Source organism: Vibrio sp. 1180_3 (assembly GCF_029478545.1).
Lineage (GTDB): Bacteria > Pseudomonadota > Gammaproteobacteria > Enterobacterales > Vibrionaceae > Vibrio > Vibrio aestuarianus.
This window is the reverse complement of record NZ_SJFM01000017.1, coordinates 1-57671: the sequence shown is the minus strand read 5'-3', so window position 1 is coordinate 57671 and position 57671 is coordinate 1. Positions and strand designations below refer to the sequence as shown.

At 42.1% G+C, this 57671-nt stretch carries 52 protein-coding genes and 2 pseudogenes (1 of these 54 running past the window's edge); 21 read left to right on the top strand and 33 right to left on the bottom strand.

The genetic code is table 11. From position 1 onward, the window contains the following. The 6 genes from EYW48_RS11965 to EYW48_RS11940 form a co-directional block, all read right to left on the bottom strand. Positions 1-168, bottom strand: partial view of a DUF2960 domain-containing protein gene (locus tag EYW48_RS11965; RefSeq protein ID WP_053311511.1) — the 5' portion only. 102 nt of this gene lie to the left of the window's left edge; 168 of the gene's 270 nt are visible here — the first part of the coding sequence; its start codon is at positions 166-168; its stop codon lies beyond the left edge, outside the window. 130 nt (positions 169-298) lie between these two features. After that, a complete protein-coding gene (locus tag EYW48_RS11960) occupies positions 299-2074 on the bottom strand; it encodes a bifunctional molybdopterin-guanine dinucleotide biosynthesis adaptor protein MobB/molybdopterin molybdotransferase MoeA (RefSeq protein ID WP_274675904.1) in 1776 nt (591 codons plus the stop codon). Next, entirely contained in the window at positions 2071-2658 is a 588-nt protein-coding gene (gene mobA, locus EYW48_RS11955; protein WP_053311513.1) for a molybdenum cofactor guanylyltransferase MobA, read from the bottom strand. The genes EYW48_RS11960 and mobA overlap by 4 nt, the downstream gene beginning before the upstream one ends. Further along, entirely contained in the window at positions 2636-3352 is a 717-nt protein-coding gene (locus EYW48_RS11950) for an energy-coupling factor ABC transporter ATP-binding protein (RefSeq protein WP_053311514.1), read from the bottom strand. The genes mobA and EYW48_RS11950 overlap by 23 nt, the downstream gene beginning before the upstream one ends. A gap of 8 nt (positions 3353-3360) precedes the next feature. Then, positions 3361-4059, bottom strand: a complete 699-nt coding sequence (locus EYW48_RS11945; RefSeq protein WP_053311515.1) for an ABC transporter permease — start codon at positions 4057-4059, stop codon at positions 3361-3363. A gap of 8 nt (positions 4060-4067) precedes the next feature. Continuing rightward, a complete protein-coding gene (locus EYW48_RS11940) occupies positions 4068-4883 on the bottom strand; it encodes a substrate-binding domain-containing protein (protein WP_277432467.1) in 816 nt (271 codons plus the stop codon). 244 nt (positions 4884-5127) lie between these two features. Here EYW48_RS11940 and EYW48_RS11935 point away from each other — a divergent pair, with 244 nt between their 5' ends. Next, complete coding sequence (locus EYW48_RS11935; RefSeq protein WP_277432466.1) at positions 5128-6621, top strand: sigma-54 dependent transcriptional regulator; 1494 nt, start codon at positions 5128-5130, stop codon at positions 6619-6621. Beyond that, positions 6611-8641, top strand: coding sequence for a cache domain-containing protein (locus tag EYW48_RS11930; RefSeq protein ID WP_277432465.1), 2031 nt, complete (start codon positions 6611-6613; stop codon positions 8639-8641). The genes EYW48_RS11935 and EYW48_RS11930 overlap by 11 nt, the downstream gene beginning before the upstream one ends. A gap of 57 nt (positions 8642-8698) precedes the next feature. Here the strand turns inward: EYW48_RS11930 and fbpC are convergent, their stop codons facing one another. The 8 genes from fbpC to EYW48_RS11890 all read right to left on the bottom strand — a co-directional run bounded on the left by fbpC (position 8699) and on the right by EYW48_RS11890 (position 20256). Next, positions 8699-9754 carry a ferric ABC transporter ATP-binding protein gene (gene fbpC, locus EYW48_RS11925; protein ID WP_168786709.1) on the bottom strand — a complete coding sequence of 352 codons (1056 nt, stop codon included), beginning with the start codon at positions 9752-9754 and terminating at the stop codon, positions 8699-8701. Between the two features lie 17 nt (positions 9755-9771). Continuing rightward, complete coding sequence (locus EYW48_RS11920; RefSeq protein WP_168522184.1) at positions 9772-11868, bottom strand: iron ABC transporter permease; 2097 nt, start codon at positions 11866-11868, stop codon at positions 9772-9774. Positions 11869-12043: 175 nt separating this feature from the next. Further along, a complete protein-coding gene (locus tag EYW48_RS11915; RefSeq protein ID WP_171980524.1) occupies positions 12044-13078 on the bottom strand; it encodes an ABC transporter substrate-binding protein in 1035 nt (344 codons plus the stop codon). 129 nt (positions 13079-13207) lie between these two features. Continuing rightward, positions 13208-14539 carry an MFS transporter family glucose-6-phosphate receptor UhpC gene (uhpC, locus tag EYW48_RS11910; protein ID WP_171980525.1) on the bottom strand — a complete coding sequence of 444 codons (1332 nt, stop codon included), beginning with the start codon at positions 14537-14539 and terminating at the stop codon, positions 13208-13210. Between the two features lie 87 nt (positions 14540-14626). Beyond that, positions 14627-16246: an MASE1 domain-containing protein gene (locus EYW48_RS11905; RefSeq protein WP_172532975.1), complete on the bottom strand. Its 1620-nt coding sequence runs from the start codon at positions 16244-16246 to the stop codon at positions 14627-14629. Between the two features lie 8 nt (positions 16247-16254). After that, positions 16255-16890 (bottom strand): response regulator, encoded by a 636-nt coding sequence (locus EYW48_RS11900; RefSeq protein ID WP_171980527.1) that lies wholly within the window; start codon positions 16888-16890, stop codon positions 16255-16257. A 119-nt stretch (positions 16891-17009) separates the two neighbouring features. Further along, positions 17010-17888 carry a mechanosensitive ion channel domain-containing protein gene (locus EYW48_RS11895; protein ID WP_171980528.1) on the bottom strand — a complete coding sequence of 293 codons (879 nt, stop codon included), beginning with the start codon at positions 17886-17888 and terminating at the stop codon, positions 17010-17012. A gap of 19 nt (positions 17889-17907) precedes the next feature. Then, on the bottom strand, positions 17908-20256 hold the full coding sequence (locus tag EYW48_RS11890; protein ID WP_277432464.1) for an AAA family ATPase: 2349 nt from the start codon (positions 20254-20256) through the stop codon (positions 17908-17910). A 266-nt stretch (positions 20257-20522) separates the two neighbouring features. Here EYW48_RS11890 and EYW48_RS11885 point away from each other — a divergent pair, with 266 nt between their 5' ends. Then, positions 20523-22112, top strand: coding sequence for an ABC-F family ATPase (locus EYW48_RS11885; RefSeq protein ID WP_053311520.1), 1590 nt, complete (start codon positions 20523-20525; stop codon positions 22110-22112). A 144-nt stretch (positions 22113-22256) separates the two neighbouring features. On the opposite strand, the gene EYW48_RS11880 is transcribed toward EYW48_RS11885, so the two are convergent. After that, a complete protein-coding gene (locus EYW48_RS11880) occupies positions 22257-23075 on the bottom strand; it encodes a formate dehydrogenase accessory sulfurtransferase FdhD (protein ID WP_277432463.1) in 819 nt (272 codons plus the stop codon). 212 nt (positions 23076-23287) lie between these two features. Here EYW48_RS11880 and EYW48_RS11875 point away from each other — a divergent pair, with 212 nt between their 5' ends. The 11 genes and pseudogenes from EYW48_RS11875 (at position 23288) to cobB (ending at position 34403) form a co-directional block, all read left to right on the top strand. Continuing rightward, on the top strand, positions 23288-23752 hold the full coding sequence (locus EYW48_RS11875; RefSeq protein ID WP_277432462.1) for a DUF3305 domain-containing protein: 465 nt from the start codon (positions 23288-23290) through the stop codon (positions 23750-23752). Then, the gene (locus EYW48_RS11870) at positions 23736-24191 is read left to right on the top strand and encodes a DUF3306 domain-containing protein (protein WP_277432461.1); all 456 of its coding nucleotides are present in this window, start codon (positions 23736-23738) and stop codon (positions 24189-24191) included. The genes EYW48_RS11875 and EYW48_RS11870 overlap by 17 nt, the downstream gene beginning before the upstream one ends. A 188-nt stretch (positions 24192-24379) precedes the next feature. Next, positions 24380-26041 (top strand): 4Fe-4S binding protein, encoded by a 1662-nt coding sequence (locus tag EYW48_RS11865; protein ID WP_277432460.1) that lies wholly within the window; start codon positions 24380-24382, stop codon positions 26039-26041. Positions 26042-26124: 83 nt separating this feature from the next. Then, complete coding sequence (locus EYW48_RS11860) at positions 26125-26700, top strand: molecular chaperone TorD family protein (protein ID WP_277432474.1); 576 nt, start codon at positions 26125-26127, stop codon at positions 26698-26700. Positions 26701-26808: 108 nt separating this feature from the next. After that, a complete protein-coding gene (locus EYW48_RS11855; protein WP_277432459.1) occupies positions 26809-27009 on the top strand; it encodes a twin-arginine translocation signal domain-containing protein in 201 nt (66 codons plus the stop codon). Between the two features lie 12 nt (positions 27010-27021). Continuing rightward, entirely contained in the window at positions 27022-29877 is a 2856-nt protein-coding gene (locus EYW48_RS11850; RefSeq protein ID WP_277432458.1) for a formate dehydrogenase subunit alpha, read from the top strand. Positions 29878-29888: 11 nt separating this feature from the next. After that, positions 29889-30497 carry a formate dehydrogenase FDH3 subunit beta gene (gene fdh3B / locus EYW48_RS11845; RefSeq protein ID WP_053311528.1) on the top strand — a complete coding sequence of 203 codons (609 nt, stop codon included), beginning with the start codon at positions 29889-29891 and terminating at the stop codon, positions 30495-30497. Between the two features lie 14 nt (positions 30498-30511). Beyond that, a pseudogene (locus EYW48_RS11840) lies at positions 30512-31483 on the top strand (formate dehydrogenase subunit gamma); the annotation flags it as partial. Positions 31484-31559: 76 nt separating this feature from the next. Beyond that, positions 31560-31976 (top strand): hypothetical protein, encoded by a 417-nt coding sequence (locus EYW48_RS11835; protein ID WP_053311590.1) that lies wholly within the window; start codon positions 31560-31562, stop codon positions 31974-31976. A 313-nt stretch (positions 31977-32289) separates the two neighbouring features. Then, entirely contained in the window at positions 32290-33510 is a 1221-nt protein-coding gene (locus EYW48_RS11830) for an ammonium transporter (RefSeq protein WP_053311530.1), read from the top strand. A gap of 155 nt (positions 33511-33665) precedes the next feature. Then, the gene (gene cobB / locus EYW48_RS11825) at positions 33666-34403 is read left to right on the top strand and encodes a Sir2 family NAD+-dependent deacetylase (protein ID WP_176245532.1); all 738 of its coding nucleotides are present in this window, start codon (positions 33666-33668) and stop codon (positions 34401-34403) included. A gap of 76 nt (positions 34404-34479) precedes the next feature. On the opposite strand, the gene EYW48_RS11820 is transcribed toward cobB, so the two are convergent. From EYW48_RS11820 to potA, 5 genes are all read right to left on the bottom strand, one after another. After that, positions 34480-35517: an extracellular solute-binding protein gene (locus tag EYW48_RS11820; RefSeq protein WP_053311532.1), complete on the bottom strand. Its 1038-nt coding sequence runs from the start codon at positions 35515-35517 to the stop codon at positions 34480-34482. 124 nt (positions 35518-35641) lie between these two features. Next, complete coding sequence (locus EYW48_RS11815) at positions 35642-36676, bottom strand: extracellular solute-binding protein (RefSeq protein ID WP_168522203.1); 1035 nt, start codon at positions 36674-36676, stop codon at positions 35642-35644. A gap of 107 nt (positions 36677-36783) precedes the next feature. Beyond that, positions 36784-37554 carry a spermidine/putrescine ABC transporter permease PotC gene (gene potC / locus EYW48_RS11810; RefSeq protein WP_053311534.1) on the bottom strand — a complete coding sequence of 257 codons (771 nt, stop codon included), beginning with the start codon at positions 37552-37554 and terminating at the stop codon, positions 36784-36786. Next, positions 37554-38411 carry a spermidine/putrescine ABC transporter permease PotB gene (gene potB / locus EYW48_RS11805; RefSeq protein ID WP_171375537.1) on the bottom strand — a complete coding sequence of 286 codons (858 nt, stop codon included), beginning with the start codon at positions 38409-38411 and terminating at the stop codon, positions 37554-37556. Before potB ends, potC begins: the two co-directional genes overlap by 1 nt. After that, entirely contained in the window at positions 38395-39528 is a 1134-nt protein-coding gene (gene potA / locus EYW48_RS11800; RefSeq protein ID WP_277432473.1) for a spermidine/putrescine ABC transporter ATP-binding protein PotA, read from the bottom strand. Before potA ends, potB begins: the two co-directional genes overlap by 17 nt. Before the next feature lie 318 nt (positions 39529-39846). Between potA and EYW48_RS11795 the strand changes: the two genes are divergently transcribed. Genes EYW48_RS11795 through EYW48_RS11785 form a run of 3 tightly spaced genes read left to right on the top strand, consistent with a single transcriptional unit; the run spans position 39847 to position 42109 of the window. Beyond that, positions 39847-40635, top strand: a complete 789-nt coding sequence (locus EYW48_RS11795) for a hypothetical protein (RefSeq protein ID WP_053311536.1) — start codon at positions 39847-39849, stop codon at positions 40633-40635. After that, positions 40628-41434, top strand: coding sequence for a glucosaminidase domain-containing protein (locus EYW48_RS11790; protein ID WP_053311537.1), 807 nt, complete (start codon positions 40628-40630; stop codon positions 41432-41434). Before EYW48_RS11795 ends, EYW48_RS11790 begins: the two co-directional genes overlap by 8 nt. A 9-nt stretch (positions 41435-41443) precedes the next feature. After that, positions 41444-42109 (top strand): DUF2987 domain-containing protein, encoded by a 666-nt coding sequence (locus EYW48_RS11785; RefSeq protein WP_053311538.1) that lies wholly within the window; start codon positions 41444-41446, stop codon positions 42107-42109. Between the two features lie 63 nt (positions 42110-42172). Here the strand turns inward: EYW48_RS11785 and ttcA are convergent, their stop codons facing one another. From ttcA to ccoN, 11 genes are all read right to left on the bottom strand, one after another. Beyond that, on the bottom strand, positions 42173-43105 hold the full coding sequence (gene ttcA, locus EYW48_RS11780; RefSeq protein WP_053311539.1) for a tRNA 2-thiocytidine(32) synthetase TtcA: 933 nt from the start codon (positions 43103-43105) through the stop codon (positions 42173-42175). Between the two features lie 144 nt (positions 43106-43249). Next, on the bottom strand, positions 43250-44197 hold the full coding sequence (gene uspE / locus EYW48_RS11775) for a universal stress protein UspE (protein WP_053311540.1): 948 nt from the start codon (positions 44195-44197) through the stop codon (positions 43250-43252). Positions 44198-44325: 128 nt separating this feature from the next. Next, positions 44326-45078, bottom strand: a complete 753-nt coding sequence (locus tag EYW48_RS11770) for an FNR family transcription factor (RefSeq protein WP_053311541.1) — start codon at positions 45076-45078, stop codon at positions 44326-44328. A gap of 88 nt (positions 45079-45166) precedes the next feature. After that, on the bottom strand, positions 45167-45847 hold the full coding sequence (locus EYW48_RS11765) for a sulfite exporter TauE/SafE family protein (protein ID WP_171979939.1): 681 nt from the start codon (positions 45845-45847) through the stop codon (positions 45167-45169). Beyond that, positions 45837-46013 (bottom strand): cbb3-type cytochrome oxidase assembly protein CcoS, encoded by a 177-nt coding sequence (gene ccoS / locus EYW48_RS11760; protein WP_171979938.1) that lies wholly within the window; start codon positions 46011-46013, stop codon positions 45837-45839. The genes EYW48_RS11765 and ccoS overlap by 11 nt, the downstream gene beginning before the upstream one ends. After that, positions 46014-48386, bottom strand: coding sequence for a heavy metal translocating P-type ATPase (locus EYW48_RS11755; RefSeq protein WP_277432456.1), 2373 nt, complete (start codon positions 48384-48386; stop codon positions 46014-46016). It abuts the gene before it with no gap. Positions 48387-48390: 4 nt separating this feature from the next. Then, the gene (locus EYW48_RS11750) at positions 48391-48870 is read right to left on the bottom strand and encodes a FixH family protein (RefSeq protein WP_168522217.1); all 480 of its coding nucleotides are present in this window, start codon (positions 48868-48870) and stop codon (positions 48391-48393) included. Positions 48871-48953: 83 nt separating this feature from the next. Then, positions 48954-49931 (bottom strand): cytochrome-c oxidase, cbb3-type subunit III, encoded by a 978-nt coding sequence (ccoP, locus tag EYW48_RS11745; protein ID WP_053311546.1) that lies wholly within the window; start codon positions 49929-49931, stop codon positions 48954-48956. Beyond that, positions 49931-50104, bottom strand: a complete 174-nt coding sequence (locus EYW48_RS11740; protein ID WP_053311547.1) for a CcoQ/FixQ family Cbb3-type cytochrome c oxidase assembly chaperone — start codon at positions 50102-50104, stop codon at positions 49931-49933. The genes ccoP and EYW48_RS11740 overlap by 1 nt, the downstream gene beginning before the upstream one ends. 9 nt (positions 50105-50113) lie before the next feature. Beyond that, positions 50114-50734 carry a cytochrome-c oxidase, cbb3-type subunit II gene (gene ccoO / locus EYW48_RS11735; RefSeq protein ID WP_053311548.1) on the bottom strand — a complete coding sequence of 207 codons (621 nt, stop codon included), beginning with the start codon at positions 50732-50734 and terminating at the stop codon, positions 50114-50116. Positions 50735-50747: 13 nt separating this feature from the next. Next, entirely contained in the window at positions 50748-52175 is a 1428-nt protein-coding gene (gene ccoN, locus EYW48_RS11730; protein WP_053311549.1) for a cytochrome-c oxidase, cbb3-type subunit I, read from the bottom strand. A 258-nt stretch (positions 52176-52433) separates the two neighbouring features. Here ccoN and EYW48_RS11725 point away from each other — a divergent pair, with 258 nt between their 5' ends. From EYW48_RS11725 to EYW48_RS11710, 4 genes and pseudogenes are all read left to right on the top strand, one after another. Then, a complete protein-coding gene (locus tag EYW48_RS11725) occupies positions 52434-52763 on the top strand; it encodes a hypothetical protein (RefSeq protein WP_172532991.1) in 330 nt (109 codons plus the stop codon). 126 nt (positions 52764-52889) lie between these two features. After that, a complete protein-coding gene (locus EYW48_RS11720) occupies positions 52890-54077 on the top strand; it encodes an FIST N-terminal domain-containing protein (RefSeq protein ID WP_261915515.1) in 1188 nt (395 codons plus the stop codon). 2 nt (positions 54078-54079) lie between these two features. Then, positions 54080-55801: a response regulator gene (locus EYW48_RS11715; protein WP_277432455.1), complete on the top strand. Its 1722-nt coding sequence runs from the start codon at positions 54080-54082 to the stop codon at positions 55799-55801. A gap of 273 nt (positions 55802-56074) precedes the next feature. Then, positions 56075-57393 (top strand): annotated as a pseudogene (locus EYW48_RS11710) (ISNCY family transposase). Here EYW48_RS11710 and EYW48_RS11705 read toward each other — a convergent pair. Both EYW48_RS11705 and EYW48_RS11700 read right to left on the bottom strand, forming a co-directional pair. Further along, a complete protein-coding gene (locus EYW48_RS11705; protein ID WP_277432454.1) occupies positions 57390-57539 on the bottom strand; it encodes a Fic family protein in 150 nt (49 codons plus the stop codon). The pseudogene EYW48_RS11710 and the gene EYW48_RS11705 sit on opposite strands and share 4 nt — an antisense overlap. A 36-nt stretch (positions 57540-57575) precedes the next feature. After that, positions 57576-57671 (bottom strand): IS3 family transposase (locus tag EYW48_RS11700; RefSeq protein ID WP_130200936.1); only part of this gene is annotated, 96 nt, incomplete at its 5' end.

Genomic DNA, 57671 nt, shown 5'->3' with positions numbered 1-57671 from the left:
TGCTTTCGTATCTGAAATAGCTTCTAATTGCTGTTCCATTTTCAAAAACTCAGTAATATCTATTCCTTCAGCTTCAGCGACAGCCTCATGAATATTGTGGTGTTTTTCATAAGAAAACGTCAGCGTCTTATCTTCATTTTTATAGGTGTACAAAATGGTACGAGCCATGGTTATCTCTCTAAAATCAGCATTCCCTGTAGGGAAAAAGAAATAAGGCCGATATTTGTGCATCAGCCTTTTGAAATTGTGTCTTATCGGGTACTAAAACCGTCACGGTAGTAGCCCATGAGTAATGGGGCTAGATTCTGCCTTGAAGCGGGATAATTGTCACGCTTTCGCCGACTTTTACAGTATCAATAGCAGGAGAAACTTCAATTAAACAGTTCGCCTCACTCATTGAGCGTAGAATGCCTGAACCTTGTTTACCTGTCGTTTTCACTTCCAGCTGCCCACGTTCATTGAACAAATAAATACCTCGACTAAACTCTGTGCGGCCCTGCCGTGATCGAATAGGTTCAGCAGCAATGGCGTTGACTTTCAAGGGCTGCCAATTGATTTCACCCTGCATCTTGCGAATCGCAGGTTCAACGAAATTGATGAATGAAACCATTGCAGCGACGGGGTTACCCGGTAAACCAAAAAATGGTTTTTGGCTTATATGCCCAAACGCTAATGGCCGACCAGGGCGCATATTGATACGCCAAAAATCAATCGAACCTACTTTTTCTAATGCTGATTTAATAAAATCAGCATCGCCAACCGATACACCACCAGAAGTAAGAATCAAATCCGCATGTAAAGCTGCTTCATTTAATGCATCGATCATTAACGTTTCATTATCTTCAATAATGCCAAGATCAATGACCTCACAACCAAGCTGCTTGAGTAGGCCGATCAACGTGAAACGATTAGAATCATAAATTGTGTTTACAGCCTGAATAGTTCCTGGAGCTTGAACTTCATCACCGGTAGAGAATAATGCCACTTTAAGCTTGCGATAAACCGAGCAAGTGTCAAACCCTAGAGATGCTATCATACCCATCTCTGGTGATGTGATACGTTGTCCGCAGGTAAAGACGTTTTGACCTTGCGCCAAATCTTCACCAGCTTGACGCACATTTTGTCCTTGTTTAATTTGCGTACCAGAAAAGGTGACAATGTCACCATTGAGTTGAGCTTGCTCTCGCATTACTACGATATCTGCATGCAGGGGCGTTGGGGCTCCAGTCATGATTTTTACCGCTTGTCCTTTTTCCAACGGCAGTTCATAGGCATGCCCAGCCATCACTTCAGCAACAACCTGATAACGGTCTTTTTGTAAATCATCACCACGTATCGCATAGCCATCCATTGCTGAATTAGTGTATTGCGGGACATTAATTGGGGAGGAAATAGTCGTGCTTAGTACACGGTTGTATGTTGATGAAATCGCAACTTGCTCTTTATCATTTAGAACATTGACTAATGACAAGATTTTTTCTTGCCCTTGAGTAACAGACAAAAATGCAGGAGAAAGCACATCACAACAAGCGGCTTCCGTTTTCACTCTTGTACGATTAAAACGCTGGATATAGTTGATGACAAAGTGTGCGATAGCATCGAGATCATTAATGTCCATCTGTGGCAGTGAACTCGTGACCGTTTCATCGGCAGCAATCGCGATAATGTTATCATCATTTGGGTAAAGCCATGGCTTGCCGACTTCAGCACGGTGTAATTCAATCTTTGGAAACGCAATGTTTTTGCATCCCTCAACCAAAATGACATCTAATTGATTGCAATCAAAACGAGAGAGCAAGTATTCAAACTCAGCTTCAGCGCCTACAGTTTCGGTCATCATTACATGTCGATAGCGAGAAGCCACCAACATCTGTGATGCACCAGCCTTACGCAAGCGGTAACTGTCTTTACCCGGCTTATCAACATCAAAATTGTGGTGAGCATGTTTTAATACGCCAAGCTTTAACCCTGACTTGGTAAGCTTTGGAAGTAGTGCTTCAAGCAAAGTGGTTTTACCGGTGCCAGAGTAGGCCGCAAAGCCAAGCAGAGGAATTGAAAATTTCTCAGTAGTCATGATTGAAGCGTTCCAAATTGAGCTAATTCTTGAGGGGTGTTTAAGTTCAAAAAACAGTTGGGTGAATCACTGAAATCTACATAATGTGTGTTGCATTCGTTATACAGCAGAATGATTTTGCGATCTCCGCGCTGTAAAAAAGCACTGAGTTTTGGTAATACGCGTTTATGAAAAAGAGTAAAAACTGGCTGTTGGTACTCACCGTCGTGCGCAACTAATATATCGCTAGTTTCTTGAACTGCGTTACAAAACCGAGCCACAAGATCATCGTTAATTAATGGGCTATCACAAGGAACAAAACCAACCCAATCACTTTTGGCATGGCTTAAACCGGCATGAATGCCACCCAAAGGGCCTGGGTAATCAGCGAAAGTATCGGAGATCACCGGCGCGAAGTCGCGGTATCGTTCTTGGTTACGATTAGCATTGATAATAATGGTATTGGTCTGTGGGGTTAGTTTATCAATAACATGTTTAACTAAGGGTTTATTATTGAGTTCAATTAACCCCTTGTCTTGCCCGCCCATACGGCTAGCTTGTCCACCCGCTAAAATAACCCAACTAGTTTGAGTGGGAAGTAACATACACGCTCTCTTGAGTATCTTCTTTAATAAGATGCAGTAATGGGGATTCAATAAGGGTTGTTTCTTTGATCCACCACTGCTTATGACAAAGGTTGGTAAGTGCATTAGTTTGATGGCTAGTGATCACCAAACTTGCCCCTCTTTTAAGTAAATCCTTGGCCATTATAACCAATCTTTCAATAGATTCTTGATCCAATGAAGCACTTGGCTCATCCATCAATAGAATCGAAGGTTTTAAAATCCAAGCTCTTGCCATTGCAACACGCTGTTTTTCACCGCCAGAGAGCACGGAGATATGCTCATCTGCTAACGTTTCTAACCCAACCATACGTAAGGCGGTGATGACTTCAGCACGTTTGTGTTTAGCTGATATTGGCTGGTAACGAATGCCATAAACAACATTTTGAAAAACAGTGCCATCAAATAGGTAAGGGGATTGATGAAGGTAAATGACATCCTTCTGAGCCTGCCTAAAGCCAAAATATTGATACCAACGTGATGACGGATTATTTAAATAGCCGGTAGTCGGTTTGAGAAGACCCGATAAAATTTTCAGTAGTGTTGTTTTACCTACACCGTTATCGCCTTTTAAATAAATGGCATCGTTTGGGCCTATTGATAACGTAGGGATATGAAAAAGAACACGATCTTTAAAACGCATTGAGAGTTGTTGTGCTGTGATATTAACCGTCATAGCTTTCCTTACGTTCTCATGTAACCTTTACCACGCATACTCGATAGCATGAAATTTAGAATTAAGGCTAATGAGAGTAACACCATTCCTAATGCAACACCTTGCGCAAATGCACCTTTATTACTTTCTAACGCGATAGCGGTGGGGATGTTGCGCGTAAGCCCCATGATGTTGCCACCGACCATCATCGAACAGCCAACTTCAGTCACAATTCGTGAAAAGCCAGCGATGGTTGCAGCAAGTAGTGGAAAACGGGTTTCCCAGATCACCGTTGCGGCAATGCGCGGCAACGATGCCCCGAGAGTCATTGCTGTTTCAACGACGCGACGATCACTGGCTTGTAAAGCACCATGCATCATCGACACCAATATGGGAAAACAAACCAGCATTTGTCCTAAAATCATCGCTTTTTGGGTAAATAGCATCTGCCAATCACCTAATGGTCCAGAACGTGAAAGCAACATGTAAAGCAGCAAACCAATCACGACTGTAGGTATCGCTTGTAGAGTATTAATAAGCGAAAGCAGTACCCATTTCCCAATAAAATCACAGTAAGCCAGAGTAAAAGAGAGCAAAACTGCAGGCAATAAAACTAATGAAATTGAAGTGAGAGAAACACTAAAGGAGACCGCAACGATCTCCCACAGCTGAGTATCAAAGCTCGCCAATAAAGCAAGTGCATCTAACGTTGTTTGCCAAAGGCTCATTGCGTTTGTTACTCGTTTGCATTAGCAACAAAGAGTTGCTGACCATTTAATTTAAACGCATTGATCAACGCTTGACCTTTTGGGTTAACCAACCAATCACTGAACGCTTTAGCACCTTGATAATTGGTACTTGGGTAACGTTCGGGGTTAATAAGAATAACTTGATAGGGGTTAAACAGGTTTTTATCCCCTTGGAATAAAATCTTTAAGTCTAATTTATTGGTGTAGGCGAGCCATGTGCCACGGTCGCTTAATGTATAAGCTTGCATTTCCGAAGCCATATTCAACGTAGGTCCCATACCTTGCCCAACGGAGCGATAACCACTGAAATTAGGCTCAATGTTGGCCTGTGCCCAAATACCCAGTTCTTTTTTATGTGTTCCAGAATCATCACCACGTGAAATAAACGTAACCCCCGTGTTGGCGATTTTTTTAAACACTTCCGTCAACGCTTTCTGTTGTGTAATCTGCGCTGGATCTGATTTAGGGCCAACAACCACAAAATCGTTGTACATCAGTTTGCGCGGCAACACACCATAGCCCTTTTCAACAAAAGTTGCTTCTGCATTCGGTGCATGTGTCATGACTAAATCTACATCACCATTTTCACCCATCTTCAATGCTTTCCCCGTCCCGGTCGCAATCACGTCGACTTTATAACCAGACTCTTTTTCAAATTGAGGCAGTAAATAATCAAGCAGTCCTGAGTGATAAGTGCTGGTTGTAGTAGCCAGTCGGATTCGAGAATTATCTTCGACACTTGATGCTGAATAGCTGATTAAAACCAAAGATGCGGTTGCGATAGTAAAAGCCGTTTTTTTCATTTGTTATATCCATTGATAAAGAGGGTAAAGCTAATAACTGAACATTACGTATCAATGCTACATAGCAAACAAGGTGCCAGAAATTATAAAGGTTTTACGGATAATTTTGTCTCATATCAGTAAATTAAGTGACAATCCTCAGAAACTTGGACAAAATGTCCCATCTTACACCCACTCAACGTGTGGTTAGTTGGTACACTCTGTCCCATCATTAAAATCTTGCACAACATCAAAAGAGAAGCTTATGACCCACTGCATCGACACTCATTCAGCATTGCAATACCAAGCATTTTCTGTCCTTGTGGTTGATGATGAAGTTGGAATGCAAGCCGTACTCAAAAAAGCACTTGGCAAATGGTTTTCAAAAGTTGATTGCACAGGAAGTATTGAAGAGGCAGAGGAGCTTCGTTGTGCTAATCACTATGATTTGATTGTGTTGGATATTAATTTGCCAGGACGTTCTGGTATTGAATGGAAAGAAGCATTTGAAGACCCAGATAAACGCGCTGACGTTATTTTTATGACTGGCTACGCCGATTTAGAAACCGCAATCAGTGCCTTAAAATTAGGGGCCTCAGATTTTATCCTAAAACCGTTTAATTTGAGTCAAATGCTACAAGCTGTGCAACGTTGCATGGATAAGCGTTTAAATGAACGCATGCAGTACGCACTGCAACACAATTTCAAGCATCACTGTAACTCCGAAATTATTGGTGGTTCATACAAAACTCAGCAACTTAAACAACTAATTGTGCAATTTGCGCCATCACGAGCATCCGTTTTGATTGAAGGAGAATCGGGGACCGGCAAAGAATTGGTGGCTCGTGGCGTTCATCAAGCCAGTGGTCGTCAAGGTCCATTTGTGGCCGTAAATTGTGGTGCAATTGCTCCAGAGTTGTTAGAAAGTGAGTTGTTTGGCCATACTTCTGGAGCCTTTACTGGCGCTAAAAAAAACCGAGAAGGATTGTTTCGTGTCGCTAATGGTGGGACGCTGTTTCTTGATGAAATAGGCGAGATGCCACTTACCATGCAATCCTCACTTTTGAGGGTATTAGAGCAGCGATCCATTCGCCCCGTCGGTTCTGAAAAAGAGATTCATATTGATGTCCGAGTCGTTGCTGCAACCAACCGAAATTTACAAAAAGAAGTCGCAAGTGGCAACTTCCGCAGCGATCTTTACTATCGCCTCAATGTATTAAAAATTGAAGTTAGTCCACTGAGGGAGCGCAAAGCGGATCTCAAAGAATTGGTTCCATTTTTCACTCGTATGCTTACATCAGAGCTTGGTGTTCAAGACCCTAAATGGGCTCATGAAGATACGTCAGCAATTCAAGACTATGACTGGCCAGGTAATATTCGCGAACTGAAAAACCTCATTGAACGTTGTATCTTACTCGGAAAACCACCTGCCCATTACTGGCGAGATATGCATGGAATAACGGAGTCGCAAGCCTTATCTAAAATAGAAGAATTCAGTGAGGCGGAACAATCCATAGTGACATTACCACCAGTGACTGCCCAATCCACTTTGGACACAAGTTCACATCAAGAACATACCTATCAAGGTTACCCGTGTGATTGGACATTAAAAGAGGTAGAAAAAGCGCACATTCAACAATTAGTGCAACGCTACGAAGGGAATAAGTCCGCTGCTGCTCGTGATTTGGGTGTCGCAAGAAAAACCTTGGAACGTAAGTTTAAAGAATGGGAAAGTGAGGAAAATGCCGATGCCAATTAATATTCATTGGTTGAAAAAATGGCGTTTTCGTTTTAAAACCATGGTGCGTTATCGGTTATTGATTTTATCGTCAGCGCCCATTTTTTTTACGTTATTTGCTCTGATCACTATCAGTATTTATTGGTCGATTCACTATACATGGCAAAGTGCACTGGTTGATGTCTCTGAACGTTTAGGTGTGGCTGAAAACAGTATTGGGCTATTACAGCAAAAACAAGCCAATTACGTTAAAGCATTTTCTGAGTCCTATGATTTCCGCATCCGAGTGAAAGATCCTAAACAATATCAACGGCTAAATCAGTGGGTCAGCGAACAAAAAAAACGTTATTCTCTCGACTTTTTGCGTTACGAAAGTGTCGATACTCTTGAGAAAAAATTCCGCTACCTTGATCTGACCAAGCAAGAATCCTTTTTTGATGTATTAACAGAACAAGAGCTAAAACAACTAGATAGTGACCTCGCAAAACGGGCTCAAACTCCAATTCTCAATGACCAACAAATAGAAACTCGTGGGTTGGTCAGTCGCACCGTAATACCGATTAAAAATCAACACAATGACATTATCGGATTTTTAGATGGTGGCTTATTGCTAAATAACAGCACGGTATTAGTCGATCAAATCCGCGATCTGATTTATCCAAGCAAGCTCGATAGTTTAAGGCCTTTGGGCACCCTGACTGTTTTCTTAGATGACTTACGTGTAAGTACCAATGTTCCGTTAGATAGTGATCAACACGCGGGCAGGGCGATTGGCACTCGCGTTTCTTCGGATGTGAAGCAAAGGGTTTTGGGAGAAGGCCAAGAGTGGGTTGGCCGTGCGTATGTTTATGACGCTTGGTATATCACTGCCTATCAACCGATCAAAGATCAGTATGATAATGTTATTGGTATGCTTTACACCGGTTATTTAATGTGGCCGTTTGTGAAAACCTACTTGACTAACATCGTTGAAATTGGTGTTACAACGGTTCTGCTGCTGATTCTATCAACGTGGTTTGTTTACAAAGGCTCACGAGATTTATTCCGACCAATAGAGCAGATCCATAAAGTAGTTAAGCTGGTACGTTTGGGTAAAAACCAACGTATTGGAGAGCTTGGGTTTGATGACCAACATGAGCTCACACAGTTAGCTAAGCAATTCGACAACATGCTTGATCTTCTGCAACAGCAAAATGAAGAAATACGCCAAGCTGCGTTTGAATTGGAAGAGAAGGTTAATGAGCGAACATTGAGCTTGCGTGAAAAAACCGAGCAATTGGAACACCACATTAAATTGCTTAATCAAACACGAGATAAACTCATCATCAACGAAAAACTTGCTTCACTAGGTGAGTTAACTGCTGGAATCGCACATGAGATCAATAACCCAACCGCTGTAATTCTCGGCAATACCGAACTGATAAAATTTGAACTTGGTGACGACACACAGCGTGTCGAAGAAGAGCTCGATGCGATCATGCTGCAAATAGATCGGATACGAAACATTACTCGTAGTCTACTGCAATACAGTCGGCAAGGCGGCATTCAAGATCAGGTGACGTGGCAACACATCAACCCGATTATTGAAGAAAGTATTACGCTAGTTAAAACCGGAACCAATAAGCGTGATATTGAGTTTAATGTTGATTTAAAAGCACATTCATCGGTTGAAGTGAATCGGCATCAACTTCTGCAAATTTTAGTCAACCTGATGATGAATGGTATCCATGCAATGAATGGCTGCGGCTGTTTAACGATTAACAGTGAAGACTGGTACAAAAATGAAGAAAGTATCGGTGCTATCATCCACATTCAAGACCAAGGTTGTGGCATTAAACCTGAAAATATCAAACGAATTTTTGACCCTTTTTATACCACCAAGCGTGATGGTACTGGCTTAGGACTTTCCGTATCTCAAAGCCTTCTTAGCCAAACGGGAGGGCATATTGAAGTCCGTTCAGTATTGGGAGCTGGTAGTGTATTTAGTGTCTACTTACCACGGAAGATGGAAAGCGATTTATTTGTTACTCAAGTCAGTTGAAAAAACGCCTCTGATTAAGGAGGCGTTTAGGGTTTTTACAATGAAAAGGCTGATCAGTTATGCGTCTTCGGGCAGTAAAAATAACCCGACAGGATTGATGCTCAAATAAGCATGATCAGCGTAACTGGGATCAAACTGAGAAGAATTTAGCTGTAATAACAATTCTTTATTGTGCCACTTAACCAACACTTCATACATTGAACCCATATAAGCAATGCTGGTAATTTCACACTGTTGACACGCTTCACCTTCAGTGCAAAGTAAAATGGCTTCTGGTCGCACACCAATTTGATAATTACCCGTTGGCAAGGCGGCTACGCTCTCATCATCTGCTGGAATTTTGTAACCATTAATGATTAAGTGTGATCCATCATAACTGCCATCGAAAATATTCGCTTCCCCCATAAAGTTTGCCATAAACATCGATGCAGGGTGCTTATACAATTGAGTTGGTGATCCTTGCTGCATTATATCGCCATCTTTCATTACAATAACCGTATCAGATACAGCAAATGCTTCTGCTTGGTCGTGAGTTACATACAAAGAAGTAATATTAAAACGCTGCTGTAATTCACGAATGGTTTCACGCATGCTGCGCCTTAAGTTAGCGTCAAGGTTACTCAACGGCTCATCAAATAACAATACTTTAGGTTTTAAGACCAGAGCGCGAGCAAGAGCAACACGTTGCTGCTGACCACCTGAAATTTGGTCAACATAACGCTCACCAAACCCCTCTAGATCAACCAACCTAAGCGCTTCATCAACTCTTTGTTTCACTTCTTCTTTGCTCAAACCGATCATTTTTAGGCCATAGCCGACGTTGTCGTGCAATGAAAGGTGTGGGAATAGCGCATAAGATTGAAACACCATACAGATATCACGTTGTTGGATTGATGTATTGGTGACATCTTCGCCATCAATAAAAATTTGTCCGCTAGTCGGTTTCTCTAAACCCGCGACCAAGCGCAATACGGTGGTTTTCCCACACCCTGACGGGCCAAGTAATGTCACTAAGCTGCCTTTTTTTATTTCTAAGTCTACATCTCCAATAACAGTTTTATCACCAAAACGTTTGCAGACATTTTTTAGAACGACAAAGTTTTCATTTTCCATGTTTATATCTCCAATCGTTATTCTTGGTTAGTCGCTTTAGAACGTGAAACACGAGCCTCACCAACGATAAAATCAAATATCAAAATAATGGCTAACATCACCACAATTAAAATTGAGCCATAAGCAATCGCTACACCATATTCACCATCTTCTACACGATTCAATATATAAGATGTTGCAACACGTGTTTCCGGAGTCACCAAGAATATAATCGCGCTAACGGTGGTCATGGCACGTACAAAGCTATAAATCAACGTCGATAGAATCGCTGGACGCAATAGAGGTAATAAAATATGAGTAATGGTTTTAAAGGAGTTCGCTCTTAGACTGAGTGAGGCTTCATCTAAGGATTTATCTAATTGACCTAGCCCAGCGATACCCGCACGAATACCTACTGGAACATTACGCATTACCATTGAGATCACGACAATGGCTGCCGTACCCGTCAGGTAAATAGGTGCATCGTTAAAGGCAAGGATGTATGACACACCGGCGACCGTGCCGGGTACTGCGAAACAAAGCATCGTGGCAAATTCTATGACTTTTTTGCCATAAAATTGCTGGCGAACAACTATATAAGCGATCAATAAACCAAATAATGCCGTTAATGGCGCGGCAACGCCTGCGTAAATCATGGTCGTGATCAATGATGGCCAAGCACCTTCACTCATTCCCATACCAAATAGATGGATATAGTTTTTTAGCGTTAAGCTGTAATCAACACCCCAGTTAACGGTGAAGCTACCGAAGATAATGCTGCCATAGAGAAGAATGTTAAATGCCATCCAAAAATACAACAGACCCGAAACCGAGTGTTTAAGCAAGGTTGGTAGTGCTTGTACATCACCACGATACGATTTTCCTGAAATAGTTACGTACGAACGTTTACCTATCCACAAATACTGAACCACAAAAATCGCCAGTGAAAACAACAGTAAAACAGCGCCCAGTGTACTAGCTGAGGCATAATCTAATTGTGCACCAGCAATATAGAAGTAGATTTGTGTTGCCAATACGTCGAAGCTTCCACCTAGTACTAACGGGTTACTGAAATCAGCTAGTGATTGAACAAATATGATCAAGAAACTGTTTGCTAAAGCAGGTTTCAGCAATGGCATTACGATCTTGAAGAAGGTTTGATAGCGATTGGCACGCAGTGTATAAGATGCTTCTTCTAAAGAAGGATGCAGCGATTTCATTGCGCCATCTAGAATCATGAACGACATTGGAGCGAAGGCGAGCACTTGCGCCATCCAGATGCCAGTAAATCCATATAACCAGTTGGTTTGCTGTAGCCCAAACCAATCGACCATCAATTCTGTAATATAACCAGAACGTCCTAACATCAAAGTAACCCCAAGACCCACAACAAAAGGTGGGGTTACAATTGGCAAGATAGAAAAAATACGCGCAATAAAAGCGGAGCGAGTAGCAATTCGAGTTGTGTAGATAGCAAATATCAGACCGAAAAAGGTAGCACCAATCCCGACGGACACACCAAGGAATATCGAATTCCAAATGATTTGTATGATCTGAGAGCGACCTAATATATCAATGAATTGCCAGGCACTAAAGTTACCCAGGTCGTCTTTAAACATCGGTACAAAGATGGCAATACTCGGAAATATGATAAAAATGGAGATCAGTAGAATGATCGATATTAATGCACCAATGACAAAGCAATCCCCCCCTAGAAACTCAAGACGGGCAAAGGCTAATGTCATCACCGCACCTAAAGCAATGAAAAGCGCGATGGTGGAGTAGCCCAAACCGTGTTGGGTATACCAAGAGCTGAGTAAGACGATGAGCATACACGTTGCAGAATAACCAATATCAAAATAGTGGCGGTGCTTAGCGTATTTATTTTGCGCTTTACTGGGGCGAATTAAGAGAAGGGTAGGTAGTGCAAACCACAACCAAGAAATGTTGAAGCCACTCCAACCCATGGCATCGTAAAATTCTTGTGAGGTTGACTCAAATACCCCGTAATCAAGGGCAAAAGATGGCAACAGCACAAATGCACACAATAAAGTGATGATCCAATAAAAAATGGGATCTCTGTGCGACTTATTTTGCTGCTGACGTGGTGCTGTGTCCGCTGCGAGTTCATTCATTTGTTTGTACCAAAGTAGTGAGCAAAGGAGCATTGAGCTATGTATACACAAATATTTAATCAAGAAAGGTGTGCAATAGCGCTGATAAGTAAAAGACCAATGAAGATGAGTTCCATCGTGCGAGTAAATGGGCAGCTCAATACTGCCCATACATTCACGTTAATGAGTGAAGAAATTATTCACCCATTTTAACGACATTAACCCACTTGTTAATCAATCGTTTACGTTCATCTGACGAACCATAAGTATCCATATCATAATCAATCAATGTCAGTTTTTGAGGATCTAATGCATTTGGAGATTGCTCTGCCTGAGTATTAGTCAAAATTTGGAATGATTGGCCTTTTTTCCATGCTAACTCTTGGCCTTCTTTGGACATGACCCAGTCAACAAACAATTTAGCGTTATCAATATTGCGAGCACCTTTAATAATGCTTACACCACCAATTTCATAACCTGTTCCTTCACACGGTGAAATCAATTCCAGTGGTGCGCCTTTTGATTGCTCAAGGGAATAATCATGTAAGAATCCAATACCGATAGCAATTTCACCACGCGCAGCGTTACGAGAAGGGGTAACACCTGATTTGGTGTATTGAGATATGTTTTTGTCGAGCGCTTTAAAGTAATTAAAGGCTTTATCTTCATCCCAAAGTTGAATGAAAGTCGCCAAAGCGGTATACGCTGTACCGGAACTTTGTGGATCAGCAATTTGAATTTCACCTTGGTATTCTGGCTTGGTCAAATCACTCCAGCAACGTGGGATTTCAATCCCTTTTTCTGCCAGTCTTTGCGTATTAACGCCAAAACCTAAAATTCCCATGTAAACGGCAGAAGAGTAATTGCCTTTGCGTTTGGCTGGGTCTTTAAATCCATCCATGATGAACTCAAGTTGAGGTGATGGGTAAGGTTGTAATAGATCCATCTCGCCGGCTTGAGATTGCGGATCTAATGTGCCTCCATACCAAACGTCTGCTCGAGGGTTATTTTTCTCTGCTTCGATTTTCGCTAATGTACTGCCTGAGCCATTACGAACAAAGGAAGTTTTTACATCGTATTTTTCTGAAAATGCCTTAGTTTCTGCTTCACACATGGCGTTAGTTGCACTGCAATATACGACTAATCGACCTTCAGCAAGCACTTGAGGTGCAGCCAATGCCGAACCTAAAATACAAGCCGCGAGTAAGGTGCGATGTAATTTATCTTTCATGTTTGTTTCCTCTTGTTATTTTCATCACTTAACGCAGGTGTAGGGAGGCGTTAAGTTCTCATCACATTCCTGTGATATCTTTTTTACTGCGCATTAGCAGTGAAATTTTGAAAACAACGTGAGGAAGAATTAAGGCATAGTGACAGCATTCCCTGCACGTTGTTGTGCTTTTAGAAAAGGTAGGATCAACAGTCCTATTAATGCAGCAGATAAGGTGATAACGCTGAAAAACCCTTCCCAACTAAATTGTTCAATAATCAGAGCGAGCGGGTAACTGGCTAATGCCGCGCCAAGATACCCAAATAACCCCACAAAACCCGTAGCGGTACCTGCCGCATCTTTGTGTGAACATTCAGCAGCAGCCATCCCAATCATCATTTGCGGGCCAAAAATAAAGAACCCAATCGAGAAAAAGCACCCTGAAAGCACCACAAAATTATTAATCGGTGTGAGCCATAGCGCAGCAACAGAAATAAAAATCCCCAACGCAAAAATCAAATTCATTGGTGCTCGATTGCCACGGAAAAATTTATCTGATCCCCAACCACCAAATAGTGATCCAAGAAACCCACCAATTTCGAACATAGAAACGGCCGTATTGGCTGAAAAAAGGTCATAGCCGTGTCGTTCAGTAAGGTATAAATTTCCCCAGTCGTTAATAGCTATGCGTACTACATAAACCAGAAAGTAAGAGCTACATAACAGCCAAATGTACTTATTGCCTAAAACGTAAATACGTAAAATTTGAGAAAAGTTAAGTCCTTTTCCTTCTGCCTCGTGGCGCTTTTCAAGAGCGTCGTTTCGCCATTCACCGACAGACGGTAACCCAAGGGTGATTGGTTTGTCTTGCATGCGAAAACACAACACCAGACCGACCACAATGGCCAAACAACCAGGAGCAATAAAACCGTATCGCCATCCAAAAGTGACAGCTATAAAGCCAATACTGAGGGGGATCAATGCACCACTTAAGTTGTGACAAGTATTCCAAATTGACCACCAGAATCCCCGTTCAGTTCTTGAATACCATGTGGTTAATAGTTTTGCGCATGGAGGCCAACCCCAACCCTGGAAAAAAGCGTTGAGTGTCCAAAGCACTGCAAATACAGCAAGTGATGAACTAAAACCAAACAGCACATTAATAACGCCAGTCGCTATCAAGCCCAACCCCATGAAATAACTTGGTTTTGATTGGTCACTCACCATGCCTGATACAAACTTAGAGAGACCATATGTCACGTAAAATAATGTGCCGAGAATGCCAAAATCTGAATGTTCTAGCCCTAGGTCACTTAGCATCGCAGGCATAGCAAAATTGAGACTTTTCCGCGTAAAATAAAACACCCCATAGCCAACGTACATCGAAAGCATTAAATGCAAGCGCCAATACCGGTAGGTTGCATCTATCTGAGATGACTCTATGGGGGCTGATGTTGGTTTTGATATCATAAAACCCATCATGCTTTGTTTCTCCCTAGTGCAAAATAATGGTATCGGACTGATTCATGAAATGAATGAGACAAAGTTATAAATGACTAGGAAATTTTCCTAGTTTGATGGTGTTGTGGATGGTTTTGTGGGCAAGTTAACAGTTATACGCGTACCAGGTGGAGCGAGAATAGACTTAGAATCAATAACAAAATGCCCACCGAGGGCGCTCACTCGTTCTTCTATCCCTAACAATCCTTGCCCTTTTGTTCGCCAGTCGCTTGGCAAGCCAATGCCATTATCTCGTAGTTCAACACTGAACATTTCTCCAGGAACAATACTTAATTGTACCGATGAAGCCTGAGCATGTTTGCAAACGTTATTCAATAATTCTTGAATGATCCGGTACAGAGTGACTGCGGTTATATCATCTAAACGTTCAGCAAAAATGCCAAAATTCAGGCTAAAATCAACGTTTCGCTCAGTAAATCTCATTTCACTTGCTAATTGCCGAATAGCATTTTCCAAACCAAGCTCATCTAATGCGTGAGGACGCAATTGGGTTAATAATTGGCGGGTAGAGGAGTGAATACGCATGGCTAGCGAATTGATAGTCTGTGCTATATGAGTCTGTTTTTCATTGGTTGAGAGTCGATCTGCCAGCATCGACTGAATTTGAATAGCAGTAATATTTTGTCCGATTTCATCATGCAACTCACGAGCTACAGATTTACGTATTTGCTCTTCGACATGTACTAATTGCCTTGTCAGCTGTTGTTTATTTCTTAATTCTTGCTCAAGTTTTCTATTTATTTGTGTTAGACGATGAGCCAACAAATACTGACGACTGATTGCGATACCCAATCCCAAGCCAACAAGCGCTTGGGTTGCAATGAAGCTTTGCAATTCCATATCCGATTCGAACGAACCTGTGACTTGTCTTGCTGTGGCAAGCAAAATACTGTTCATCATGCTAGCTAAAACACCACCTTGCCAGCCATATTGATATGCCATAAAAATATTAGGCAGCAAAAAAAGCAGTAAAGCTAACGGCTTTAATTGCTCAAGTAACACAAGCTCTGCAATCAAACCACCACTAAAAAACAGTAAGCACCACAGTAACGCGGAGGGTCGTAACGTCACTTCATGGTGAATGAGTGTCGGGGAAAGAGGGTTCCAAATCTGCTGATGCAAATAGTCGTATAGCAAAAAGAGAAACGGGGTTAGCAATACTCCGCCAGTAATGGTTGCAACGGTAACTTGAACAACATAATGAAATTCAAGCTCAAGCGGTTTTATCAACAACAGAACACCTGTACCGCAAATTAGCCCGTAAATTAAAGTCAAACCAGTAAGTGCCAAGATTTTTTGCCAATAGTCTTGCAATGAAGCCCAAAGAGACTGAAATGCAATAGCGAGCCAATAGGCGATTAAGGCAAATAACAAAAGCAGATATTCATGGCCAGGGCTCTCTAAAATCTGGCCTAATGACCACGCAATGAACATTTCGCATAGTGTAATGCCTAACCACAAGCGCCTCGGTGACAAGGTTAAAGTGGCTAACTTTAGTCCGGTTGGTAGAAGTAGACCTGCGAGTAGTAGATCGGGGGCTAGGTAATGGCTGATATTCCATAAACAAAACCAACTGATCGAATACAATACACAGGCAAAAACGTAGCTAAAACTAGAGGAAAGCGATAACCAAGATAAGCTTGCAGAAGAGGGTGAAAGAGAACGCATGATAGCGGTTACACCGACTCATTAGCCAATAACTGATGAGTGATAGCAAACCGAATCAAGTCAACATTATTGGAAAGCCCAAGTTTGCTAAGAATATTGGCACGATGTACATGAATGGTTTTGTGGCTTATGGATAAGTCATGGCCAATTTCTTTCACATCTTTTCCCAGTATTAGATGTTCAAACACCTCTCGCTCACGCTTTGTTAACCCTTCGAGTACCAAAGGAACCCCTGAAATGTTACTAAGGTTGATTAATGCATCCGCGCAAAGATAACGGTCACCGTTTGCAACGGTACGGATTGCACTGACAAGTTCGCCTGGGCCGCATCTTTTGGATAAATAACCACAAGCGCCAGCTTCTAATGCTTTGCTTACAAAAGAAGCTGAATCATAAATAGAAAGAATGATTGCTTTGAAATGGGGTTGAGATTGGCGCAATTTTTCTAGTAACACTAAGCCACTTTCATCAGGCATCGAAATATCAATAACTGCGAGGTCTACAGAGGCAGTCGACAAAACGCGGTATGCATCTCGAGCATTACTGTATTCACTATGTACTATGATGTCTGGTTCTACAGATAACAACTGTGCGAAACCGGATCGAACCATAATATGGTCATCGACTAAGGCAACTGAAATCATACGGGCATCCTATGCATTTGCCGCGATAGTCGCAGATGTATCAATAAGTATCAAAAACAAGCGTATGGGATGTGATTACTCTCCCGAAACTGATGTGTTAGCCAGTGACTTTAATTAAATTAACTGGCGTACACCGCAATTTTTGGCGGCTTAATGCCATGCTTTTTAAACTCTTTCATCACACGCAGGGTAATGTCCGTTTCGAAAAGCTTTTCATAAGCGGTATCGACCACGTAAGCCTTACAAGTTAATTGTATGGCTAAGTAGTTATCAGTGATTGTCTGTTTGACTAACACGGTTACGGGCTTGGGTAAGTGGATATAACGGCTCGATGATGCAGCTTCTTGGATTAAGTCTCGCGCCATGACAATGTCTTCATCCATTCCAACATAAAATGGGATCACCACCTGCATATCGAGAGCGCCATAGTTACCACTGACGGTGACTTCATTTAAGAATTTGTTGTTGGGAATCGTGATGATGTCGTCAGAAAGAGTTCGCATCCTAACAGAACGTAAACCGATGGTGATGATATCACCATAATTCCCTTCAAATGTGACACGGTCACCCACCTGAAATGGGCGGTCGATCATAACCGTTAGTCCGGCAATGAATGATGCGGCTAAGTCTTTCAGCGCAAAGCCCACAGAAACGGCAAGCGTACCACCTATTAATGCAAGTATTTGATCATTAATACGAAAACTCATCATAAACACAACTAAACCGGCCGTCATGTAGATAAAAAACTGCAAAAATGACTGAAGCTTTTGCAGTAACATTCGGTATTGCACAAATTGGCGGCCAATACTTTCTACCATCGAATTCATAAACTTAAGCAGTAACCAAGTCGATGCGATGACCAGCAGTGAGAAGAAGACACCACTCCAACGAATCAAACTGGCGAACTGTTGTATATGTTCTGCATTTGCCATCTCTTCAGTGGCAAAACATGGAGCAGCAAACAACAGGCTAGCTCCAATAATTATTACTTTTTTCATCAGTACATTAACCATTATTTTATTTCACCAGCAGATGTTGACGGTCGAGCACATTGGTAATGTGGCGGAACCAGTGGTCTGAGATCCTTGCTTTGTCCTCATTCCATTCGATAAACCCACGGCTTTGAAAGTAACGGAGAGTCCCAATGACTTCTGAAATACTCAACTGAGTACATTCAGATAGTTCTTCTGGTGAGGCAATTTCAAGCTGCACGATAGACCGGAGTACCGCCAGCATCGGTTTGGGCATTTTCTCCAATTCTTGAGATTCTGGAGCGTGAAAAAGACGAACCACTACTTGATCGGTTTCTTTATTGCGATTCAATGATAGACGGAAAAAACGCAGCGCCACGGTAGGGTTGCCATCGGAGTAATGCCACAAAATTCGATAGAATCCTTGTTTTGCACGTTCTTCTTCGGTTATTTCTTCTTGATCCCATTGCTTAGGAACTACCAATCCTTCAAAACTAATTGGCCTCTCTATATCGCGATTGATGCGGCTATCCAATAATTGCTGAATTTGCTTTTCGTTCCAACGGGGTAAGAAACTAACCCAATCAAATAACAATCGCTCACCTCTGGCTCTATCCACAAATCGCCAACTCGCTTTGGCGATTGCCATCACCACTCGATGATTTTTTTTAGATCGGCGAAGTAAGTTTGTTAGGCGGATTAAACCAGAAAGCCCCCCGACCATCGGTTTCACTAAACGTTGTGCATTATCAACAGCAATGAAATAAGTAACCTCACTTTTTCGTAGATATGCCAAGACTTGAATTTCACTTGCGTCTTCTTCTAACCCTAAGTTGAGAGCCAGTAATGAGAGCAATTCATTAAAACCTGAGTAAGGGCAACTTAGGTAGATTGGCTCTGCATTTTTGACTCGATGCAGAAGAGTATAAAGCAACGTTGTCGTGCCCACACCACGTTCACCGGAGACAACGCAAACCGCAGGACTATCGGTCATTAGATACTTAGAAAGCTGCTTGATTTCATCGCCCGCGTAGTCAATTAACTCACTGTCGATAGACCCAGGAAGAACGTAATTAAAATTTTCTTCACCTTTAATTCGAACCAAGTTCTGACTACCATTGGCATTACCGGTTTGTTTTGCAACCTCGATGCGAAATAAATAAGCGAGCGCTTGGCTAAAAAAAGTATATTCGGATAGGGCGGAAATGAGTTTGTGCTTTAAGGTATGTAATAAGAGCCAAATAGCGGTAATCGCTGTAGCAACGACTCGTAACACATAACTGTCTTTTTTGCTGATAGCCCATGCCACAAGAAGCGGGCGTTCATTTAACTTACTCGCTTCAGTAAACACTTTTTCTCGCCACAGTTGTAATACCGAAATGGTCACCAGTACAAACCAGAAAAATAGTGCGCTGTTTATCCAGTAATAAATAGTACCTTTGCCTAGGGTTCGCATTGAGATCTGCAAAATAACACCCGCGATTATCGTACTCCAAACATAACGGCGAATGGTGGATAAGCGCAATGCGGTCACTTCTTTGTTCGCCGAACGCGAACTACGAGACACAAATTCCAAAATAAAACTGACCGCAATAGAACCACCTAAAATCCACCACGTGAAAATTTCGAGGACAATTAGATGCTGTAAACTTGGTATCTGCGATAAAACCTGTAGCGATAACGTAATGGCAACCAACCATGCCAATGCTTTATTTGCGCGGCTTAAATACCAAATAATGCGTATCCACAACGCGGGGTTATCACGGTTTTTGATCTGAGTTTGGTGGAAGGTGGAAATAAGACGCTGACTGTTTGTCAACCACCAAGTCAAAACCAAATAAAAGAAGAACACTTTAAGTGCCGCCCAAATAACCGGGATAGGGGAGATAAGTAGATCACTGAGCAAAGATTTAAAACTGCGCAGCTGAAAATAAAATAAGTACTCAGCATTCAATTGCGTTAGCTGCCATTCCTGTTTTACTTGCTTTACGCCATAAGGACCAAAACCAGTAAGCTGTTCACGTGTAGCCTCACTTGCCAGTTGTAACAAACGCTGCTTACTTAAACTGAGACTATTTAGGGTTAAGTAGCTTGATTCAATTGCTGACCAGTCGACATCACTATTACGCTGCCGATATTGGTGAAGCTGAGATTCAAAGACCAGAATTTGCTTGCTTTGTTCAGCAAGTACCTGCGACAACAAATGCTGCACTCTCGCTCGCTCATCACCCGACATAAAGAGTGGTTCTGGAAGTTGGCTAACTTCGCTAGCAAGCTGATTAGCGGTATAATTGGCCTTTGATGTTGTCGCTTGGAAATCATACTCCCATTCTGCCTGTGCAGATTGAGCAAAAACAACCACAGCTAAAAATAAAAAGCGTAATAGAAAACGCATAGAATCACTTATCAGTAATGAATATATCGAATAAAAGTTTAGCCGATATATTGAAGAAAAATAGGAACTTAGTAATAAAAACAGTGTTAAGTCTCGTACCACACCATAAGTTTATCGTTGTCTCACTTATGAAGTGCCGTACAATAAGCAGGCTCTATATCATTAGCAGGCTGTTTTGCAAACAAAAACATCGCTTGCAGTTCAGAGCCTGAACAAGTAACGTTGCGCAGTTTTTTACACAATTCACATTTATTAAGGTACTGGTTTTGATCTCCACCGCGAATATCACTCAACAATTTGGCGCTAAGCCACTGTTTGAAAACATTTCCGTTAAGTTTGGCGAAGGTAATCGCTATGGCCTGATTGGCGCTAACGGTTGTGGTAAGTCAACATTTATGAAGATCCTAAGCGGAGAGCTTGAGCCTTCGAGTGGTAATGTTAGCTACGACCCGAATGAGCGCGTAGCGAAACTGAATCAGGACCAGTTTGCTTACGAAGAATTCACTGTTATTGACACCGTTATTATGGGTCATAAAGAATTGTGGAAAGTAAAGCAAGAACGTGACCGTATCTATTCTCTTCCTGAAATGAGCGAAGAAGATGGTATGAAGGTTGCGGATCTTGAAACTGAATTCGCTGAAATGGATGGCTACATGGCTGAGTCTAAAGCCGGTGAATTGCTACTTGCTGTCGGTATTCCTGTTGAACAGCATTTTGGGTTGATGAGCGAAGTGGCTCCAGGTTGGAAACTGCGTGTTCTATTGGCACAAGTTCTGTTTGCTGACCCGCATATCATGCTACTTGACGAACCAACCAACAACTTGGATATGGATACTATTCGCTGGCTAGAAGATACATTAAACCAGCGTAACTGCACCATGATCATCATCTCGCACGACCGTCACTTCCTAAACAGTGTATGTACTCATATGGCTGACTTAGATTACGGCGAACTACGTGTTTATCCAGGTAACTACGACGAATACATGACTGCAGCATCACAAGCACGTGAGCGTCTGTTGTCGGACAATGCGAAGAAGAAAGCACAGATCGCTGAGCTTCAAACGTTCGTCGCGCGTTTCTCTGCAAACGCATCAAAAGCAAAACAAGCCACTTCTCGTGCTAAACAGATCGATAAAATCCAATTAGATGAAGTGAAAGCGTCAAGTCGTCAAAACCCATTCATTCGTTTCGAGCAGTCTAAAGAGTTATTCCGTAACGCATTGGAAATTGAAAACCTAACTCAAGGTTTTGAAGATGACCTGTTCAGTAACTACAGCGCCATTTTTGAAGTGGGTGAGCGTGTTGCAATTATTGGTGAAAACGGCGTGGGTAAAACAACGTTGTTGAACACATTAGCAGGTGTCATTGAACCACGCTCTGGTTCATACAAATGGTCAGAAAACTCTAACATTGGTTATTATGCTCAAGATCATGCGCATGATTTCGCTGAAGACATGAACTTATTTGATTGGATGAGTCAATGGCGTCAAGAAGGTGATGATGAACAAGTGATTCGCAGCTTCCTTGGCCGTATGCTCTTCGGTCAAGATGATATCAAGAAATCAGTCAAAGTGATTTCTGGTGGTGAGCAAGGGCGTATGCTACTTGGTAAAATCATGATGCATAAACCAAACATGTTGTTGATGGATGAACCAACCAACCACATGGATATGGAGTCAATTGAATCATTGAACAATGCATTAGAAATTTACAAAGGCACACTGTTCTTCGTTTCACATGACCGCGTGTTTGTAGATTCATTAGCAACCCGTATCATTGAAATTCGTGACAATAAGATCACTGACTTCAAAGGTACTTACGCTGAGTTTTTAAACTCTCGCAGCAATAGCTAATAAATCAGTTTTACGCTTAACCTCTATTTCTAATAGGTTAATTTCCCCAAACTACTTGGAGTTGCAGGTAGGAAGGGTATAGCGAGGAAAACGAAATAGCCCAGTCGAATACTGGGCTATTTTTTTTAGATTGAATTGATAAGCTTAGCCTTTTACATCAAAGCTGATTTTTTCGGCACCGGTAAAGACTTGAAAACGTAGCCCCTTAGCACGAGCGATAGTGGTAATGCCAAATTGCTTGGCTAAATCTAGCCCCATTTGCGTCACACCAGAACGAGACAGCAATACAGGAATACCCATTTGCGCGACTTTAATCACCATTTCAGACGTTAGCCGCCCCGTGGTGTAGAAAATTTTATCCTCACCACTTTGTTGATTCAGCCACATTTCGCCAGCTAACGTATCAACAGCGTTATGACGACCAACATCTTCAATAAAAGAAAGCACCTTGTCACTTTGACAGATGGCACAGCCATGAACAGCTCCCGCTTTTTTATAAGTGTCGTTATAGTGGGTAAGAGCCTCTAAGGCCGAGTAAATCTCTGACTGTTTAAGTGGGGTTTGTGGCACTTGGTAGTTTTCAAGTTGTTTCATCACGTTGCCATACATCGTGCCTTGTCCACAGCCAGAGGTGACGGTTTTTTTCTTTAACGCTTTATCCAAATGATCAATATTTTCTTTAGTAATCACCGCGGCCGAATGAGTTTGCCAATCAATAATAATCGACTCAAGCGCGGTAGGATCAGATATAAAGCTTTGGTTTTTCAAGTAACCAAGCACCAATGATTCAGGACGAGATCCTAACGTCATCAAGGTCACAATTTCTTTCCAATTTAACATTACGGTTAATGGCCGTTCACAGGCAATTTGCTGAGTCAGTTTTTCACCGTATTCATCAAACACTTCTACTTCTATGGTTTGTAAAGGGTTCTCGCTAGTTTTAATTATGGTTGGCTTACCCACTGTGTGATCCTATTTATTGGAGTGAATGATCAAATCTCTGACTGCGTTTTGACAAGCAATTATTATTCCACTGTTTAATGAAAATAAGGCCACTAGAAATTGGATAAAGTCTAATCTTTAATACAGTTGTGAAGAAGACAAGTACGTTATGCTGAATAGGTGGCGTAATTCTTGCTGTTACGTGTTTAATTAATAACTTAAGTAGGTGAGACATGTCTACATCTTCATCAGAACTTCTAGGCGCAGGAAAGAGTGATTTCTTATGGCCAATCGAATGCGACCTCATTGCACATGACATTACCGCTGGTATGTGGGTGACGAAACAATGGCAGTTGGTGGGGTTCAACCTCCAACCGGTAGCTGTATCTCCTACAATCTCGCTCTTGGAACTCTATAGAGATGAAAGGACTGATTACCGTTTTAATTTAAGCTCTCAGCAACCCAAGTTATTTCTCGTTTTGGAAAATATTGACATTGACCAAGAGCCTAAAATAGTCAAATTGACCGCCTCACAAAACGTCGCTTCACGTTATATGGATGGCGACTATCTGGTGTTGTCTAACGACATGCCACTTGCAGTACAAGCATGGATGGAAGCCTTTATTGGACGTCATGGCGAGCTATTAGAACAGCGTCGTAAAAAACGTAAAGGAGCAGGGCGTGCCAGCGGAAACTAAAGGATTTTTATCAAGATGGTCACTGCGAAAATTGTCTGAGGCTGAGGCCGAACCTGAATCTGAAATTGAGCCCAGTGGGGAAGAGTCGATTGATCTCTGCATAACTCAAGAAGAGGAAACAGCTTCGTCAGACAACGAAAACAGCATCGCTACACTATTGACCTCTACAGCAGAGGCCAGTGTTAAGAAAGCGGCATTGCGTCAATTGTTTTTAAATGGCGATTTTAGTGAAATCGATATGTTGGATGATTACAACCAAGACTTTAATCAAGTCAGTAACCTGTCGACAGAGGCCGTTGCAAAACTTCGCGACTGGATGAATGAAGAAAACGAGGAAACCAACGAAGAGAATATCGCTGATACAGAAAATGCAGCTGAAGGGGATGAAATTATAGTAGAAAACGCTCAACAGCTGACAGAGACAAAAAATACCACATAAAGTGTCGGTACATTTTGACTTACTCACCATGAGTCATTACTGAGACAAAATGTCGCACTTTATGTGTGGGTTTGATATCTCAGCGCTATAATTCATTTAATTATCTGATAATTAAGTAAATTAGTTATGGAATGGTATTTGCTAAGTTCATTTTAATCGAACATTAGTGTTCTAAATGGAACTGAGCAATGCTAAAACAATTCTTACAGCAAGCGACATCAAAAAATGGTAACGCTCGAGCGTATGCCATTGAGCATACGGTTGAACTCACCAATTTAATCCCACCAACCGTAAGCTACGAAAGTGGCGGTCATACGCTAATTCTAGGCCCTACAGCCATCATTATTCGTACCGCAGAGCAACTGTCGAGTATGGCCTCACTGACACTTCTTTCCATAGATGGCGAACCAGGAGCACATCCTAACCTTTATTTTGCCGATACGGTTGAAGTGTCCGGTTTTCTTGGGGCGTTTCAAGTTAACGTCGAAAATCGTGGTGCGAGTCATAACCTCGCTAAAGTCGCGATTGCTCTCGACTGCTTTGATGTGGTTCTCGACTTGTCTTTGAATGGATTTATGGCAGAAGAAGTTCCTGTGCCCGGATATTATCCTGTCGGTCGTGGTTATCCAACTTTAGCTGATGCACTTAGTGAAATTCCAACTCTGATGGGCACCTTTGATAAACCGAAATATTTTCGCCTCGATACCGATCTCTGCGCCCATAGTTCACGCGGAGTTAAAGGGTGCGAGCGATGCGTTGATGCTTGTCCAGCCGGAGCCTTGACCAGTGAGGGCAATGATAAAACTGGGCACCATATCCAAATTAATCCTTACCTTTGCCAAGGTATAGGAACTTGCGCGACATCGTGTCCAACAGAAGCCATCCACTATGCTTTGCCAAACCCAACTGATACGCAAAAATTTATAGAACGTCTTTTGGCCAACTATGAGTCTGCCGGCGGCATCAACCCAATTGTGTTGATCTGCAGTTCTCGCCATGAAAGCTACAACTTAATGGCATTACAAGTCTTACCGGATAACGTCATTCCCGTTATCGTTGAAGAACTTCCTTCGGTGGGTATTGATACTTGGTTTGCAGCGCTCGTTAATGGAGCAAGCCAAGTGTTGTTTGCCGCTAGCCGTCACATGCCTGAAACTATTATTCGTATTCTTAATCAAGAAGTGGGAATGGCCCAGCTCCTGCTAACGCAGCTTGGTATTGCCAAAGAGAGCATTGATGTTCTTTATTTAGAAACACTACGTGAAGGGCCTCCAACATTAATGGACACGTCTTTTGATCTCGCTTTAGGGGATTTAGAAGGTAATAAACGCCAACGGCTATTTACCGCACTTGACGCCTTAGCGACATCTCGTATTCCTGAAGATAACATAGTGGCACTACCCAGCACTGCATCTTATGGGAAAGTAAGCTGCAACACTCAAGATTGCACACTTTGCATGAGTTGTGTGGCGGTTTGTCCAACCCGCGCACTGCATCATTCGGGGGATTCGCCAACCCTTCATTTTATTGAACAAGACTGTATTCAGTGTGGTTTGTGTGCCAAAGCCTGTCCAGAACAAGCGTTATCACTGACGCCACAAATGAACTGGGATAAAGCGTCTCGTCAACAAGTCCAAACGCTCCATGCCGAAAAACCTGCCGAATGTTTACGCTGCCATAAACCTTTTGCCCCGCAATCGATGATCACCATGCTGCAAAATAAGTTACGTGGTCACTCTCAGTTCGCAGATGCTGCAGCACTTAACCGTATTGCGATGTGTGAGGACTGCCGAGTGGTCGATATTTTCGAAGGCATGGCAGAAGATCCACACCAACAGTTGAACTACTAAGGATAACTAACGTGGAACACAAAACAGACGACTTAACTCATTTAGGACAATCAGTACGTTTTGAGATTTATCTACTGCTTGCAATGCTGCTTAGGCAAAAACCGAGCGCAGAGTTAATGGATTTTCTCACTCAGTTAGACATTGAAAATAACGATACTGATATGGCAAAAGCATGGCTCGAGTTAAAGAACTCAGCCAGTCATGCTGTTGATACCGATGACGAATTTCAAAATCTCTTTATTGGTATTGGCCGCGGAGAAGTCGTTCCATTCGCCTCTTGGCATCTGACTGGTTCCTTAATGGAAAAGCCACTTGCACAACTAAGACAAACCCTACTTACACTTGGTTTTGAAAGAGCTGAGGGTGTGAAAGAGCCTGAAGATCATATCTCTGCAATTTGTGAAGTCATGAGCTATCTATGCGAACAGCCAGAAGAGCAGCAGAAAATGTTTTTTAATCAACATATTGGGCCTTGGTTTAACAAATTAGTTGAGCAAATAAGGCAAGCAAGTCATGCCAAGTTTTACCTCAGTGTGGCCAATTTAATGTACACCTTTTTAACTATTGAGCAGGTGAAATTCACCCAAGCACCTGAAGGTGCGAAGAACGCCCTCAAAATTGATGTAAAAAATTTAACAGACTCACTTCAGAGTCACTAATTTATATACCCAAATCACTTGGAGTTACAGGTAGAAAAGGTATAGCAAAAGAGATGCGTCGTTAGCATCCATAGATAGCCGGTTTAAAACGGGCAGAGGAAGCATTCAATGAAGAAAGATAAAGAAGTTGATAACTGTCGTCGAGACTTACTCAAAGGGCTAGGTACAGCAGCTATCGTGGGAGCAGTGGTATCAGGCACTGCTCAAACAGCAGTGGCTTCTGAACATGTGGTTCCAAACAATGATGATGTAAAGAAAAATGGTTACCACGAAACTCAACATATTCGTGATTATTACGACACTCTGTAGGAGCAACTGACAATGAAATTATCAAAACGCTCCGATAGCGTAATGAAAGAGCATGACAAACTAGGCATTAGTCGTCGTACTTTTATGAAAAACAGCTCATTAGCGGCTGGTGGTGCGGTTGCAGGCGCGGCTTTATTTACTCCCGGCATGATGAAAAAAGCACAAGCTAAAAGTGTTGATCCTACGGTAAAAACTGAAGTGAAGCGTACTATTTGCTCTCATTGCTCGGTGGGCTGCGGTATTTATGCCGAAGTGCAAAATGGGGTCTGGACAGGTCAAGAACCTGCATTTGATCACCCATTTAATGCTGGTGGACACTGCGCTAAAGGCGCTGCCCTGCGTGAACATGGCCATGGTGAAAGACGCTTAAAATACCCAATGAAACTTGAAAACGGCAAATGGAAAAAACTGTCGTGGGATCAAGCAATAGAAGAAATTGGCAACAAAGTATTAGACATTCGCAAAGAATCTGGGCCGGACTCCGTCTATTGGTTAGGCAGTGCGAAACACAGCAATGAGCAAGCCTACTTGTACCGCAAAATGGCTTCATTATGGGGTACCAACAACGTCGATCACCAAGCTCGTATTTGCCACTCAACAACGGTTGCTGGCGTTGCAAATACATGGGGCTACGGTGCCATGACAAACTCATTTAATGACATGCATAACTGTAAATCGATGCTGTTCATTGGCTCAAACCCAGCAGAAGCGCACCCGGTTGCAATGCAGCATATCCTGATCGCTAAAGAGAAAAACAGCTGTAAAATAGTGGTAGCAGATCCTCGTCGTACGCGCACAGCAGCAAAAGCGGATCATTTCGTATCACTACGTCCAGGAAGTGATGTTGCCTTTATTTGGGGCGTGTTATGGCACGTATTCCAAAACCAATGGGAAGATAAAGAATTCATTCGCCAGCGCGTATTTGGTATGGATGAAATTCGTGATGAAGTCGCGAAATGGACACCAGCCGAAGTCGAGCGTGTAACAGGTGTTAGTGAAGAAGAAGTCTACCAAACTGCAAAAATACTCTCTGAAAATCGCCCTGGATGCATTGTATGGTGTATGGGAGGTACGCAGCACACCACGGGTAACAACAACACTCGTGCTTACTGCGTCTTGGAGTTAGCTTTAGGTAATATTGGTAAATCTGGCGGTGGTGCAAACATTTTCCGTGGTCACGACAACGTACAAGGTGCGACGGATTTAGGTGTCCTATCTGATACCTTACCCGGCTACTACGGCCTATCTGAGGGAGCATGGCGTCACTGGGCGAAAGTGTGGGATCTTGATTTCGAGTGGATAAAAGATCGGTTCGACAGCGGTACTTACGGCGGTGCAACACCAATGAATACCTTTGGTATTCCGGTTTCTCGTTGGATCGACGGCGTGTTAGAGAACAAAGATAACATTCAGCAACGTGAAAATATTCGCGCTATGTTCTATTGGGGTCATGCGGTCAACTCGCAAACCCGTGGTGTTGAAATGAAAAAAGCGATGCAAAAACTGGATATGATGGTGATTGTTGACCCGTATCCAACCGTTGCCGCTATTATGAATGATCGCACTGATGGTATTTACCTTCTGCCTGCGACAACTCAGTTTGAAACTTACGGCAGTGTCACGGCTTCTAACCGTTCGATTCAATGGCGTGATCAAGTTATTGAACCTCTTTTTGAGTCAAAGCCTGATCATGAAATAATGTATTTGATGAGTAAAAAGCTAGGTATCTCCGAGCAATTATTCAAAAACATCCGCATTGAAAACAATCAACCGCTTATCGAAGACATCACTCGTGAATTCAATAAAGGAATGTGGACTATCGGTTATACCGGTCAAAGCCCTGAGCGTTTAAAAGCACATCAACAAAACTGGCATACCTTCCATAAGACGACATTAGAAGCAGAAGGTGGGCCTGCTAATGGTGAAACTTATGGTTTACCTTGGCCATGTTGGGGAACGCCTGAAATGAAACACCCTGGCACACATATCCTTTACGACACGTCTAAACCAGTAGCTGAAGGTGGCGGTAACTTCAGAACGCGTTTTGGCGTGGAATTTGAGGGTAAAAGCTTATTAGCCGTCGATAGCTATTCTAAAGGTTGTGAAATTGAAGATGGTTACCCTGAGTTTACTGATAAGCTTCTAAAACAATTAGGGTGGTGGGGTGACTTAACCGCACAAGAACAAGCTGCGGCAGAAGGCAAAAACTGGAAGACTGACTTGTCAGGTGGCATCCAACGTGTGGCGATAAAACACGGCTGTATTCCATTTGGTAATGCAAAAGCTCGCGCCATTGTATGGACATTCCCAGACCGTGTACCTTTGCACCGGGAGCCACTGTATACCCCTCGTCGTGATTTAATTGCTGATTACCCAACATGGGATGACAAAGACGCAATTTTCCGTATGCCAACTTTGTATAAATCGATTCAACAGCAAGATAAATCTAACGAGTATCCGATCATCCTAACATCAGGCCGTTTGGTTGAATACGAAGGGGGTGGTGAAGAAACACGTTCAAATCCATGGCTTGCCGAGCTACAACAAGAAATGTTTGTTGAGGTAAACCCCAAAGATGCCAATGATTTAGGCTTCAAAGATGGAGAAATGGTTTGGGTTGAAGGGGCTGAGAAAGGCAGAATTCACGTCAAAGCCATGGTAACTCGTCGTGTCAAACCAGGCATGGCATTCATTCCATTCCACTTTGGCGGTAAGTTCCAAGGTGAAGACCTACGCCATAAATACCCTGAAGGCACCGACCCATATGTGATCGGTGAGTCAGCAAACATTGCTACAACCTATGGCTACGACCCTGTAACACAAATGCAGGAAACCAAAGTCACTCTCTGTAACATTCGCAAAGCGTAAGGAGCTTACAAATGGCTAGAATGAAATTCCTTTGTGACACCAAGCGCTGCATCGAATGTAATGGCTGTGTCACCGCATGTAAAAATGAAAATGATGACGCACTTGAGTGGGGTATTCAACGTCGCCGAGTCGTTACATTAAACGATGGTGAACCAGGAGAAAATTCGATCTCAGTGGCTTGCATGCATTGTACTGACGCACCTTGTATGGCGGTTTGCCCAGCAGACTGCTTTGAGCACACTGAAGATGGAATTGTGCTCCACAATAAAGACCTGTGCATTGGTTGCGGCTACTGTTTGTTTGCCTGCCCGTTTGGTGCGCCTCAATTTCCTAAACAATCAGCTTTTGGTGAACGCGGGAAAATGGACAAATGCACATTCTGTGCTGGCGGACCAAATACAGAACCAGGTTCAGAGGAAGAGCGTAAAAAATATGGTGCAAACCGTATTGCTGAAGGCAAATTACCGATGTGCGCCTCATTATGTTCAACAAAAGCTTTGATTGCTGGTGACGCAGAGAAAGTCTCTGATATTTTTCGACAACGTGTCGTAGAACGTGGAGCAAAAGGCGCTGGTTGGACAGACGGTGAAGACCTTTCCTACGACGCTAGTAAAAGCTAAAGATGGAGAGGAGTATGTTACAACGCATAAAACGTGCAACTCTCGCTATGCTGCCTGTATTGGCAGCACTAGCGATGCTATGTTCACCGCCTAGCTTTGCTAAAGATGAAACCACTCCTGTGGTTGAAAGAGAAATGACACAATTAGCTGGTGCTGATTTTTGGCAACAGGTGAGGCAAGGTGAGGTGGGGTACACCACATCGCAATCACCAGAACATGGCATGTTGATCAGCGCCCCTGGGGAGGCATGGTTTTTACTTAAAGAAAAATGGATGTCTCCTGCGGGCGCTATCGCCATTTTCGGTAGTATTACCATGGTCATTTTGGCGTATGTGGTAGTTGGACCAATCATGCTCAGCGCTCCACGAACGGGTAAAAAGATCAAACGCTGGTCTCGATGGGACCGAGCATTACACTGGAGCATGGCATTTACCTTTTTAACTCTCGCATTTAGCGGCCTAATGTTGGTTTACGGTAAGCACTTCTTAAAACCGTATGTACCAACTGAGCTATGGGGGTGGGTGATTTTCGTTGCCAAACAATACCACAATTATATGGGGCCTCTATTTTTTATACTGCTGATATGTATGTTATTAAAATGGTGGCGTAAATCATTGTTTAATCAGACAGATATTAAATGGTTCATGAAATTCGGTGGGATGGTTGGCAAGTATAAAGGAAGTCACCCTTCGGCTGGGTTTTCTAATGGGGGTGAAAAGGCCATTTACTGGTTATTGATTGTCTTTGGTGCAGCGGCAGCAATCAGTGGCTTGATATTGGATTTTCCGATCTTCGGGCAAACGCGACGTGACATGGAGTTTTCAAACCTTATGCACATGTTCTCAGCGCTTATTTTAATCTGTGGCTTTATCTTCCATATCTATATTGGTTTATTTGGAATGGAAGGGGCATTAGAAGGCATGGTTACGGGTGAAGTCGACGAAACCTGGGCTAAGGAGCACCATGATCTATGGTATGCCGAAATACAAAATGCAGATTATAAAGGCACGGAAAGCAGTGATGATCCAGTGAAAGAGGGAAAAGCCCATGAACAATAACGTTATGAGCAATAACCGAAAAAGCATATGGTTTGTCTATATTGCAAGTTTACTCACACCTTTTACTTGTTTAATTTCAGGGGTGATTGCCATTATTTATGCAGGATATCGGCTTGATAAAAATCAAGATGGTGAGGTTGCTAATTCCCATTATTACGGTCTTATTCGTAGCTTCTTTTTGTACCTGACATTCTTTGTTGTATTGCTAGTCACCGTTGCCACTTCAAATGGCGTTTTGGTTGGGCTCAATGACTATTGGTATAAAAGCTCATGGATTGACACGATAAGTTATGTAATCCCTATCATCGGTGCCGTATTTGCTTTATTAGCCATCCTAGTTTGGCTTGCTAGAATAGTACAAGGTATGCAGCAATTGAGAAATAACCAGCCTCATCAACCCTCTAAAGGGCCAAATCTATAATCTATAAGCCCAGTTTCATGCTGGGCTTTTTTACGCCATATATTAGTGCGCATCAAAAAAGGGCGAACGATCCAAGTTGGTGCAATGGGTGAGATATATCATCCATTTCGACAATAAGCCTAATTGATACATGTAACTAATAATTCAATATTATTCATTGGGTTAGCTTGCATTTTATTTTTATTGATTCATCTATCTATTTTCGGAACAAATCTTGCTGAAAAGCTGGCTAATACAAGCATTTCCCCGATTTGGTGAAGTGATAATCAAGTAGCACAGGATTGGTGCGCAACATTGATGGAGAATCACTAAGATGACTCAAACCGTAAGTCAGGTACAAGGTGCTGTACAAGCCCTGACCCAAAGTTCAGATACCCTTTTTTTATTACTCGGTGCAATCATGGTGTTTTTAATGCACGCCGGATTCGCTTTTCTGGAAGTAGGAACCGTTCGTAAGAAAAACCAAGTGAATGCCTTGGTGAAGATTCTTGCTGATTTCGGGGTTTCAACCATCGCCTACTTTTTTATTGGCTATTGGGTGGCATACGGTGCGAACTTCTTTGCTGATGCGCAGACGCTTTCTCAAGGAAATGGGTATGAATTGGTTAAGTTTTTCTTCTTATTGACTTTTGCAGCAGCGATACCTGCGATTGTTTCTGGTGGTATTGCTGAAAGGGCGCGTTTCTATCCTATTCTCATAGCAACTTTTTTTACTGTAGGCCTAGTTTATCCTTTCTTTGAAGGCATGATTTGGAATGGAAACTTTGGTGTCCAGAATTGGTTTGAAGTTCAATTTGGCGCAGGGTTTCATGATTTTGCAGGATCGGTCGTTGTACATGCTGTCGGCGGTTGGATTGCACTAGTTGCAGTCATATTTCTTGGCATGCGTAAAGGACGGATTCGCGCAGGAAAACACACCAACTTTGCCCCCTCAAATATTCCATTTTTAGCGTTGGGTGCATGGATTCTTTGTGTCGGTTGGTTTGGCTTTAACGTGATGTCAGCCCAAACACTTAATGGTATTAGTGGTCTCGTCGCCATGAACTCCTTACTTGCGATGACCGGTGGTATCTTAGCGGCACTGATTGCTGGTAAAAATGACCCAGGCTTTATCCATAATGGTCCTTTGGCTGGTTTAGTTGCCGTTTGTGCCGGCTCAGATTTGATGCATCCACTTGGTGCACTCGTGACTGGTGCTGTGGCTGGCGTACTGTTTGTCTGGTTATTTACTCAACTGCAGAATAAAACAAAAATCGACGATGTACTCGGCGTATGGCCCTTACACGGTGTATGTGGTGCTTGGGGGGGAATTGCTGCCGGTATTTTTGGGCAAACCGCATTGGGAGGGCTAGGGGGCGTAAGTTTGACCGTACAGCTACTTGGAACACTACTAGGTATTATTGTCGCTGTTGTTGGCGCGGCCATCGTTTATGGCACGCTAAACGCGGTGACAGGGTTACGCCTCTCAGAAGAAGATGAATTTAATGGTGCAGATTTAGCCATTCACAAAATCTCATCTCTCAACGAAGATTAATCATATCGAGCGAGGTGAAGGGTTACTTTCACTTCGCTTAAGTCACAAAATTAGCCAAATTCATAGCCGTTTTATACTATGGTCTAATCCTCAAAACTATTGTTGTTATTGCATCAGTGCTAAGCTAGCAAGAAAGTGAGCAATAAGGACATCGCATGAATTTCCCCTACAAAAATATTGTTATCCTCACTGGCGCTGGTATTTCAGCCGAATCAGGCATCAAAACTTTCCGAGCTCAAGACGGATTGTGGGAAAACCACCGAATTGAAGATGTTGCCACGCCAGAAGGTTTTGCACGCAACCCTGATCTTGTTCAAGACTTCTACAACCAACGACGTCGTAAACTCCAATCCGATGCTATCCAGCCGAACGCAGCGCATATCGCTTTGGGTAAGCTAGAACAAGAGTCAGAAGGGAAGGTGACAATCATTACCCAGAACATTGATAATCTCCACGAACGAGGAGGCAGCACCAATGTGATTCATATGCATGGCGAACTACTAAAAGCACGCTGTAGTGCTTCTAATCAAGTAATTGAGCATAAAGATGACATATTGACTGGCGAACTTTGCCATTGCTGCCAGTTCCCAGCGCAAATGCGACCACATATTGTCTGGTTTGGAGAAATGCCATTGCGTATGGGAGATATCTATTCAGCGTTAGAAGAGGCAGATCTCTTTATTTCTATTGGTACTTCTGGCGTTGTTTTTCCAGCCGCGGGTTTTGTACATGATGCAAGAATGCACGGAGCACATACCATTGAAATCAATCTAGAACCAAGCGCAGTTGAAAGTGAATTCGAAGAAAAGCGTTATGGAAAAGCCAGCATCGAAATACCGCAACTGGTGGAAGAGTTATTGGCGCTAGAAATGCCAAAAAAGAAACACGCCTAAATTAGGGCGTGTTAATTGTTGCTATAACAGAAAAGCGGCTTAATGCCGCTTTTCTACTTCTTAAATGAAATTTAAATTAATTGTTTACTTTTAACTTTTGGAAGTATTCATCGTAAAGCACATTCGCTTCACCCACTTCATCTTGCCAACTACCGCTATCCATTACTGATTGCGGAGGGAAAATGTTTGGATCATTGGCGAACTCTTTTGGCAATAACTGATACGCGGTTTTAACTGGCGTTGGGTAACCAATTTCTAGAGCAATTTTCGCTGCATTTTCAGGGCGTAGTAAGAAATCGATCATCTTATGAGCTGCTTCAACATTTTTGGCTCCAGAAGGGATTGCTAAACTATCCATCCAGAAAATTGCCCCTTTCTCTGGCCAGATAATATCAATTGATGCACCTTCTTGACGTGCCATGTAAGCCGAACCATTCCAAAGCATTCCTAATGAGACTTCACCAGCCAAATAAGGGTTAGCCGGGAAGTCGGAATTAAACACCAGTACGTTAGGGATAAGTTTCTTCAGCTCTTCGTAAGCCGCTTTAATTTCTTCTGGGTTGGTGGTATTGGTTGAATAACCTAATTTACTCAACGCAATGTGGAAGACTTCACGAGCGTCATCCATCATCATCAATTGACCTTCCCATTTCGCATCCCATAAGTCACCCCAATTTTTAATAGATGACTTATCTAGCATATCAGTATTAATACCAATACCGGTTGCACCCCAGATGTAAGGAATTGAATATTTATTATTTGGATCAAAAGACTTGTCTAGGTAATTAGGATCAAGGTCAGCAAAGTGTGCGAGTTTAGAATGGTCGATTTCCTGCAGCATCTCTTCTTTGCGCATTTTCGATACAAAATAAGTAGATGGGACGACAAGGTCGTAACCCGAACCTTGAGTTTTCAATTTAGCATACATGCTTTCATTGGATTCATAGGTTGAATAGATAACTTTAATACCGGTCTCTTTGGTAAAGTCTTCTAGTACGTCACGGGGGATATATTCAGACCAGTTATAGAAATAAAGTTCTTGGTCTGCAGCCATTGCAGGGGTAGTGAATAGAGTCGCTGCGCATAGTGCGCCTGCATACAATTTACTTTTCATTACGGTTCCATTTTAGTCGGTGCCAAAGCTAACTAGGCAAGAGTGCGTGATGCGAAAGCACAAAGTATATCATTTTAAACGAAAATAGGCAGCGAATGCTGCCTATTTCCTACTTTTTAACGAATTATTGGCCAGCTTTTAGCTTCATGAAGTACTCTTCATATTTTACAGTTTTATCACCGACAGCGGCTTGCCACTCAACTCGATCTAAATCTTCTTGAGATGGGAACAGAGCAGGGCTGTCTTTGAATTTCTCATTAGAAGCTTTCACACCAGTTAAATAGCCAGTGTCACGAGAAATTTGCTCAGCGATTTCAGGACGAAGCAAAAAATCGATCATCTTGTGTGCTGCTTCTACGTTTTTCGCACCAGAGCTGATGGCGAAGTTATCAACCCAACCAATACCACCTTCTTTAGGGAAAACTAGCTTAATGGGTAAACCTTCATTTTGCGCAGCAGCAGCAGAACCATTCCACAACATACCTAAGCCTACTTCACCAGAAAGATAAGGTGCAGCAGGGTTGTCTGAGTTAAAGACCAATACATTTGGCATTAACTTTTGTAGTTCAGCGTAGGCTTCATCGATTTGTTTTTCGTCTGTTGTGTTACCAGAATAACCTAACTTGCGAAGTGCAATATGGAAAACTTCACGAGTGTCGTCCATTAGCATCAACTGACTAGCTAGTTCCGGTTTCCAGAGATCACCCCAACTTTGGAAGTCGTTAGGATCGTACATATCAGTATTAACGGCTAGGCCAGTGATAGCAACTACGTGTGGAATCGAATAATCGTTATTAGGATCATAGGGTTTATTTAGATAGTTGCTATCAAGGTTTTGGAAATTACTTAATTTCGATTTATCGATCTTTTGTAGCATGCCTTCATCGCGCATTTTTGACACGAAGTAGGTAGATGGAACCACAAGATCGTAACCTTCATTGTGTGTTTTTAGCTTTGCATACAAAGTTTCATTCGACTCATAAGTTGAATAAATCACTTTGATGCCGGTCTCTTTAGTAAACTGTTCTAAGAGGCTGCTATTGATGTACGGCCCCCAGTTCATGAATACTAGTTCCTTGTTTTCGTCCGCTGTTACTGCTCCAGAGAACAAAGAAAGCGCACATGCACTACCAGCTAATAGAGTAGCCCATTTTTTCATTGACGTTAGCTCCAAACCAAACGTTGCCTACGTTGTAGGCGTTAGATAGAAAAACAGAATGACTGACTGCCATTCTGTTTCGTGTAAAGTATTACAACTTGGCAATTCTACTGTACTTTTTCCTTGGCTACCAACTGTGATGCAATAACCAGTAGCAAAGAAACAACCAACATTACCGTAGCTAAAGCATTTACCTCCGGAGAAATACCCACTTTAACCATTGAGTAAATCTTTAACGGTAGAATTTCATAAGTAGGGCCGGTCACAAACGAACTAATGATCACATCATCTAAAGACAGTGTGAAACTCAACAACCAACCAGCTGCAACCGCAGGTTTAGCCAGTGGCAGGATAATTTTTTTCAAAATAACCCATTCACCAGCACCCAGATCTTTTGCCGCTTCTAGCATTTTCACATCAAACCCGTTGAGGCGGCTATAAACTGTCACCACAACAAAAGGTAAACAGAAAGTAATGTGGGCAATCAGCAGCGTAAAGAAACCTAACTGAGCACCTAATACTAAGAATAGTGCAAGTAGCGAAATTGCCATGACAATATCTGGGGACATCATCACAACAAACAACATGCCATTAACTGCACGCTTTCCCTTAAATTGGTAACGGAATAGGGCAACAGCCGTCAGGCTACCGATAATGGTTGCTGCGGTGGCTGAAAACACGGCAATATTGAGTGAATGCCAGGCGGCTTGAACCAAGCTGTCATTGGCAGCCAAAGCGTGGTACCACTTAGTGGTAAATCCACCCCATTTGATACCAAACTTATTTTCATTAAATGAGTTAACGATCAGCACAATGATTGGCAAATACAAAAATGCATATACCAAGCTCATAAAGCTAAATCTAATTGTTTTTGCCATTAGTCTAGCTCCACTTTCTTATTCAGTAACTTACCAGCACGGTAGTAAGCATACAGCATCACCGCCATAGCAAGAGTGAGTGCAATACTGGTCGCAGCGCCAAATGGCCAATCGCGAGCATTAAGAACCTGACTCTTAATTACGTTACCGATCAATAAGTTTTTCGCTCCACCTAACAAGTCAGCAATGTAGAACATTCCTAATGCAGGCAGTAACACTAGTAAGCAACCGCCAATAATGCCAGGCATCGTCAGTGGCAAAACAACTTTTAGTAAGGTTTGAAGTTTATTGGCGCCAAGGTCGCGCGCTGCTTCTATATAAGTACCATCCAACTTTTCAATCGCTGAATAGAGCGGAAGAATCATAAAAGGAAGCAAGATATAAACTAAACCAATCATCACAGCGGTTTCGGTGTACATAATACGTAATGGTTTATCAATAATATCTAAACCAAGTAATGCTTGGTTTAAGATACCTTGTGTGCCTAAAACAATTTTTAATCCGTAAGTACGGATCAGTGAATTGGTCCAAAAGGGCACAATCACCAAGAACAGCATGATAGGACGCCATTTTGCAGGCATCTTGGCAACAATATAAGCAAACGGATAACCGATAACTAAGCACAGCAAGGTTGCCACAATGGCCATATAAAAAGAGTGCATTAGCACTTTGGCATACAGTGGATCTAGTAGACGCGTATAGTTATCCAGTGTGAATGTAAGCTCGATTAAATTAGCTTCATCACGAGTCAAAAAGCTAGTACCGATAATCATTAGGTTTGGGATCAATACAAACAGTACTAACCACCCAACAATCAGTGTGATAATAGCATTTTGAAGACTAAGCTTCTTGCTCATCATCGAGTACTACCTCCCAGCTTTCCACCCAAGTTATTGCGACTTTTTGACCAAGAGAGTGATCAACATCAGGATCATCTTCGTTGAAAAATTCGCTTACTGTTACACGCATGCCTGATTCTAATTCAACGACAGATTCAAGAGTCATTCCTTTGTAGGTACGCTCTGTCACGTGGCCCACAATGCCTCTTTCTTCCGATTCTTTGATTTCTTCGATGCGAAGATCTTCAGGGCGCAACAATACTTGTAATTTGTGTCCGGGTTGTACATCTTGGTCGTGATACACCACGGATTCAACACCTTCGATATGGGCTCGAATGCGTTTCTCATCAATGCGCTCTAGCGTTTCAGCATTAAATACGTTGATCTCGCCGATGAAGCGTGCCACGAATAGGTTTTTCGGCTCTTCATAAATCTCACGTGGAGAACCATCTTGTTCAATTTTCCCGTCACGCATAACAATGATGCGATCAGACATTGATAGTGCCTCTTCCTGATCGTGCGTTACGAAGATAAAGGTGATACCAAGCTGACGTTGCAGTTGTTTTAATTCCATCTGCATTTGCTTGCGTAATTTGTAGTCAAGTGCCGATAAAGACTCATCAAGTAACAGCACTTTAGGCTTATTCACGACAGCTCGCGCAATCGCTATACGTTGTTGTTGACCACCAGAGAGTTGGCTAGGTTTACGCTGTGCCATACTGTCTAGGCGAACCATACGTAGTGCTTCCATTACACGAGGTTCAATGTCTGCAGTAGGGACCTTTTGCATACGTAAGCCAAACGCAACATTTTCAAACACAGTCATATGCGGAAACAGAGCATAACTTTGGAATACCGTGTTAACGTGTCGCTGTTCAGCAGGAATTTGGGTGACATATTGATTATCAAGAATGATATTTCCGTTATCAGCAGTTTCGAAACCTGCAATCATTCTTAATACTGTTGTTTTACCACAGCCAGAAGGTCCAAGTATCGTTAAAAATTCACCGTGATTAACATCAAGGTTTAACCCGCCGATGATTTCCTTACCATCGAAACTTTTACTAATACCAGAAAGACGAACTACTGGTTTTCCTACTGATTTTTTTGCGTTCAACGTCTGTTTTTCTCCCACCTTGTTCTTAGGGATGCCTATGATACGGCCTGCTGCCATATGCGCTTGAGGCGCGAATCATAATCATCAAAAGAGTGAATTCAAAGTTTTTTCTTATCTTGATACAGAAAAAGTTTTGTAGGTCTTAGCTAAGATTGCTTACCATAGTCATTCGACCATGATTAAATGTATCAAATTGATTAATTATCAACCAAATAACTCATAATGCAAGATCAGTTTCGAGTTCTGATTTTGGACTAAACTGCATTGCGGTATAATGAAACGAATTTTGTGACTCAATTCAGACAGCAGAATTATTATTGCTGTCTAGGACATTTTATGAATAACGATATCGAAAAAGATTTCAACCTAGGCGGAAGCGTAGAACGCGCTCTAAAAGGGGACTGTGATATTAAGGCTGGAGCAGTCCTTAAAGAAGCATGGGACTGCACAATTAAGCAATTTATCTCTTTTACACCAGCAATTGTCATTCTTCTGTTTGTACAGTTAGCTATCTTTTATATTGCATTAAAACTGCAATTAGGTGAGCCATCTATTATTTTAGATGCATTACAAAAACCTGATGGATTTACTCAAAGTATCGTTGAAGCTATTTTCGTAGCTAATTTTAGTTACGAAGTGGTCAGTGCACCCATTTTTGCAGGCGTGAGCTTAATGGCAATGAGCCATGCGGCAGGGCTAAAAACGCAGCCTAGACATATTGCCAAAGGTTTGCAGTTTACCATTCCGGTTATTTTAGCAACACTGTTTAGCTTGGTGCTACAAGGGATTGCTGGAATGATTTTTCCGCTACTTTCTCTTTACCTGTCATTGGCATTCAGTAACTCCATCTTGCTGATTTGTGAAAAGCGAGTGCCACCAATGCAATCACTGCTTTTATCATTGCGAGCGGTAAACAAAAAAATCGTACCTATCGCAATGATTTATCTTGTCGTTATGGTGATGTTCATTACTGCTGCTCTATTTTATGGCATCGGTTTCATTTTTGTATTGCCTTTCTTTTTCCATGCAAAAGGCATCATTTATCGCAATATGTTTGGAATAAAACTCAAAATAGTGGCTACAAATCAATCAGATAACAATAACTCACAGGTGTTCAATGCGTAAAATAATTTTATTAGCAACTTTCAGCCTCATTGCTGTGAGTTGTAGCGTATATTATGTACAACAAACCTCAACAGAGACTACGTATTACCATGATGTTCCTGAGTTACAAGATGCACATATTGTTGGTAAAGCTCCCAACTTTGCTGAAATAACCGATATCAGTGAGAAAAAGCACACCTTCTTCTCATTTTTAAAACCCGGCATTGCTTGGGAAAATAGACGAGTCCTACAAGAAAGAGAAAACCTTAACAATATTAAGGATAACTTCCTCGCGAATAAACTCTCTAATGACAATATAAAGCAAGCTAAAAAACTGGCAGAAAATTACGATTTGTCACTTAGTGAGCAAGGCGTAGATCAGAAATGGATAGACGACATGCTTCATCGTGTTGATGTGTTGCCTGAAGCATTGGTTCTGACTCAAGCGGCTAATGAATCAGCTTGGGGGACATCTCGCTTTGCTACAGAGGGGAACAACTATTTTGGTCAGTGGTGTTACAGTGAGGGTTGTGGTCTTATTCCACTCAAACGTGGGGAAGGTATGACACATGAAGTCGCCAGCTTTAGCTCAGTACAAGAATCTATTCATCGTTATTTTATGAACGTGAATAGAAATGCCGCATACTACGATTTACGTGAAATTCGTTACGGACTTAGAGAAAACAATGCAAACCTACTTAGCGCTGATAGTGCCATGGAAATGGTCAATGGGTTACTTAAATACTCAGAACGAGGTGAAGCCTATGTTCAAGATCTTCAATCGATGATGCGCCATAACCAACAATTCTGGACAGAATAGATAATAACAATGAAAAAATTACCCTTAACTCTACTTACGACTTTGGTGTTTAGCGCTAGTGTTTCATTTCCGATTCAAGCACAAGAATATATGTTTACGTACTCTAAACTGTTTTCTCAGTTGAAGAACAACGTGAAAGATGATTATAAAGATGTCAAAGTCGGTTTCTTTTTCGTCAACGCGCAAACCAAAAAACTCTGCCCAATAGAAAAAGCGTGGATGGAAAAAGAAAAGCATTACGAGGAACTTAGTACCAGCATTAACCATGAGCTTTTATTGCCCTTAGATGACAATTTACGCCAAGCCAATCCTTTGATCTTTGTTGATACTCCACAGGATATGCGTTGTGATTTTTCAACTGTAGTAATGACTAAAACGCCTTTTGAAGGGCAGGTAAGTTATGAGCAAGTGGCTACATTGCTCCCTCAAATGCAAAGCTTACTTGAAGAGCTCGGCGGGATGTTTGCCAGTTGGTTTACACCGGATGTATCAGGTGTAACACTTGAATTCGCTAATAATCTTGACTCAAATATTGTGCTGAGCAACGGTCAAACCATTGCGATAAAAAACGGTAAAGCTCAAGTAGCGGTAGAACAAATCGGTAATGGTGGCTACATGCAGCTACCAGAACAAACCGTCCGAGTTTTGCCTTACCTTCCCAACGCTAAGAAGTAAAATCAATACAGGGCTGCTAATAAGCAGCCCTGTACGGCAACGTTCTATTCTTTAGTCGATTTCTCAGAGATTAGTCACATCGAGTTTTAAGTTTGGATCAAACTCCATGACTCGGTCTTCGTCATTAATTACAGGAATTGGCATTTCTTCTTTATCAAAACCAATATCACCACCATTGATAACACCCGAATCTCGATTTATCGATTTAAAATCAAACAAGTTGTAATCGGCTAGGTGACTTGGCACGACATTTTGCATCGCACTAAACATGGTTTCAATACGACCAGGGAACTGTTTATCCCAACCATTCAACATTTGCTTGATGTTTTGACGCTGCATGTTCGGTTGAGAACCACATAAATTACAAGGGATGATTGGGTAATCACGCATTGCAGCATATTTGATGATGTCTTTCTCACGACAGTAGGCAAGCGGACGAATCACCACATGCTCACCGTTATCTGACACTAGCTTTGGTGGCATGCCTTTAATCTTACCGCCGTAAAACATATTCAAAAACAGGGTTTCAAGAATGTCATCACGATGATGGCCTAGAGCTATCTTGGTTGCGCCAATTTCTTTAGCGGTGCGATACAAAATTCCACGACGCAAACGAGAACAAAGCGAACATGTCGTTTTCCCCTCTGGTATTTTATCTTGAACGATCGAATAGGTATCTTCTTCAACAATTTTGTACTCAACACCGAGTTTGTCTAAGTATTCAGGCAAAATATGTTCTGGAAATCCTGGCTGTTTTTGATCCAAGTTCACAGCAACAAGTTCAAAGGAGACAGGAGCACTTTTTTGAAGGCTCATCAGAATCTCAAGCATGGTAAAGCTATCTTTGCCTCCAGAGAGACATACCATGATGCGGTCACCATCTTCGATCATATTGAAATCAGCAATTGCCTGACCAGTATTACGACGAATACGCTTCTGAAGTTTATTGAAATTGTATTGTTGAGCCTTAGTGCGCTCTTGAGTTTGCTCTGTCATCAGCTTGTTGTCTTTTAATCTCAAAACAAAATGAAGTGCGTATGATACGGATAAATAGCTCAGATGCTAGTTCTAACAAACAGAGAATGTAAAAAATCCCCTTTACCTTAGCAAAGGGGAGCAGATAGTTGATGATTAATGAGCCTAAATTGCAGTTTTAGGATCTAATGGGCTGACATAACCGTTAGGTTTTAGCGCTAAAACATCACAATTGATTTTATCTATCACTTGCTCAGCGGTGTTGCCAATAAACACCGCTGACAAACCAGTACGTCCAGTGGTTCCTAGAATAACCATCGCTGCATTCAATTTTTCTGCTGACTGAGGGATGACATCTTCGGGTAAACCTTGTTCAACCAGAGTTTGGGATTCATCAATACCGTGTTTTTGTCTCAACGCTTTCATCGATGTTAAGTGATGCCCACGAACGGCATCGCTGTAAGTTGTTGGGTCAAACTCTGGTAATTCAATAGTAATGTTAGCTGGCGTGACTGGGTATGAATTGACAAGGTAAGGTGTCGCCCCCAAACGAGCGGTCAAACTTTTAAGTTGTTCGACCATGCAGTCATTCAGATCTAAATGGGTTGGGTTTTCAGACCCCACATGAACTGATGCGATAATATTGGCATTTTCCGGCCAATCTGCATTTTTTACCAGCAGGACAGGGGTTGGACATTTGCGTAAAAGATGCCAATCCGTCGGAGTAAAAATGACCGATTCCAAAATATCATGCTTGCGCGTGCTTTTGATCAATATGTCATGCTCACCAGCAAACACTTCAGCAATGATTGCTTCATAAGGGCGGTTATGCCAGACAACTTTAACATCAAATTGAACGGACTCATCAATATAAGGTCCTGCCACATTCTTCATCCACTGCTCTCGTTGGTGAATCACACCACGACGCATCGCATCACGCTCATCGAGAGAGAGCATGGAGGTCATATCATAGGAGAAATCATATATTGATAGGAAAAAAGTAATGTGGCTAGTAGAGGAGCTCTGTTTGGCCAGTTGCATCGCTCTAGCAAGGGCTGGTTGCTCGTCATGATTAATGTCGGCAACAACTAAAATTTTGCTGTAAATACTCATAACAACTCCTTAAGTGTGGAGAAGGGTGTTAATGTTACTTTAGCTTATAACAGACGAGAGTTTTAGCAAATACATTGGGATTTTAGTAGAAGTATGATGTAGCTCATTTAAGGGCTACATCATTGAAGTTACTTAGTTTCTTTCGATACGCCAGCGAGATCCATCAATGCATCATGATCAAGGATAGTAATGTATTTTCCTTTCACACTCAGAATCTCTGATTTTTGGAAGCGGCCTAGCAAACGGCTGATCGTTTCAACGGTTAAGCCAAGGTAATTACCAATATCACCGCGTGTCATAGTCAAACGAAACTCTCTCGGGCTAAAACCACGTTGAGAGAAGCGGGTAGAGAGGTTGTATAGAAAAGCAGCAAGCCTCTCTTCAGCATTCTTCTTTGAAAGCAGAAGAATCATCTCTTGATCACCTTTAATCTCATTACTCATCAAACGCATAATTTGCTGACGTAATTTTGGCATCTTGCCAGAAAGGTCATCGAGAATCTCATATGGAATTTCACACACCATAGAGGTTTCTAGTGCTTGTGCAAAGCTTGGGTGCAAGTCTTCAGTAATGGCATCAAAACCAACCAGATCACCAGCTAAATGGAATGCGGTAATTTGCTCATCACCTTGTTCTGTGATGGTATAGCTTTTGATTGTACCCGAACGAATAGCATAGAGAGACTTAAGGTCATCACCGGCTTTAAACAGTTCTTGTCCTTTTTGGATCGGTTTCTTGCGCTCAATAATTTGATCAAGCTGATCAAGTTCAGATTCATTGAGTGTAAAGGGAATACAAAGCTGGCTAATACTGCAATCTTGACAGTGAATTGCACAACCACCAGATTGAATGCGCTTTGCCGCAGGCTTTTCAGAAATCATAACAACCTTTCACTATTTGATATACATCAATATTTTAGCATTCCTTAACCCTAAAGGATAGTTAAAAAAGCCGCATATAATCAGTCATCTACCATGTAGATGATAAAATACTCACTGCACCATATGCCGTATATAGGCCGTAAGATATGATAAAAATCGCAGCAAAATGACGAAATATTGTAGATTGTTGAATTTTTTCTAATTGATGGGCTCCGTAACCTACCAGCAGCATGGCGGGCAGCGTTCCTAGGCCGAAAGCCCCCATGACAAAAGCACCAGATAGCGCACCACCTGAAACTACAGACCAAGTGAGAACTGAATAGACGAGGCCGCAAGGTAGCCATCCCCAGATGAATCCAAAAGGCACGGCATACCACGACTTTTTAAGAGGTAATAGTGATTTACCAAGAGGAGAAATTATACGCCATAGTTGCTGGCCCATTTTTTCAAGCTTTAATAGTCCAAACCACCACCGACCAACATACAGGCCGAGCACAATCATTAAACAAGCTGCAATCAATCTTAACCAAACCAAGGAATGATTAAGCATCGATAGCTCAGACATAGAGGCAGCAAGGCCGCCTAATAAACCACCGATTAACATGTAGCTAACGATACGCCCACAATTGTAGAACAGAAGCAGCACTGGAAGACGAACGTTTTTAGTTTGTCCAAGGGTTAGCAGCGATGCAATACCGCCACACATTCCCATGCAGTGACCCGCACCAAGCAAACCAATCACAAATGCACCAATCCAATCAGGCGTCATTTTTTTCTTCTTTTGAGGTTAGTTTTTCATCCTCGTCAAATAAGATATTGTGGCCTTGACGCTCTAAATCTTCGAACTGCTCACTTTTGACTGCCCATAGAAAAATGGCAACAGCAACCGTTACAAGTACGATAGCAATGGGGATTAGTATATAAAGACTTTCCATTTACTTACCTTGATTCTTTAATAGCCGCAACGAGTTAGAAACAACGATAATAGAACTCGCTGACATGCCAACAACGGCAATATAAGGTGCAACAAGTCCAGATACCGCTAGCGGCAAAATCACTAAATTATAACCCAATGACCAAGCTAAATTTTCTCGGATGATTTTGCGTGCTTTGATAGCCAAAACCCTAGCTTCCAGCAATTTATCTAACTTATCACCGAGCAGAACCATATCGGCTGATGCTTTAGCGACATCGGTACCACCGCCCATAGCAACAGATAAATGAGCCCCTGCGAGTGTCGGTGCATCATTAATACCATCACCCACCATCATCGAAACATCACTGCTTGGTAGCGACTTTAAGTAGTTCAATTTATCTTCAGGTTTTGCACCGGAGACGACAGTATCAATGTTCATCTCTGAGGCGACATGGTTTGCATTTAACTCTGAATCACCCGTTAATAACGTTATCTTTATCCCTTCGTTATGAAAACGGTCGATAAATGCCTTGGCTTCTCGGCGAATAGGGTCTCGATAGGTAAAAGTAGCAATATGCTGGCCACCGAGTGACAGATAGATGCTGTTTGGCTGTTGGTTGGTCGTATTTCCCAATACATACTCTGCACTGCCAATACAAATAACTTTATCTTGGTAGCGACCTTCAATACCTGAACCAATGATATTTTGAACATCATCGACCGAATACTGCTCATCGCTATAACTTCGGAAAGCACGTGCGATGGGGTGGTTGGCATGTTTTTCTAATGATGCCGCTAGCGCTAAACATGTATTTTTATCAATATCGCCAGCAACCTCAACACCGCTGATTTCGATATCACCATGGGTTAATGTCCCCGTTTTATCGATAACCAAATGATTCACTTTGCAAAGCGTTTCGAACACGTGACTTTTACGCAGCAAAATACCAAAATCACCCATTCGAGATGTCGCACAGGTTATTGCCGTCGGGGTGGCAAGGGATAGGGCACATGGGCAGGTGGCCACTAAAACGGCTAACATAATCCAAAACGCGTCTTCCGGCTTGGTTTGATGCCAGTACAACCAAGTACCCGCTGCGATTACTAGCAAAATGGCCACAAAGTATCGTGCCACTACATCAGCAATCTCGGCAATTTTAGGCTTCGACATCTGTGCTTCATCTTGCAGTCTCACTATTTTGGAGATAACGGAGTCTTTTTTAGACGCTGTGACTTCTAGTTCAAACGATTCATCACCGTTTAATGTACCAGCAAAAACTGCATCGCCTGCTTTCTTAACAACAGGGACAGATTCTCCAGTGAGCATCGCTTCATTGATATGAATGCGACCAGCTAAGACAACACCATCGGCCGGAACGTGCTCTCCTGGTAACACTCTGATTTTGTCACCAAGTTTTAAGGTTTTAACAGGAACCTGTTCACCCTCAAGTGTATTGGCAATAGCTGGTATGAGCTTAAGCAAGTTTCCACTTGCAGCGGCAGCTTTTCTACGAGCTCTCATTTCCAAAAAGCGGCCAACCAACAAAAAGAAGGTGAACATTGAAATCGATTCAAAAAACACTTCTCCTTTTTCTGTTACGGTCGCAACCAAACTCGCCACATAAGCAAAAATTAATGCAATAGAAACCGGAACATCCATTCCAAGAGTTCGGCCTCTAAGACTGCGCCATGCATTTAAATAAAAGGGCAGTGCAGAATAGAGCAATACAGGTGTTGCAAAGATCAAACTTACCCAACGAAAATAATTACGGAATTCGGAGTCAAGATCACCAAACACTTCAAGGTACAGAGCGACAGCCAACATCATCACTTGCATTGTTGCCAAGCCTGCAATACCTAAGCGATATAAGTATTGTTTCATTGAGCGATGATACTCAGCTTCATGAGCATCCGCTTCAAACGGGGCAGCTTTGTAGCCTAACTGATGGATAACAGAAAGAAGTTCACTGAGACGTGTTTGTGTTTTGTCCCAACTTAATAATGCTCGGTTAGTTGTGGTATTAACACGGATAGAGAGCACACCATTTTTGTTTGATAGCTGTTTCTCAATTAACCAAGCACAAGCGGCGCAAGAAACGCCATCAAGCGACAAAGTGACCTCCGAGGTGCCGTCATGGTTGTGCACAAACTCTGACTGCACGTCATCATTGTCATAATGAATTAAGGCTTTAAGTTGTTCAGGAACAAGATCAACTTTATCCGCTTTAGTGGTGCGGTACTGATAGTAGGAAACAAGACCGCTATCAATAATAGTTTGAGCGACGCTTTCACATCCAGGACAACACATGTCCCTTTCTTCACCTAAAATTTCAACTTTATAATCCGTGTTGGCTGGTACATCTTCACCACAGTGGTAACACGCTTTGCACATAATTTTAATTCATTAATTGAGTTGAAGTAGCGACAGGGAAAGTAACACGACCTTGAATTAACCACTCAGCATCATGCGGTGTTAACTCAATAAACCAAGGTCCTTGCAGCGGTGAAGGAAGGGTAATACGGTAAGTACCTTGAGCGTCAGATGTCACTAACTGAGTAAAATCACGGTCAGGCAATGTACGGTGAGCAAACATCATTTTAATTGCTGGGTAATGGTCAAGCTTACCCTTGTTAAATTTGAAAACGATATCGTTACCTTCAGAATAAATCTCAGAGCTTAAGTGGAGTGCTTTTGCTTCGTTGATTTTCGAAAGGTCGATATTAATGCCTTTACCTTTTTTATAGTAATCCTCAGTGACTAATGACACTGAATTCTGAGAAAAAACGATCACCGTCGCAATTGTCCATACCACAACAGTCAGTGGCAGAATAATCAGGAACCACGGCCAAAATTGTTTATACCAAGGCTTTACCATAAAAAAGTTCTCAACAACAAAATAAAGAAGGCTAATAAAATAAAGGAAAGACAGCCCCTTAGAAAGGGGCTGTTATTGAAATGTTACTTATTATCAGTGTTACTCAAGCTCCAAACGTAAGCTGCAACAAGTTGAACTTTGTCTTCACCTAAGATATCAATCCAAGCAGGCATAACACCAGAGCGGCCATACATAACAGTTTGAGTCACATCTGCACGTGAATCACCAAACAACCAATATTGGTCTGTTAAATCTGGTGCACCTACCGCTGGGTTACCTTTACCATCTGTACCATGACAAGCAGCACAAACAACAAAGCGCGCTTTACCCGCTTCGGCTTCTCTTGCATTCACAGAACGACCAGAAAGGCTAAGCGCATAGCTGACCACTTCTTTAACACCTTGTTCGCCAAGCGCATCTTTCCACGCAGGCATTTGACCAATACGCCCATGCCTGATGGTGGTAACAATCGCTTCCGGTTCTCCGCCATACAACCACGCGTTATCCGTTAAATTAGGGAAACCACGCTGACCACGAGCATCTGAGCCGTGACATTGCGAACAGTTTTGAAGAAACAAACGTTGACCAACCTTCAATGCATCAGAATCGGCTGCTATTTCAGGAATAGGGCGTAATTCAGAATCACCATTGTAAGCTAAGCGTTTGAATGCCTCGCCAAAGTAGGTATCTGCATCGTCTAGCTCTTTAGCGTATTGCACGAGAACTTTGTTTTGCTGTGATGCTTCAATCGATGCTTTTGATTCTTCAAGAGAGCGAACCTTTTGGTCTGAACTCTGCCAACCAAGCACACCTTTAAAGTTGCCAAGGCCAGGGTAAAGCGTTAGATATACTGCTGCGAAAACAAAAGTACTCACAAACAGATATGTCCACCACTTTGGCAACGGGTTGTTTAGCTCACGAATGCCGTCGTATTCGTGCCCCATGTCAGAACCCTCTTCGACACCCATTTTATCTTTTAGGCACCAAACAAGAACAATTGCACAGCCAAGTAATGTACCAACGGTAATTACGATGATCCAAAGACTCCAAAATGTAGTCATTACTTAGTCACTCCTTGTTCTTTAGAGGTTTTTGGTGGTTCATCAGCAAAAATTAGGTTGGCATCCTCGTCAAAACGAGCTTTACGGTTTTTACCGTAGGCCCACCAAACCACACCAATAAAGCACACAAACAACACTATGGTCCAAATACTGTGAATAGTACCGATATCCATAATTCCTCCTTACTTCATTGCGTGACCAAGAGATTGAAGATAAGAAATGATTGCATCCATTTCAGTTTTACCTTCTACATCTTTCGCCGCATTCGCGATTTGTTCATCCGTGTATGGGACACCAAACTGGTTACGGAACAGTTCAAGCTTGCTCTGCGTTAACTCGCCGTCTAAGACGTTCTTCGCTAACCAAGGGAAACCGGGCATGTTTGATTCAGGCACGAGCTCACGAGGATCCATTAAGTGAACACGATGCCATTCATCAGAGTAACGACCACCAACACGAGCCAAATCTGGACCAGTACGCTTAGAACCCCATAAGAATGGATGTTCCCATACACTTTCACCAGCAACCGAATAGTGACCATATCGCTCAGTTTCAGAACGGAATGGACGAATCATTTGGCTATGGCAAACGTTACAACCTTCACGGATATAGATATCGCGACCTTCAAGTTGTAAGGCAGTATAAGGCTTAAGGTTTTCTACTGGTTCAGTTGTTTGCTTTTGGAAAATCAATGGTGTGATTTCAACTAAAGCACCCCAACTGATCGCGAAAATGATAAAGATAGCCAACAAACCAACATTGCGTTCAATGATCTCATGGCGATTTTTAGAATTAGAACTCATTCTTTCAATCTCCTTATGCCGGTTGCGGAATAGCTTTTAAGCTATCGTTAGGTGCGCTGATTGTCTTATACGTGTTGTAAGCCATTAGGAACATACCTGATAAGAAGATAAATCCACCAATGAATCGAACAGTATAGAACGGGTAAGAGGCTTGTACTGACTCAACAAAGCTATACGTCAACGTGCCATCAGAGTTAACCGCGCGCCACATTAGACCTTGCATTACACCTGAGATCCACATTGCTACGATGTAAAGAACTGTACCGATAGTAGCTAACCAGAAGTGAGCATTGATTAGACTTACCGAATACATGCGTTCTTGATTAAATAGGCGAGGGATCAAATGATAAACCGAACCGATAGAAACCATCGCAACCCAACCTAACGCACCGGAGTGAACGTGACCAATGGTCCAATCAGTGTAATGCGATAATGCATTGACTGTCTTAATTGACATCATTGGACCTTCGAAAGTCGACATACCGTAGAAAGAGAGTGACACGATTAAAAATCGTAAAATAGGGTCATAACGGAGTTTATGCCATGCACCTGACAAGGTCATAATACCGTTGATCATCCCACCCCAAGATGGCGCAAATAGCACCAGTGACATCACCATACCCAGAGACTGAGTCCAATCCGGTAGAGCCGTGTAATGCAAATGGTGTGGACCTGCCCAGATATAGAGTGAGATTAAAGCCCAGAAGTGGACGATTGATAAACGGTATGAGTAAACAGGGCGTTCAGCTTGCTTAGGTACGAAATAGTACATCATACCTAGGAAACCAGCCGTCAGTAGGAAACCTACTGCGTTGTGGCCGTACCACCACTGGACCATTGCATCCACCGCACCTGAATAAATCGAATATGATTTACCCATAGAGACAGGAATAGCCATGCTATTTACAATATGCAAAACAGCAACAGTGAGGATAAAGGCACCGAAGAACCAGTTTGCAACATAGATGTGCGAAGTCTTACGCTTGACTAATGTTCCAAAGAACACGACAGCATAAGAAACCCATACTAGTGCAATGGCAATATCAATAGGCCACTCTAATTCAGCATATTCCTTGCCCGAGGTATACCCAAGAGGCAATGTTATCGCTGCAGATACAATGATTGCTTGCCATCCCCAGAAGGTAAATGGAACAAGAGGACCACCAAATAAACGAGTTTGACAGGTACGCTGAACAACATAATAAGATGTTGCAAATAGGGCACTTGTACCAAACGCAAAAATAACCGCATTAGTATGCAGAGGACGTAAGCGACTGTACGTCAACCACGGCGTATCAAAGTTTAGCTGTGGCCAAACTAATTGAGCGGCAATCAAAACACCAACAGCCATACCAACAATTCCCCAGAGAATAGTCACTAGGGTAAACTGACGGACGACTGTATAGTTATAGTTTTGTTCAAGCTGCTTTTCTTGGCTCATTTGCATGCTTCCAATTTCTAATTAACTACACTTTACTTCCAACACGACACTTGTCGTAATGCCCCCCAAATCCACAATAGAAATAGAGTTTTATCAAAACGTTATTAACTATTGCTGACTTTAAAAAAAAGTGGCATTTTCAACACGCAACTATACTGCAATTAACAATTCAATGACAGAGTAGTAACCTTACGGTTGGTCTGGATTAGCTCTTTTATTTCAAAACTTTGAAGTTTGTTACACGAGGAACACACAATAATGGCTGCAGAAAAGCTTACAAAACACAGGCTTGCTCAAATAACCATCACACTAATTATTCTTGTGGGCGCCTTCATATGGCGTACTCTTTCCTATAACAATCTCGAACAAAAAACTTGCAACCCACACCCCAATTGTTCCGTATTTGTAAATGGTGAGAAAATTACCATCGTAAAAAGTGCTGACAACCCATTGCAGCTTGTTTTGTCGCCGTTTTCATCTGAGGTTTATATACAAACAAATGGCATAATTACGCACAATGCTGACTATTGGCTAATTCAACCAAACTCGTTAAATAGTCCCATCAAATTCAGCATAATCGAAAAGTAAATGTAGTTTTCTTGTAATAAAACGAATGGAATACGAGACAAGCATTAAAGAGTTCAACTTATCATTTTATACAAATCTCAATATAAAGTATAAATAGCTCAGGACAGGACTACATACATATGCAGTATGCGGCTTATTACCAAAACAACTCAAAAAACAGATCCTCTTCAAGCAATTGAAGAATTATTATTATCTGTAGAAAAAGATAACTTATCGAGTATCGTTTGTTACTACACAGAAGATTACTCAGCCAACCTTTTGTCATCAGAATTTGCGAAACATCTACCTCAAACTCCAATTATTGGATGCTCTTCCTGCCGAGGAGTCATGACAGAGTATGGCTTCATTGAGGGGCCTGTGATTGGCGTGATATTAATTTACGATAGTAGTTTTAGCGCATTTGGTACTGGTTTTGCCGATTTGGCAAATCCGAAAGATATCAAAACTACAGTCAACCAAGTATTAGATCACGCGTTGGTTAATGCCAACCGAATAGGCGAGGTTCCTAGTTTAATTGTTTTGCATTCAACACCTGGGCATGAAGAACGTTTAATTCAATCTATTGACAATAAATTCGGAACACAGATCCCCATTATTGGTGGCTCAGCCGCAGATAATCAGATTGAAGGGAATTGGTCTATTTTCACTGAGGCTGGCGCAACGAAAGATGGTTTTGCCGTTCAGCTTTTCTTTCCGTCAAAGCCTTTAAACACAGGCTTTAGTGCCGGTTATTCACCAACCGAGTTTTCTGGAATAGTGACTAAGGCTAGTGGGCGTTATATTTTAGAAATAGACAACGAACCCGCTAAAAGACTATATAAAGAGTGGGTTAGTGATCATTCTAGCGTGAACATATGCGAGCAGTACATTTTTGAACATGTAACACGTTTTCCATTGGGTCGGATTGCTGGCAGCTTGTACCAACAGCCTTACTACAAACTATCGCATCCAGTTAGGATGACTAGAAGTGGCGCGTTAGAGCTTTTTACGGATATTACGGAAGGTGATGAAGTTACATTAATGACCGGTTCAAGAGATCAGCTTATTACTCGAGCCTCAAGGGTTTTCAAACAAGTAAATACTGGGAACTATCACGATACCGCTATTTTAGGTGCCATTGCGATTTTTTGCGCAGGTTCAATGCTTACTCTCGGATCAGATATCACTAAAGTTCATGAGCAAATCAAAGCACAAATTGGTGACTATCCTTTTATTTGCCCATTTACTTTTGGTGAACAAGGAAGATTCATTGGTGGTGAAAATGCGCATGGAAACTTGATGATTTCATCGGTCATATTTTACGACTTGGAGTGAAGATGAGCACTACATTGCTTGAGCAACTCAATGAAACTTTACTTGAATTGCAACAGAGCCAAGAGCGAGAACAAATACTCGCTGAAGAGAACAAAGTCATTCTTGCTTCACTTTCTGCATTCAGTAAAGCAGAGAATAAGTATCAAATTTTTGAAGAGCTGCAAAAAGTTCTGAGCCACTACATCGATTACGATGACTTTATCGTCATATCAAAAAGTAAAGATTCGAATCAATTTATTACGTTACTTTCCTCTAATCCTCTGTTTATGCAAAAGCAATGGCTCAATGGGGTTAAGTTCCAAAGGGTTTTAAACGGTGAGTGCATTATATTATTTGAACCCAATCAACAAGACGAATTTCAGAGCCTAGTCCCTAAGCTAAAAAATCAAATTCAGTCAGCATTGATCACTGGTATACAAGCGCAAACTAGTGATTCAGTAATGTTACTATTAGGTGCTCAAAAAGGGCAATTTAGCTTAGAAAAAAAAGCCACATTAATGAGGTTTAGACCTTTATTAGAAAGGGCGATTAGTGATATTGAGCATAAAGATGGACTGCAGAAACTGGTTGAATTAAAAACACGAGAGTTATCCATTGCTCAACAATTGGCAGAACAGGCTAATCAATCAAAATCGCAATTTTTAGCAATGATGAGTCATGAGCTTCGTACACCACTTAATTCCGTTCTAGGACTTATCGACATCCTTCGCGATGACTGCGCGACCAAACATGTAGAACTGCTGGGACAAATGGAAACCTCGGCCGAGCTATTACTCGTCATCATCAATGATATTTTAGACTTAAGCAAGATAGAAGCGGGTCATTTCGAGTTACAACGTAACTGGCAATTAATTGGCGACAAGTTAACTAGCACGATGAATTACCATAGAAATGCAGCACTAAACAAAAATATTGAATTTCATGTATCAAGTAAAGTCTGCCACCGACATCAATACCTTATAGATACAGTCAGGCTCTCACAAATTTTATTCAACGTGGTTGGTAATGCCATCAAGTTTACTCATAGCGGCGGTGTAAACGTACACCTGAAAACCACCAAAAATCATACTTTACAAATTATTGTAACCGACACGGGGATTGGTATTGATCAAAGCCGCCAAGAGCTTCTTTTCTCGCCATTCATTCAAGCTGATAGTTCAATCACAAGAAATTATGGTGGTACTGGGCTTGGGCTTGCAATAACCAAACATTTAGTTGAACTCATGGGCGGCAAGATAACCGTCAGCAGCGCCATTGGCCAAGGAAGCACTTTTTCAATCTCGATTCCCTTGGAAGCAAAGTCTACAGAAGAGCAGAAAGCCACCTTACCAATAAAAGATTACCGAAGCTCAAATCAAAAGACATCGCATATCTTAGTTGTTGAAGATACTAAAACAAACCAGATGGTAATCAAACTATTGCTAGAAAGGATGAGTTACAAGGTAACAATAGTCAATAATGGGCAAGAAGCCGTCGAGTATGTTAGAAAGCATAGCCGCACGATTGATTTAATATTAATGGATATATCGATGCCAGTAATGGATGGCCTTGCTGCGACAATCAAAATCAGACAACAGCAGGTTCAAGTACCAATCATCGCACTGACGGCACACGCAATGACACAAGACAAAGAGCAATGTTTACAAGCCGGAATGAATGATTTTGTTGCGAAACCAATACGCAGTAAAGAGATTCAAAAAGTATTGTGTGCGTATCTGACATAGTCTAATAACCATATAGTTAAAAACTGTAACTATATGGTTATTAGGTATTTTATGGTAAATCACAGTTATGTTTAATAGAAAAAAGAGATGACACCGAAGGGGTAATAAAGACACGTACATTGAATCCAATACACCTTAATTTAACATAATATACATAATGCGCACTGTAGTTGTAGATGCAATTTAGTAATGTCCGGTTTGAGCAATTTTAAAATGTCCTCTTATGCTTATGCACACGCTGAGCTTCGAGGACCTCAACCGATGCTAATTCCTATGAGTGACCGAGACATTAATCGTTTTAAAGTGCTGCAAGATGTTCGTGAACGCCGCCTTCGTCAAATTGATGCAGCCGACATACTCAACATAAGCCCTCGACAAGTCCGACGTTTATTGAGTCAGTTAAGCCAATATGGGGCTTCCTCCTTAGCTCATGGGTCACGTGGCCGACCTAGCAACCGACGTTATCCTGATGCTTTTCGGGCTGAGGTTCTGAACATCATACGCGCTCAATACGCTGATTTCTCGCCAACATTTGCTTGTGAGAAGCTGACGGAACAACACAACCTGCTCCTGTCTGTCGAGACACTGCGTCAGTGGATGATCGCCGATGGTCTCTGGGTGCCACATTCGCAACGCCAGCCTCGTGTTTACCAACCTCGTTATCGTCGTGACTGTTTAGGTGAACTGGTTCAGATTGATGGCTCACACCACGATTGGTTTGAAGGTCGCAGCCCTAAGTGCTGTCTCTTGGTTTACATCGATGATGCCATAGGACGTTTGATGAACCTACGCTTCAGCGATACAGAGTCTGCCTTTGATTACATGGTAGCCACGCGTGAATATCTGGATCAACATGGCAAGCCTGTGGCTTTTTACAGCGATAAACACTCGATATTTCGAGTCAACCAAGAGCATCTAAAAAAGTGGGATTAACTCAATTTGGTCGTATTCTCGATGAGCTCGGGATTGAACTGATTTGTGCGAACAGCTCTCAAGCCAAGGGCCGTGTTGAGCGAGCGAATAAAACGCTACAAGACCGATTAATCAAGGAGATGCGTCTACAAGGCATCAATACCATTGAAGAAGCGAACGCATGGCTGCCCTACTTTATTGAGGATTTTAACCGCCGCTTTGCGAAGCCCGCCAATTACCCTAAAGATCTTCACCGTCCGGTTCGAGAAAGCCTGGATGAGCTGGATGATACTTTTGCTTGGCAGACCACGCGTAAACTCTCGAAGTCGTTGACATTTCAATATGACAAAATGCTTTATCTGATTGAAGATACGGAGAAAAACAGCCGCCTTGTCAATGAAGTAGTCAAAATCCTCGACTATCCAGATGGTCGAATTTCCGTCCAGTATGGCGAGAGAAAGTTAAGTTTCAGAACCTTCGATAAGCTGGCTAAAGTGGACCAAACTCAAGTCGTCGATAACAAAAGACTGGGTAAGGTCCTTCAGTTTGCCTAAGAGAAGCAGGAAAAATTTGATAAAGCCCAGCTCAGGGAAAGAAGCCAAAGCGCGCCTAAACGAACGGCTCAGAAGCGCGCACTGGCTCAATTAAGGGTATATTGCTCATTTCCAACTAAAATTTAGTGTGGATTAAGTAAATTCTCTCCTTCTTTACTTAAAGCAGCGAAGTTTTTTTCACCATTTGGTAGGCTAGCTAAAGCATAAAGAGTACGTGCGGTTCTACCATTGCCATCACCAAATGGATGGTAACTAATCACAGCTAAAAACAAAGTATCTGATCTGCTCCAGCAAGACTGGACACCACATTAAGCGACATTTTGCTGTTCAAAGTTAACAGGGCTTAGATACCCAAGAGCACTGTGCCTTCTCGTCCGATTATAATCAACCTCTATGTACTCGAA

Coding starts and splice junctions, on each gene's coding strand:
- ccoN (WP_053311549.1), bottom strand. CDS start 52,175: ATGAGCCAAGAAAAGCAGCTTGAACAAAACTATAACTATACAGTCGTC.
- EYW48_RS11865 (WP_277432460.1), top strand. CDS start 24,380: ATGCTAAAACAATTCTTACAGCAAGCGACATCAAAAAATGGTAACGCT.
- EYW48_RS11950 (WP_053311514.1), bottom strand. CDS start 3,352: ATGACGGTTAATATCACAGCACAACAACTCTCAATGCGTTTTAAAGAT.
- EYW48_RS11940 (WP_277432467.1), bottom strand. CDS start 4,883: ATGAAAAAAACGGCTTTTACTATCGCAACCGCATCTTTGGTTTTAATC.
- ccoP (WP_053311546.1), bottom strand. CDS start 49,931: ATGACTACATTTTGGAGTCTTTGGATCATCGTAATTACCGTTGGTACA.
- EYW48_RS11945 (WP_053311515.1), bottom strand. CDS start 4,059: ATGAGCCTTTGGCAAACAACGTTAGATGCACTTGCTTTATTGGCGAGC.
- ccoS (WP_171979938.1), bottom strand. CDS start 46,013: ATGGAAAGTCTTTATATACTAATCCCCATTGCTATCGTACTTGTAACG.
- EYW48_RS11900 (WP_171980527.1), bottom strand. CDS start 16,890: ATGATTTCAGTTGCCTTAGTCGATGACCATATTATGGTTCGATCCGGT.
- EYW48_RS11830 (WP_053311530.1), top strand. CDS start 32,290: ATGACTCAAACCGTAAGTCAGGTACAAGGTGCTGTACAAGCCCTGACC.
- EYW48_RS11875 (WP_277432462.1), top strand. CDS start 23,288: ATGTCTACATCTTCATCAGAACTTCTAGGCGCAGGAAAGAGTGATTTC.
- EYW48_RS11725 (WP_172532991.1), top strand. CDS start 52,434: ATGGCTGCAGAAAAGCTTACAAAACACAGGCTTGCTCAAATAACCATC.
- EYW48_RS11895 (WP_171980528.1), bottom strand. CDS start 17,888: ATGAAAAAAGTAATAATTATTGGAGCTAGCCTGTTGTTTGCTGCTCCA.
- EYW48_RS11960 (WP_274675904.1), bottom strand. CDS start 2,074: ATGACTACTGAGAAATTTTCAATTCCTCTGCTTGGCTTTGCGGCCTAC.
- EYW48_RS11790 (WP_053311537.1), top strand. CDS start 40,628: ATGCGTAAAATAATTTTATTAGCAACTTTCAGCCTCATTGCTGTGAGT.
- EYW48_RS11720 (WP_261915515.1), top strand. CDS start 52,890: ATGCGGCTTATTACCAAAACAACTCAAAAAACAGATCCTCTTCAAGCA.
- EYW48_RS11860 (WP_277432474.1), top strand. CDS start 26,125: ATGCTGCTTAGGCAAAAACCGAGCGCAGAGTTAATGGATTTTCTCACT.
- EYW48_RS11815 (WP_168522203.1), bottom strand. CDS start 36,676: ATGAAAAAATGGGCTACTCTATTAGCTGGTAGTGCATGTGCGCTTTCT.
- ccoO (WP_053311548.1), bottom strand. CDS start 50,734: ATGAGTTCTAATTCTAAAAATCGCCATGAGATCATTGAACGCAATGTT.
- EYW48_RS11750 (WP_168522217.1), bottom strand. CDS start 48,870: ATGGTAAAGCCTTGGTATAAACAATTTTGGCCGTGGTTCCTGATTATT.
- EYW48_RS11850 (WP_277432458.1), top strand. CDS start 27,022: ATGAAATTATCAAAACGCTCCGATAGCGTAATGAAAGAGCATGACAAA.
- EYW48_RS11755 (WP_277432456.1), bottom strand. CDS start 48,386: ATGTGCAAAGCGTGTTACCACTGTGGTGAAGATGTACCAGCCAACACG.
- EYW48_RS11935 (WP_277432466.1), top strand. CDS start 5,128: ATGACCCACTGCATCGACACTCATTCAGCATTGCAATACCAAGCATTT.
- uspE (WP_053311540.1), bottom strand. CDS start 44,197: ATGAGTATTTACAGCAAAATTTTAGTTGTTGCCGACATTAATCATGAC.
- EYW48_RS11915 (WP_171980524.1), bottom strand. CDS start 13,078: ATGAAAGATAAATTACATCGCACCTTACTCGCGGCTTGTATTTTAGGT.
- EYW48_RS11740 (WP_053311547.1), bottom strand. CDS start 50,104: ATGGATATCGGTACTATTCACAGTATTTGGACCATAGTGTTGTTTGTG.
- EYW48_RS11905 (WP_172532975.1), bottom strand. CDS start 16,246: ATGCGTTCTCTTTCACCCTCTTCTGCAAGCTTATCTTGGTTATCGCTT.
- EYW48_RS11715 (WP_277432455.1), top strand. CDS start 54,080: ATGAGCACTACATTGCTTGAGCAACTCAATGAAACTTTACTTGAATTG.
- EYW48_RS11820 (WP_053311532.1), bottom strand. CDS start 35,517: ATGAAAAGTAAATTGTATGCAGGCGCACTATGCGCAGCGACTCTATTC.
- ttcA (WP_053311539.1), bottom strand. CDS start 43,105: ATGACAGAGCAAACTCAAGAGCGCACTAAGGCTCAACAATACAATTTC.
- mobA (WP_053311513.1), bottom strand. CDS start 2,658: ATGTTACTTCCCACTCAAACTAGTTGGGTTATTTTAGCGGGTGGACAA.
- fdh3B (WP_053311528.1), top strand. CDS start 29,889: ATGGCTAGAATGAAATTCCTTTGTGACACCAAGCGCTGCATCGAATGT.
- EYW48_RS11930 (WP_277432465.1), top strand. CDS start 6,611: ATGCCAATTAATATTCATTGGTTGAAAAAATGGCGTTTTCGTTTTAAA.
- EYW48_RS11890 (WP_277432464.1), bottom strand. CDS start 20,256: ATGCGTTTTCTATTACGCTTTTTATTTTTAGCTGTGGTTGTTTTTGCT.
- uhpC (WP_171980525.1), bottom strand. CDS start 14,539: ATGATGGGTTTTATGATATCAAAACCAACATCAGCCCCCATAGAGTCA.
- EYW48_RS11770 (WP_053311541.1), bottom strand. CDS start 45,078: ATGATTTCTGAAAAGCCTGCGGCAAAGCGCATTCAATCTGGTGGTTGT.
- EYW48_RS11835 (WP_053311590.1), top strand. CDS start 31,560: ATGAGCAATAACCGAAAAAGCATATGGTTTGTCTATATTGCAAGTTTA.
- EYW48_RS11855 (WP_277432459.1), top strand. CDS start 26,809: ATGAAGAAAGATAAAGAAGTTGATAACTGTCGTCGAGACTTACTCAAA.
- potC (WP_053311534.1), bottom strand. CDS start 37,554: ATGGCAAAAACAATTAGATTTAGCTTTATGAGCTTGGTATATGCATTT.
- EYW48_RS11785 (WP_053311538.1), top strand. CDS start 41,444: ATGAAAAAATTACCCTTAACTCTACTTACGACTTTGGTGTTTAGCGCT.
- cobB (WP_176245532.1), top strand. CDS start 33,666: ATGAATTTCCCCTACAAAAATATTGTTATCCTCACTGGCGCTGGTATT.
- EYW48_RS11920 (WP_168522184.1), bottom strand. CDS start 11,868: ATGAATGAACTCGCAGCGGACACAGCACCACGTCAGCAGCAAAATAAG.
- fbpC (WP_168786709.1), bottom strand. CDS start 9,754: ATGGAAAATGAAAACTTTGTCGTTCTAAAAAATGTCTGCAAACGTTTT.
- EYW48_RS11765 (WP_171979939.1), bottom strand. CDS start 45,847: ATGACGCCTGATTGGATTGGTGCATTTGTGATTGGTTTGCTTGGTGCG.
- EYW48_RS11795 (WP_053311536.1), top strand. CDS start 39,847: ATGAATAACGATATCGAAAAAGATTTCAACCTAGGCGGAAGCGTAGAA.
- potB (WP_171375537.1), bottom strand. CDS start 38,411: ATGAGCAAGAAGCTTAGTCTTCAAAATGCTATTATCACACTGATTGTT.